Origin of the sequence: Pseudomonas sp. GV085, from assembly GCF_003050925.1 — a bacterium.
Taxonomy (GTDB): Bacteria; Pseudomonadota; Gammaproteobacteria; order Pseudomonadales; family Pseudomonadaceae; genus Aquipseudomonas.
Genome location: NZ_QAOV01000001.1, coordinates 613,609 through 669,214, shown reverse-complemented (window position 1 = coordinate 669,214; position 55,606 = coordinate 613,609). Strand labels below are relative to the sequence as shown.

The following is a 55,606-nucleotide window of genomic DNA, read 5'->3' as shown; positions in this document are numbered from 1 at the left end:
GTGCTGCCGACGCTGGCCATGGCCTTGTCGATGTTGCCGGTATTGCGCACCACCTTGCCGGGCTTGAGCGAGGCTGCTTCAAGTTCCTTGCGATAGGCGATCGAGTCGTAGCTGGCATTGGGGCCGTCGTCCCACTCGATTATCAGCGCCTCGCGGCCCTTGATCGCCGCCCAGGTATTGCTCGCCACCACGGCGATCCCGCCGAGTGGTTGAAATTCCGAAGGCAACGGACGGCTTTCGATCTGCACCACCTTGACCACACCGGGGACTTTCATCGCCGCGCTGCCATCGAAGCTTTTGACTTTGCCGCCATACACCGCAGGCCGTGCAATGGTGGCATACAGCATGCCGTCGAAATGCACGTCGGCGCCGTACACCGCCCGGCCGTTGACGATGTCCTCCCCATCGATGGCCTTGGTGCCTTCCTTGCCGATGTAACGGAACTGCGCGGGTTGCTTGAGTTTCAGGCTGTCGCGGGCCGGAACCGGCAAGGCGCCTGCGGCGGAGGCCAGGGCGCCATATCCGAGCTCGCGGCCGGACGGCTCATGGACGACCTTGTGCAGTTGCGCATGGCATTCACCGACCGGCACTTTCCATTGTGCGGCGGCGGCCTGTTCGAGCATGGTCCGCGCGGCGGCACCGCAGCGACGCATCGGCTCGTACCAGTGACGCATGCTGCGCGAGCCGTCGGTGTCCTGGTTGCCGAAGCGCACTTCATCGCCGGGGGCCTGCTGCACCTTGACCATCGCCCAGTCGGCTTCCAGTTCATCGGCCACCACCATGGTCAAGCTGGTGCGCACGCCCTGCCCCATCTCCGAGCGGTTGCAGATCACAGTCACCGTGCCATCGGCGGCGATGCTGACATACACCTTAGGGTCATCTACCCAGCCATGGGGCATGCCGTCGGCGCCGAATTTTTTTTCTTTCTCTTTGGCAAACGCATCCTGCAAGCCCCAGCTCGCGGCGACGACCAATACACCGGCAGCGCTGACGCCTTTGATAAAACCACGCCGACTGAGGTTGCTCAGGGCGAAATCATTCGGTAACCGGCTCATGCCTTGGCCTCCTTCAGGTGAGTGGAGGCCTGGCGGATCGCGGTCTTGATCCTGTTGTAGGTGCCGCAGCGGCAGATGTTGCCGACCATGGCTTCTTCGATCTGCTCGTCGCTCGGGTTCGGATTGGTCCTGAGCAACGCCGTCGCCGACATGATTTGCCCGCCCTGGCAGAAGCCACACTGGGCTACTGCCGTGTCGAGCCAGGCTTGCTGCACGACTTTGCCGATCGGGTCGGCGTGCAGGTTGTCGATGGTGCTGACATTCTGCCCGACCACTGAACCGATGGGCGTGATGCAACTGCGTGCCGGAGCCCCTTCGATATGAATGGTGCAGGCCCCGCACAGGCCCATGCCGCAGCCGAATTTGGTGCCGTTGTAACCGGCCACGTCGCGGATCGCCCAGAGCAGCGGCATGTCCTCGGTGACGTCGAGTTGATGGTCTTGACCATTGAGTTTCAGGGTAATCATGGGCACGCCCGCATAGTTCTTGAGTTATGGGGTCGAGCAATCTGCCGCTGGATTTCGGTGGGGCGCACGCAGATCGACTCAGGCTAATGGGCTCTCGTGTGCAGACGCAGACGTCTGCTCCGTAATGCTGTTCACTTAAGCGAATGTGATCCTCTGTAGGAGCGAGCTTGCTCGCGATGGTCGCAAGTACGACGCGTTAAATCAGAAAGCACGCATCATCGTTCACGACCATCGCGAGCAAGCTCGCTCCTACAGTTTCCTTAACTGAACAGCATTAGGCGTCTGCACCGGGCCTTTGGTGGAGCAAGAGTGTGCATCGTTAGCTGACTAAGTTAACCGAGCATTAACAAAAAAGCCCTGCACAACAAACATTGTGCAGGGCTTTTTGATCCGTCCTGAAAGCTTAGCTCAATAGCGGTTCGGCTCCATTTCCAGATCGACATGGAAACGCTCGAAAATGTCTTTCTGGATGCGCTGCGCCAGGTTCAGCAATTGCAGGCCCGTTGCGCCGCCATAGTTGACCAGTACCAACGCCTGCAACTTATGTACCCCAGCGTCAGCCTCACGGAACCCCTTCCACCCCGCCCGCTCGATCAACCAGCCGGCGGCCAGTTTCATTCGACCGTCGGGTTGCGCATAGGCCACCAGGTCCGGGTACTCACCCTTGAGCCGCGCAGCCAGCGCCGCCGACACCAAGGGGTTCTTGAAGAAGCTACCGGCATTGCCGAGCACGGCCGGATCCGGGAGTTTTTCATTGCGGATGCTGCAAATAGCCTGGCTGACATCGCTGGCGGTCGGATGCTCGATGCCTTGTTCGGTCAGGCGCTGACGCACCGGGCCGTACTCCAGATGCAGATGCGCGGCGCGATCGAGGGCGAAACGTACGCGCAGGATCAACCAGCGCCCAGACTCCTGTTTGAACAGGCTGTCGCGGTAAGCGAAGTTGCACTCTTGCAGTGTGAAGTCGCGCATTTCGCCGCTCTGGCGATCGAGGGCGGTGAGGCCGGCGAACACGTCCTTGATCTCGACCCCATAGGCGCCAATGTTCTGCATCGGTGCCGCACCGACGGTGCCGGGAATCAGGCTGAGGTTTTCCAGGCCGGACAACCCCAGGGACAGTGTGTGTTGCACAAAGGGATGCCAAGGCTCGCCCGCCTCGGCTTCGATCACCACTTTGCTGCCGTCGTCGCTCAGCACGCGAATTCCGCGAGTGGCCATGCGCAGCACCAGTGAATCGATATCCGCCGTCAGCAGCAGATTGCTGCCACCGCCAATCACCAGCACCGCAACCTCGTGTTCCAGTCCATAGGCCAGGGCTTCACGCACATCGGTGTCGCTATGGGCCTCGGCAAACAGCCGAGCCTCAACGTCCACGCCAAAGCTGTTGAACGGCTTGAGCGAAACCTGCGATTGAACCTGCAAACTCATAACCGTCCCTTCAATTCGATCACCAGTAAATCACTGGCGTGCTCGATCAGGTCAAGCACCTGCTCGAAGCCTTGCTCGCCGTCGTAGTACGGGTCCGGCACTTCATCGACTTGCGACTGGTAACGGCGCAGGAAAAGGTCCAGCTCGGCCTTGCCCATGGCCGGTTGCAAGGCCTCGAGGTTGCGCAGGTTGCTGTTGTCCATCGCCAGGATCAGGTCGTAGGTGGCGAAATCGGCGCGGCTGACTTGCCGGGCGCGCTGGGTGGACAAGTCATAACCACGCAGCTGCGCCGCGGCCTGACTGCGCTTGTCCGGCGCCTTGCCGACATGCCAGTCACCGGTGCCGGCGGAAGCGACTTCGACCCGATCAGCCAGACCGGCTTCACGCAATTTGTGCCGCAGCACGCCTTCGGCCGTGGGAGAGCGGCAGATGTTGCCCAGGCAGACAAACAGAACCCGCATCACACCCCCAGCAGGCGACGAACGCGCTCGAGGTCTTCAACGGTATCGACACCGGCTGGCAGCGCAATCAGTGCGTCGGCCACATGGATCCGCACGCCGTGCCACAGGGCACGCAGCTGTTCCAGGCACTCGGTGTTTTCCAGCCAGCATGGACCCCAGCTGACGAAATCCTGCAGGAAACCGGCGCGGTAGGCATAGATGCCGATGTGGCGGCGGTAAGGCACACCTTCGGGCAATTGCTCACGGTTCACGGCGAACGCATCCCGCGCCCAGGGCAAGGTGGAGCGACTGAACGTCAGCGCCAGGCCATTGAGGTCGCTGACGACCTTGACCACGTTGGGATTGAACAGGGTGTCCACGTCTTCGATCGGCTCGGCCAGGGTGGCCATGCGCGCTTCGGTGTGGGCCGCCAGGTTGGCGGCGACCTGATCGATCACACTCGGCGGGATCAGCGGTTCGTCGCCCTGGACGTTGACCACGATGGCGTCGGGTGCCAGGCCCAGCTTCGTCGCCACTTCGGCCAGGCGATCGGTACCGGAATTGTGATCTTCACGGGTCATCACCACTTCGGCACCGAAGCCTTTGCAGGCCTCGACGATACGCGCGTCGTCGGTGGCCACCACCACTCGCTCGGCGCTGCTTTTGCTCGCCTGTTCCCAGACGTGCTGGATCATCGGCTTGCCGGCGATCAGCAGAAGCGGCTTGCCCGGCAGGCGGGTGGAGGCGAAACGCGACGGAATGACTACGGTAAAGGCTGTGGTCATTTGTCCAGGCGCTCGTCGGTGGTCAGGGTACGCGCTTCGGATTCGAGCATCACCGGGATGCCGTCGCGAATCGGGTAGGCCAGACCTGCGCCCTTGCTGATCAGCTCGGTCTTGTCGGCGCTGAGCTTGAGCGGGCCTTTGCAGACCGGGCAAGCGAGGATATCGAGCAATTTGGTGTCCATGAGCATTCCCTTGAAAAAACGGAGTTAAGGCAACAAACGAGCCGGCAGCAGGCGCATCAGCTGCGTGTCGAACCAGGCCACGAAGGCCGGCGACGGCACGGCATCGACCGCCAGGTACCACCAGTCCGCGGCGGCAAAGGCACGGCATTTCACCGCGTCTTTTTCCGTCATCACCAACGGCAATGACGGCATGAAATTCAACGCCTGCACGCTATATTCGGCGTGGTCGGCAAACGCATGTGGAACCGGCTTCCAGTGTAGCGTTTCGAGGGTCTTGAAGAAACGTTGCGGATTGCCGATGCCGGCCACCGCGTGCAGGGCCTGGCCGCTGGGGAAATGGTCGAGGGGACGCCGTTCGCCGCTGCGCAGATTGACCAGCGCGGTGGATTGCAATTGAAAGGCAAATCCATCATCGCGGTCAGTCGCGGCACCGTTGTAGAGGACCGCGTCGACGCTTTGCAGGCGCTCGACCGGCTCACGCAATGGCCCGGCAGGCAGGCAACGGCGGTTGCCCAGGCCGCGAGCGGCGTCGATCAACACCAGTTCCAGGTCGCGGGCCATGCGGTAGTGCTGCATGCCGTCGTCAGACAGGATCAGGTCCAGTGGCTCACTGGCCAGCAACGCTTTGACAGCGTTGCTGCGATTGGGGTCGATCATCAGCGGCACACCCGTGCGCTGGACGATCAACAACGGCTCGTCACCTGCGATGTCGGCGCTTTGTTCGGCTTCAACTCGCCATGGCAATTGCGGCGGTTTGGCGCCGTAGCCGCGGCTGACCACGCCGACCCGCAGGCCGCTGCGCCGGCAGTGCTCGATCATCCATAGAATCAGCGGCGTCTTGCCGGTGCCACCCACGGTGATGTTGCCCACCACAATCAGCGGCACGGGTGGCAGATAGATCTGGCCCTCACCCGCCAAAAAGCGCTTGCGCTTGTTCATGACCACGCGCCGATACAGCCACTCCAGTGGCTGCAACAGCTTCAGGGCCGGATGACCTGCGTACCACGCGGCCAGCAATCGATCGGACATGGCCATCAGGACGCGGGGGGCGCCGCTTCGATGGTGGTCATGCGCAAATGGCTGAATCCGAGTTTGCCGGCGGCGTCCATCGCAGTGATGACCGACTGATGCCGGGATTTGCCATCGGCGCTGATGGATAATGGCAGGTTGGTATCACCCTTGGATTCTTTCTCCAGCGCTTCCATCAACGTGGCGAGGTCGCTTTTTGGCAATATATGGTTATTCACAGAGAACACACCGTCGGCACTGATGGCGATATCGAGCTGCCGGGTTTGGTCGTCGGCAGATGCACCACTGACCGCTTCCGGCAGCTCGACGCGCAGCTGGGTCTCACGGGTAAAGGTGGTAGTCACGACGAAAAACAGCAGCAGGATGAACACCACGTCAATCAGCGACGCGAGGTTGATGTCCACCGTTTCCCGTTGTTTGCGGCGGAATTTCACGCTTTGCTCCCGGACAGGTCCACGTCACGGTCGCCCTGCACTACCTCGACCAGTTTGATCGCTTCCTGCTCCATCCCTACCACCAGTTCATCGATCCGGCGTTGCAGGAATCGATGGAAGAATACCGCCGGGATACCGACCATCAAACCGGCAGCCGTGGTGATCAGGGCCTTGGAAATACCACCGGCCAGCACCGAAGCGTTGGTGGTCATGCCATTTCCGGTAAACGCGCTGAAAATATCGATCATGCCCAGCACGGTGCCGAGCAAGCCCAGCAACGGGGCCATGGCAGCAATGGTGCCCAGAGCGTTGATGTAACGTTCCAGATCGTGGATGACCCGCGCAGCAGCCTCTTCGATGCACTCCTTCATGATCTCGCGACCATGCTTGGAGTTGGCCAGGCCGGCCGCCAGGATCTCTCCCAAAGGCGAATTGGCGCGCAGTTCCTTGAGTTTTTCCTTATTGAGCTGTTTGTCCTTGATCCAGACCCAGACCTGCCCGAGCAAATGCTCCGGGGTCACGCGGCTGGCACGCAGCGTCCAGAGACGCTCGGCGACGATGGCCATGGCCGCGATGGAACTCAGAATGATCGGCAGCATCATCCAGCCGCCGGATTTGACCAATTCCCACACAGTGACAGTCCCCTCGAAAAAGTGCGCCACTCTAACATAGGGGGTGCAAGCACCGAAGACCGTGATGTCGCATCCGGTCGGGCTTCGATAATGCCCGGTCATGGGTCCGAGGGCGGCGGATCGCGCCAGAAACGCCGTTCCTGGCGCATTGACCACGGCAGCTCGAAGCGCCCCAGTTGCAGACGAATGGCACCCTGTTCGACGCTGTCGTAGATCGCCATTCCACGTTTTTGATAACGCGCGATGACCGTGGGATGCGGATGGCCAAACGAATTGCCCTGCCCGCGAGAGATCAGTGCAGCTTTTGGTTGCAGGACATCCAGCAGGGCCCCGGACGACGAACTGCGACTGCCGTGGTGTGGCGCCTGCAACCAATCGGTGGGCAGGGCCAACGGACTGTCCAGCAGGGCTCTCTCGGCGGCGGCATCGATGTCGCCACTCAACAGCAACCGTTCGCCATTGGCCTCGATCAGCAGGACACAGGAGTTCTGGTTGCTGTCGCCGGCCAATGGCCAGTGCCAAAGCTGGAAATCGACTTGATCCCAGGTCCATTGCCGACCGCTCTCACAACGCCCGGCCTGCAACTGCGCAGGCAGGTCCGACGGTTCACCACTGACCACCTGTTTCACCGGCAAGCCCTTGGCAACTGCCCGGGCACCGCCGGCATGATCGGCATGGGCGTGGCTGATCAGCATCAGGTCGAGGCCTTTCACCCCCAGTTTGCGCAACGCCGGCAGCACCATCCGCTCCCCCTGGTCGAGTTCACCGAAACGCGGTCCGGCGTCATACAGCATCGTGTGATGCCGAGTGCGCACCAGGATCGCCAGCCCCTGGCCGACATCCAGTTGCCAGACTTCGGCCATGCCTTCCGGCAACATCGGCCTGGGCGAAAAAACCAGCATCAACAGCATGGGCCAGCCTAACGGGCGCATCGGTACGCCTCGCGGCAGCAATAGCAAGAAGGCGCCAATGGCACCGATTACCCAGGCCCATAGCGGGACGGCCGCGGGTACCCACGCGGGAACCTGACCGGAGACGAGCCCCAATCCCCTGAACCACCCATCGATCAGGCCGCCCGCCAGCCACAGCAATTTTTCACCCACGTAAGGCACCGCCAGCAACAGCGTCCCGAGCAACGCCGGTGGCAGTACCACCAGGCTGATCCAGGGCACCGCGAACAAATTGGCCAGCGGCCCGCTGAGACTGATGGGCAACCCCAGTGCCAGTAACAACGGGCACAGCCCGATTGCAATCAGCCACTGGGCGCGGGTCCAGGTTTGCCACCAACGCCATGGCCCCAACCGACCGCCGAAGATCAATATCAAGACCGCCACGGCCGCGAAGGACAGCCAGAATCCAGGCTGAAGACTCGCCAGCGGCTCCAGCAGCAAAATGCCGTTGAGGGCCAGCAACAGCGGCCACCATGCACCGAGATGACGGAACCGTAGACGCCACAACAACACCAGACCGATCATCACGCAGGCCCGTCGCACCGGCACCCCGAAACCGGCCAGCATCCCGTAACCGAGCGCAGCGGCGAATGCCAGGCCACACGCCCAGGGCAACCATGGCAGACGGTTCGGCCATAACCCAAAGCGGGCCAGGCCGGCGATCAGCAGATACACAACGCCCGCCAGCATTCCGATGTGCTGCCCGGAAATCACCAACAGATGCACCGTGCCGGTGTCCTGCAATACCTGCCAGTCTTCGCGACTCAGCCCGGCGCCGTCCCCGAGTACCAATGCCGTCAACGCGCCGCTTCGCCCTTGGGCATCCATCGCCAGCAAACGCTGACGGATTCCGTCGCGCCAGGCCCATTGGGCTGCTGCAAGGCGTTCGCCCTCCTTGACCGTCCCGGTCGCTCCGATGCGTTGTGCCAGCAACCAGGCCTGGTAGTCGAAGGCCTGCGGATTGAGGAGTCCGACCGGGCGCTTCAATTTGACTGCCAGGCGCCAGCGTTCGCCACTGTTCACCGGCGGCCCGCCATACCAGGCCAGACGCATTTGCTGCGGCAGCCGGGTACGTCGGGACTGGATGTCGGTCAATTCGAAACGCACGACACCGTCATCATGCCGGGGCAAGCCTGTGACCCGCCCTTCGATCCAGCGGGTTTCGCCGTCCAGGGTCGGCGGCAACCGGTCGTCCAGCGCCCACTGCGCATTCGCGCAGGCCCAACTCAAACCGAACAGGTAAAACGCCACCGGATACGTCCTGAACGGCAGCAACATCAAACCCGCTACCGGCATCGCCAGCCACAACCAGACCGGCGGCAATGCCGGTAAAAAACGCAAGGTCAGCAGACCCAACGCCAGCGCCATCATCCCTGTGCGCATAAGCCCGTCCTTGAGAGTACCCTCAAGGCTTAGCCCGCCCGTTGCATGGGCGTCGTCAATAATTGTCACAAAGTCTGAATGGGCAGTTCCTGGAATCCAGACATACTTGCCGCCCTGACCGACCGAGAAGCCTTATGCCCCGGCGCTTATTCAAACGTTACATGCCAGACCCGATGAGCATCAGGGAACACAAGTCCTTACGCTTTCTCGGCACGCTGTTGCATGACCCGAACCTGTGGCACCTCAATCGCCACTCCGTTGCCCGCGCCATGGCCGTGGGCCTGTTCGCCGCGTTCCTGCCGATTCCGCTGCAGATGCTGCTGGCGGCCATCCTCGCCATCATCGTGCGCGGCAACATGCCGATCGCCGTGAGCCTGGTCTGGCTGACCAACCCGATCACCATGCCCGCTGTGTTCTTTTGCACCTACCAGACCGGCGCCTGGCTGATGGACGTCCCCGCCCGGCAGTTGCCGGACTCGCTGAGCTGGGAGTGGATCAGCGGCGAAATCTCGACCTTGTGGCAACCGTTTCTGCTGGGTTCGGTGGTAACCGGGCTGGTACTCGGGGCACTGGCCTACTTCCTGGTAATGATGTATTGGCGCTGGTGGGTGGGCAGGCAATGGAAGCGACGCAAGAAGAGCCGGATGTGAGAATGCAAAACGGCGCCCCAGGGCGCCGTTTTTCATATCTGCCATACACCCCCTGTAGGAGCTGGCGAAGCCTGCGATCTTTTCGCTTTTAACGGGTTTCTGACCAGTACCCAAATCAAGATCAAAAGATCGCAGCCTGCGGCAGCTCCTACAGGGAAGGTCAGGTACGCATCCCGCGTCCACTCACCAGCAACCGTGCACTACCGAGATACAGCACCACGGTCGCAACCAGCATGAAGGCGATCGCCACGCTGATGCGAATATCCGAAACGCCCAGGATGCCGTAACGGAACGCGTTGACCATGTGCAGCACCGGGTTGGCCAGGGACACGGTCTGCCAGAACGGCGGCAGCAAGGTGATCGAGTAGAAGACCCCGCCCAGGTAGGTCAGTGGCGTCAGCACGAAAGTCGGGATGATCGAAATGTCATCGAAGTTTCGCGCAAACACGGCGTTGATGAAGCCCAGCAGCGAGAAGATCGTTGCGGTCAGCACCACCACCAAAATGGTCACGCCCAGGTGATGCACCTGCAAATGGGTGAAGAACAGCGACAGCAGAGTCACGATGATCCCCACCATCAAGCCACGCAGCACGCCGCCCAGGGTGTAGCCGACCAGAATGGTGTGCGGCGACAGCGGCGAGACCATCAGTTCTTCGATGGATCGCTGGAACTTGCTGCCGAAGAAACTCGACACCACGTTGCCGTAGGAGTTGGTGATCACCGACATCATGATCAGCCCCGGCACGATGTACTCCATGTAAGTGAAGCCACCCATGTCGCCGATTTGCCGACCGATCAGATTACCGAAGATCACGAAGTACAAAACCATGGTGATGGCCGGCGGCAGCAGGGTCTGCGGCCAGATCCGGGTGAAACGCCGGACTTCACGGTAAACGATGGTGTTGAGGGCAACGAGGTTGGGGCGCAGCTCGGAACTCATACCGCCACCTTCGACAGATTTTTCTCCACCAGGGACACGAACAACTCCTCAAGGCGATTGGTTTTGTTGCGCAGGCTCAGCACTTCGATGTTCTGCTGCGCCAACTGGGTGAACAGCGCGGTGATGCCCATGGACTTGTCCACCTGGACTTCCAGGGTATGGCTGTCGATCAGCCGGGACGGATAGCCGAGCAACTGAGGGGCTACTTGCAAGGTGTTTTTCATATCCAGCAGGAAGGTTTCGACATGCAGTTGGCTGAGCAACTGCTTCATGCTGGTGTTCTCGACGATGGTGCCGTGGTCGATGATGCCGATGTTGCGGCACAACTGCTCAGCCTCTTCCAGGTAGTGGGTGGTGAGGATGATGGTGATGCCTTTCTGGTTCAGCTCGGTGAGGAAGCTCCACATCGAGCGACGCAGTTCGATGTCCACCCCGGCAGTCGGTTCGTCGAGGATCAGCAGGCGCGGTTCATGAACCAGCGCGCGGGCGATCATCAGGCGCCGCTTCATGCCGCCGGACAGCGAACGCGACGGCACGTCCTTCTTGTCCCACAGGCCGAGCTGGGTCAGGTACTGTTCGGCGCGTTCCTTGGCGATTTTCGCCGGGATGCCGTAGTAGCCGGCCTGCGTCACGACGATGTCGAAGGTCTTTTCGAACTGGTTGAAGTTGAATTCCTGGGGCACCACGCCGATGCAGCGTTTGAGCTGCGCAGGATTTTTGTCCAGGTCGTGACCGAAGATATTTACCGTGCCGCTGGTCTTGTTCACCAGGGTCGAGAGAATCCCGATGGTCGTGGATTTGCCGGCGCCGTTCGGGCCGAGCAAGGCGAAGAAGTCACCTTCGGCGACATCCAGATCGATACCACTCAGGGCCTGGAAACCGTTGCCGTAGGTTTTGGTTAGCTGCCGGATGGACAGAGCGGAACTCATATCTGATTTACGCACCAAGAAGGGGAAAAAGGGTCAGGTCAGGGCGGGCGGCGCGCATTGCAACCACGTCGCATCAGCGCAATGGTGCTTGTCGCCGCCACACAAGTACAGTCAAGCGTGTCGATAGTGAGTATTAAGTCAACGCGGTCATGACTGCCTTTTGATACGCCGGACGCTGCTTCAACCGCGCGTACCAGGCCTGCAGATGCGGCTGTGGCGCACGCTCGATCGGCATCTCGAACCAGGCATAAATGAAACTGCCCAGGGGAATATCGCCCATGCCGATTTCGTCTCCGGACAGGTAGGGCTTGTTCGCCAACGCCTGATCGGCCATCGCCAGCAGCGTGTCGCATTCCTTGATCGCCGCCTTGATGGCGAGCCAGTCCTGCTGGTCTGCCGGGGTACGCAGCACACCCCAGAACACGGTACGGAACGGGCCGGCAAAGCTTGAGGTGGTCCAGTCCATCCACTTCTCGGCGCTGGCACGGGCTTGCAGATCCGCCGGATACCAGGCCGTGCCGTCGGCGTGACGGGCCATCAGATAACGCACGATGGCGTTGGATTCCCACAGCACGAAGCCATCGTCCTCGATCACCGGAACCCGACCGTTGGGGTTCATCGCGCGGTACTCGGGCGTATCGACGACACCAAAGGCGCCACCGGCATCGATAGCCTCGTAGGCAAGCCCAAGTTCTTCGGCGGCCCACAATGGCTTTCTGACATTCGATGAGTTTTTCCGACCCCAGATCTTCAGCATGAGCGCCTCTTTTTCGGTAAGTGGGCAGGCAGCATACGCCGGATCAGGCGCGACTCAAATCGCTCTGCATATCACCCAACAGCGGTTGCTGTTGCTCACCGAACAGGTGCGGATAGCATTTTTCCAGGTGTTCGAAAAAGAACGCTTCAGGTACGTCGGCGAACTGGCCGTGATCGACCAGGTACTCCATCAGCTTCGCGCCATCGCGGTTGAAGGGATGAAAAACGCTGTCGTTGATCCCGTCGAATTCCAGCGGCGCCACATTGAACAGGTCGCAGAGTTTGCGGTTGAACGCAGGTGTCGCCTTGACCCAGCGACCCTGCAAATAAAACTCGGTGTAGCCGTGCATGGCGAACATGTCGCTCTTGAGCAACTCAAGCAGCCGTGGCGTCGACAAATGATTGCGCACATCCGCCAGGCCGATCCGCGCGGGTATCCCGCAATGCCGTGCCGCACCTGCCAGCAACGTGGCCTTGGGCACGCAGTAACTCTCCCCGGCCGCCAACGCATAACTGCCGCACAGGGTCTGCGGATCGCGGCTGAATGTGTACGGGTTGTAGCGCACCGCTTCGCGCACGGCGTAATAGAGACTGATCGCCTGCGCAAGCGGATCGCGACTGGCGCCACGGTGTTTTTCGGCGAACTCCACCACGGACGGGTGGTCACTATCGATGAAGCGGCCGGGACTCAGATACTCGTGCATGAGAACAATCTCCTGGGGAAGTCCCGAGTCTAGCGAGCACTTGAGCACAGAGATAACGACGTTTCGGCCAAACATGGGCGCTTTGTCGCTCGCTCGATCAACGCTTTTCCCACGATTCCAATCACATCGCTGTGACCTGCCTGTTTTACGGATGCCGTCTAAGCTCTGTGGGCTGGTTCGCCATGGTTTCACGGAGGAATGGATATGCTGCTGTTGTGGATACTGGTTCTGCTGGTCGGGATTGCTTATTTGGCCCACCGCCGCATCGCCCCGCTGCCCGCCCTGGTCATCGTGGCCGTCTATGCCGTGGCAATGGGTGCGTTCAGCCGCGCGCCGGGCTGGTTGCTGCTGGTTATCTGGGTGTTGATCGCCGCTGTCGCCGCGCCCTTGCTGCTGCCCGACCTGCGCCGCAAATTGTTCAGCGCACCGATGTTCAACTGGTTCCGGAAAACCCTGCCACCCATGTCGCAAACCGAGCGCGACGCCATCGACGCCGGCACGGTCTGGTGGGATGGCGAACTGTTCAGTGGCCGTCCGGACTGGAGCAAACTGCTGTCCTATCCCAAAGCGCAATTGAACGAAGAGGAACAGGCTTTCATCGACGGGCCGACCGAAACACTCTGCACCATGGTCAATGAATGGCAGCTCAGTCAAACCATGGACCTGCCGCCCGAAGTCTGGAGCTTCATCAAGGACAACGGCTTTTTCGCCCTGATCATCCCCAAGGAGTTTGGCGGCAAGGGCTTCTCCGCTTATGCCCACTCGCAAGTGGCGATGAAACTGGCGAGCCACAGTGGCGACCTCGTCACCACCGTGATGGTCCCCAACTCCCTCGGCCCGGCCGAACTGTTGCTGCATTACGGTACCGACGAACAACGCAACCATTACCTGCCACGCCTGGCACGCGGCGACGATATCCCGTGCTTTGCCCTTACCGGCCCGCTGGCCGGCTCCGACGCCGGCGGCATGCCGGACTCGGGAGTGATCTGCAAAAGTGAATGGCAGGGTCAGGAAGTCCTCGGCCTGCGCCTGAACTGGGAAAAGCGTTACATCACCCTCGGCCCGGTGGCCACCCTCCTCGGCCTGGCCTTCAAGGCCTATGACCCGGATCACCTGCTGGGTGATCAGGAGGACTTGGGCATCAGCCTCGCACTGATTCCGACCGACCTGCCCGGTGTCGAGATCGGCCGCCGGCATCTGCCGTTGGGTGCCGCATTCATGAATGGCCCGAACTCAGGCAAGGACGTGTTCGTCCCGCTGGAGTTCCTCATCGGCGGCCAGGAAATGCTCGGCAAGGGCTGGATGATGCTGATGAATTGCCTGTCGGTCGGGCGTTCGATTTCCCTGCCGGCGGTGGGCACCGGCATGGCCAAGTTCACCAGTCTGGTGACGGGCCAATACGCTCAGGTTCGCGAGCAGTTCAACGTGCCGATTGGCGCTTTCGAAGGCATTCAGGAAGCCATGGCGCGTATTGGCGGCAACACCTGGATGATGGACGCCGCCCGCATGCTGACCGCCAATGCGGTCGACCTGGGCGAGAAACCGTCGGTGCTGTCGGCGATTCTCAAGTACCACCTGACCGAGCGCGGCCGCGACTGCCTCAGCGATGCCATGGATGTGCACGGCGGCAAGGCAATCATCATGGGGCCGAACAACTACCTCGGTCGCAAATGGAACTGCGCGCCGATTTTCATCACCGTCGAAGGCGCGAACATTCTCTCGCGCAACCTGATCATCTTCGGCCAGGGCGCGATTCGTTGCCATCCCTTCGTCCTCAAGGAAATGGACCTCGCCGGCAGTGAAGACAAGGATCAGGCGCTCACAGAATTCGATGGCCTGCTGCTCAAGCACATCGGTTTTGCCGTGAGCAACGCCGCCAGCACACTGGTGCTCAATCTCGGTTTCGGACACTTCGAACACACCCCGGGCGACAAGCTCAGCCAGGGTTATTTCCGCGCCCTCAATCGTCAGGCCGCTGCTTTCGCCCTGCTCGCCGACCTCAGCATGATGCTGCTGGGGGGAGAGTTGAAACGCCGGGAACGGCTGTCCGCACGGCTGGGTGACGTGCTGAGCAACCTCTACCTGGCCTCCGCCGCGCTCAAACGCTACAACGACCTCGACTCACCGCAGTACATGACACCACTGCTGACCTGGGCCATGGAGGAAAGCCTGGGGCAGGCGGAACGGGCCATGGATGAGCTGTTGAATAACTTCCCGAACAAAGTCGTCGGCTGCCTGTTGCGGGTGATCGTGTTCCCGTTCGGTCGCCGGCACAAAGGGCCATCGGACAAACTCGGTGCCGAAGTCGCTGCATTGATTGGCCGCGCCAAGGGCGACCCTGCCCTGGAGGAATTGCTTGTGGGTTGCTATCGCCCACAAGCGAGCGACGATCCGGTCGGGGCATTGCAACACGCCTGCAATCTGTTGAGTGCCGCTCAGCCGTTGCAGAAAAAGCTGCACGTGGCACTCAAGAGTGGTCAGGTCAAACCGCTGGCCGGCGAGTCGGCGATCGATGCCGCCCTCGAAGCTGGCGTGTTGCAGCCGGTGGAAGCCCAAACCCTGCGTGAAGCCGAAGCGGCCCGACGCAAGGTGATCGATGTCGATGACTTTGACCAAAAGGCTCTGGCGTTGGCCAAGGGAAAAGTCCGCTGATCCCTTCAAGCATGTAAAAACGGGCGCTGGCGCTTTATACTCCCGCGCCCGTTTTGCTCTTGAGGACTTATCTCGTGTCCAACATCGTTGCCGACCATCTCGTTTTACTCGACCACCTGCGCAGCATCCTGGTCGCCGTAGGTGAGGCCGAGCAGGTTCCCGAAGAAAGCCATGCCTTGTTCCTTGAGCGCTTCGACGAATTGCTGGCGTCACTGCCGATCGACCCGATCGAAAGCCAGTACCTGGGCCAGGACATCCTGACTCAAGTCATTTCCCGTTATCCGCAAATCGCCCACCTGATTCCACGGGATCTGCTGTGGTATTTCGCCGGTGATTGCCTGCACTACTTGTCCGATGAAGAGATTGACCTGTATCAGGCCCTGGAAGAACGCCGCTTCGAAGCCGAACAGAACGACGAACCTTTCGACTGGAACCAGGAAAAACAGCTGCTGGCGCTGTCGAACCAGGACAGCAAGCACTGATCTTCTATCAGTGAAGCCAAAGGCCCGCATGCTTGAGTATGCGGGCCTTTTTTATTGCCTTCAGCGCCCCCCCGTCAACATCAGGCAAGCGCACTGCGCTGCGACCTTGCCCGAATCGCTCGCCCGCCCGCCTAAACCCAGCCTTTGCACCAATGGTTTTGTTTAAATTCATGGCACTTTGGACTGATTGAACTACCTTCAAACAATAAGAAGTCATCACGGCTTGATTTTCCACGTCAGCTTCAGTGATCAGACAGCGAATTGGCAAAAGGAGTTACCTCACCATGATCCTGGCAGGCGTTTTCCGGCTCTGTACCTTCATTACCGATTGCATTCCGAGGGAACCAGGTCGCTCGCTGTCCCGCCAGATCAGCGAAGTGGACCCGCTCGTGTGTAACGCAAGGAATAACGCCAAGGCCATGGATAACGGGTCTGGCGCATTGGGGGGATAGCCCGATCCCCGTGAAGTGATCCGAGACAACTCAGTCCGCCTAAAGACGGCCCATCCAGTGAGGATGTACTTAATGAGCTTTCGTACCGAGCCCGCGTTCAAGCGAATTATCCATGGCCTGTTCTGGATGGGCCTCAGCGTGGATGCGGCTCAGGCCGCGCCGGCCAATTGCCCGCAACTGGACAATTGGCCGACAACCTACGAGGTCGGTCAGGGGCTGCAGAGTGAACTGCGCAGCCCCGTTGCGGTAACGCAACTGGCGGTGGGTGACCCGAAAATTGCCGACGTGCAACCCAGCGGCAGCAACGCGTTCATACTCACGGGCCTTGCGCCCGGGACCACCAGCCTGATGGTCTGGACCGCCTGTTCGAAAACGCCGCGCCAAAGCATGGTGTTCGTCAAGGGTAAAGCCACAGCGGCGCTGACCAGCGCGCCGTCGGTGCCCTCCGACGACCCGCTGCTGCCGAGCCAGGTGCAGACCGATATCCGCTTCGTTGAAGTCAGCCGGACCAAGCTCAAGGAAGCCTCTGCCTCGATTTTCGGCGTCCGCGGCAACTTCCTGTTCGGCTCGCCGAGAACCTTGCCCACCATCGGCGGCATTGTCACGCCGGTGATACCGGTGAACAACGACAACTTCAACCTCACTTTTGCTACCGGCAGTACCCTGGTGGCGCTCAACGCGCTGGAAGGCAGCGGTTTCGCCTACACCCTGGCGCGGCCAAGCCTGGTAGCGCTCAGCGGGCAAAGCGCGAGCTTCCTGGCCGGTGGTGAAATACCGATTCCGGTGCCCAGTTCAGGCAGCGATAACGTGTTCATCGAGTACAAGGAATTCGGTATCCGCCTGACCCTGACGCCGACCATCGTCGGGAAAAACCGTATCGCGCTGAAGGTGGCGCCGGAAGTCAGTGAACTGGACTTCACCAACGCCGTGAGCATCGCCGGCACGATAGTTCCGGCCCTGACCGTGCGCCGTACCGATACCAGCATCTCCCTGGCCGACGGCGAAAGCTTCGTCATCAGCGGCCTGATCAGCTCCCGCAACACTTCCCAGGTGAACAAATTTCCGGGGCTGGGCGATATCCCGGTTCTGGGCGCGTTTTTCCGCGACAACACCATCAACCGTGAAGAGCGCGAACTGCTGATGATCGTCACCCCGCATCTGGTCCAGCCACTGGCGGCCAATGCACAACTGCCGTCATTGCCTGGCGAGCAGCTGCGCAATTACGACCCGAACTTCTATCGCATGTTTTTCCTTGAAAATGGCGACTTCGACAGTCGCAGCGGGCTCTCGCAATGAACCGGAGCCTGAACCAGACGGGCCTCGCCCTCACGCCTGACGGTGACTTTGCACGCTTGCCGGGCCAGCCTTATTGCCATTGGCCAGGCGTTCAACCTGTTGTAGCCAGGGGACCTTCGATGAGAGCAGTCATTGCAATAGCGGCGACATTAATGCTTGCCGGTTGTGCCAGCAATGGCCTGTCTTCGCGACCGGCCAGCTGTGCCAAGCCCGGTTCGGAGCAGGAACTGGCCCTGAACCTGGCCGACAGCATGGCCGACGAAGGCCGTTTGTATGCCAGCCTGGCGAATCTGGAAGGAATGCCCGATAGCCTGGTCCAGGTCCGCCTGCGCAAGGCTCGGGTGCTGCGCTTGATGGGGCGTAGCGGCGACGCGCAGCCCTTGTACGAAAGCTTGCTCGGCACCTGTCTGGCAGCTGAAGGGGAACTTGGCCTGGGCCAACTGGCCGCCGCCAAAAATGATAACGCCAGCGCTGCCACTCACCTTGAGCGTGCGGTGCAGATGGCCCCCACCGACGACAGGATGCGCAATGACCTGGGGGTCGTCTACCTCAATCAGCACCGGATCCCTGAAGCACGCTTCGAGTTCATGACCGCCATGGAGCTCAAGCAGGCAAACACACTGGCGGCACTCAATATGGTGACGTTGCTGATTTACCAGGATAACTGGAAGGCCGCCGCCGAACTGGTGACCCGCGCCGACTTGAGCCCCAAGCAAGTCGTAGAGGCTCAAACCCGCGCGGAAAAACTCAAGGCCTCCGCCAATAAAGTGGTGGCTACCGATGGCAATCGCAAAACTGAGGTAGCCGATGCCTCTTCCAGTGCGAACAAGTAGAACGTACGAGGAGTCGAGATGAATACCAAACGGCTGTTGATCCTGTGCACGGCTTGCCTGTCCACCACTGCCTGGGCCATTGAGCCGGGGCCCTCTTCGCCGTATCAACAAGGCACCGAACAGTGGTTGCAGCTGCAGATTCGCGGTGTGGTTGCCTCCCCTCACCTGCAAACCGCTTCGGCCACCGAACGTGACCTGGCCATGCAGCGCTGGCTGAATAGCTTCAACTTCCCGATTCCGGAGTTTTATGACCAGGATACAGCGGGAGAAATGACCATCGGCAACTGAGGCCTGTCGATGGGTGATCAGCCTCTGGCGTCGTCCAGAGTGGCCTGGCTGCAAAGCCGGGCTCAATCACGAGTGCAGGAAAATACAGTCCAGGTACTACGAGGTGGAGCAAGCGATTGGAGTGAATGCACTCCGTTCGCCTGCTCCGTTTTTATGCAGTACAGCCACCTTGTTCGACAGCAAGCCACTCCTGTTCACTTACCGAATACTCTGAATACCCCGATCAGGGCTGGGCCGATAGCGACCAAAAAGAAGCTCGGCCATAGACAGAAAATCAGCGGGAATATCAGCTTGGTACCGACTTTCGCCCCCAGCTCTTCGGCGGCCTGCGTACGCCGGTCACGGAACTCATCGGCATAGATGCGCAAGGTGTCGGCCACGCTGGTACCGAAGCGGATACTCTGCGCCAACAGGCTGACCAGCCCTTGTACGTCATCCAGGCCAGTGCGTACGGCCAGTTGCTTGAGCGCCTCGGTACTGGAAATGCCCGCGCGGATTTGCGCATTGACCAGCGCCAGTTCTTCAGCCAGTTCGACCTGACTGACCGACATCTCCTCAGCCACCCGTTCGATGGTCGTGGGCAAGGCCAGGCCCGACTCCACGCACACCACCATCAGATCCAGCGCATCCGGAAACGCGGCACGCAGCCGACCTTGTCGCAACTGCTTGCGCTTGGCGACATACAGTGCTGGCAGCAACCATCCGATACCGGCCACCAAGACCACCAACAGCAGCCCCATGATCAGGGAAACCTTGGGAATCATCGGCAACAGCAGCAACGCAATACCGATCAATAACAGCGGCAACATCAAGCGCACTGCCCAGTACATCTGCACCGCCGACGAGGAGCGGTATCCCGCATGCATCAACAGGGTCTGGGTGACGGAAGCCTGAGCCGATCCGGTCGAGGCAAAGCGCTGGCCGACCCGCTCCAGCAACATTTGCAGGTTACCCGGGGCTTCCTGCCCGGTCGTGTTACCTAAATGACCACGCTTGATCAGCGCCAGGCGACGCTGCACCGGGTCCTGAAGACCCTGCATCAGCAATATCACGGCGACGACCACAAGCCCCGTACTCAAACCGATCGCGCCAAGGAACAACAGGCGCGCCATCTCCTCGTTCCCCGTGACCCGACTGAACAACCCGAGCAAAAAATCCATGACCTGTGCCTCCCGGTAGCGAATACTGCTCAAACCTGAATCCGGATGATTCTGCGTATCCAGAAAATCCCGATCAACATGGCGCAGAACGCCCCGATGATCAGCTTGTGGCCTAGGGGATCATTAATCAGCACAGGCAGGTATTTGGGGCTGGTGACGATGATCGCGATCGCCAGCACGAAGGGAATCGCCACCAGTACCCAGGCCGACATGCGCCCTTCCGCCGACAGGGTTTTGACTTTGCGCTGAAAGCGGAAGCGCCCGCGAATCAGCCGACTCAGACGCTCCAGCACCTCGGTCAGATTGCCGCCGGTCTCGCGATGGATGAGGATCGAGGTCACCAGCATCATCACCGTCATGCTCGGCATCCGCTCCAGCAGGCCGAGCATGGCCCGGCGTACATCATTGCCATAGTTGATATCGGAGAAGGTCAGGCCAAACTCATGAGCCACCGGCCCCTTGTGCTCCTCGGCCACCAAACGCAGGGTTTCGTTGAATGGGTGCCCGGCGCGCAGAGCGCGGCACATGGCATCCAGCGCATCCGGCAGGCCTTCCTCGAACGCCGCGAAACGCTTGCCACGGTCGCGAGAAATTTTCAGTATGGGTAACCAGAAGAGCGCGAAACCTGCCACCAGCGCCATCCACCAGACTGACCAAACCATCCAGATCAAGATACCCGCCCAGACACCCAGCACCAGCCCGAGCAGCAATACCCGATAGGCCCGGTATTCGTGTCCGGACTGCTCAATCATTTGCGTCAGTGATTCCATAAAGGGCAGCTGCTCAAGCCTGGCCTCCAGGGGCGACAATCGCGTCAGGTACTTCTGCCTCAATACCGTTTGCATGTTGGGCAAATTATTGGCTTTCTCCATTACGTGCAGGCGGCCGCGGATGCGCTTGCGCATCTTGCCGGCCTCGCCGAATACCGGTACCGCCACGCCCTGGGACAGGAGGAAGACGGCGATAAACACCATGCCGAGGAACATCAGAATGTACTCACCAGGAACCTGGTTCATGATTGCCGCGCCTCCATCCACTCAGGCCTGAACATCGTCAGCGGCAATTCGATGCCGCGCTTGGCCAGCACATCGCGGAAGGCGGGGATCATGCCGCTAGGCCGATAATCACCCAGCACTTCGCCGTTTTCGCCCATGCCATGGCGCACGAAGGAGAAGATTTCGGTCATGGTGATGATCTCGCCCTCCATGCCGTTGATCTCCTGCACACTGACCAGGCGGCGCTTGCCGTCCTCCTGGCGTTCCAGCTGGATCACCACTCCGATGGCCGAAGCGATCTGCTGACGCATGGCCTTGATCGGGAAAGTAGCCCCGGTCATCGACACCATGTTCTCGACCCGCCCCAACGCATCACGCGCGGTGTTGGCGTGGATCGTGGTCAGCGAGCCGTCGTGGCCGGTGTTCATCGCGGTCAGCATGTCCAGCGCCTCGACGCCGCGCACTTCACCGATCACGATACGGTCCGGCCGCATCCGCAGGCTGTTGCGCACCAACTCCCGCTGACTCACCTCGCCGCGCCCCTCGATATTCGAAGGCCGGGTTTCCAGGCGCACCACGTGGGGCTGCTGCAGTTGCAGTTCGGCCGAGTCCTCGATGGTGACGATCCGCTCGTTGTGCGGAATGAAACTGGACAGGACATTGAGCATGGTGGTCTTGCCGCTGCCGGTACCGCCGGAAATCAGCACGTTCAAGCGCCCACGGACAATCGCCTTGAGCAACAGGGCGATGGCCGGGGTCAACGTCCCCACCTGGATCAGACTGTCGGTATTGAGCAGGTCCACCGCAAAGCGCCGGATCGACATGCTCGGGCCGTCGATGGCCAGCGGCGGGATAATCGCGTTGACCCGCGAACCGTCCTTGAGCCGGGCGTCCACCAAGGGCGAGGACTCGTCGATACGCCGCCCCAGGCTGGAGACGATGCGATCGATGATGTTCAGCAAATGCCGATCATCGCGAAAGCGCACATCGGTGCGTTGCAGTTTGCCAAAGCGCTCGACATAGACCGAGGCATGGCCGTTGACCAGAATGTCGGACACGCTGTGGTCAGCCAGCAATGGTTCCAGGGGGCCAAGACCGAGCACTTCGTCGGTGATCTGCTTGATGATCAACTGGCGGCTGGACGTACTCACCGGTGCCGAATGTTCATCGAGCAGACGCTGGCAAATATCGCGAATCTGCCGTGCGGCCTCAGCCTGTTCAAGGGAGTCCAGCAAGGACAGGTCCATGACCTTGAGCAACTGCTGGTAGATCTTTTCTCGCCACTCGGCCTCCACCGGGGTGACCTGACTTTTGGTTTCGTAAAGAACGTCCGGCGTTGCACGTTCCCACGCCATTACTTCCTCTGCCGGATCCAGCTGGTCGTCACCCGGCTGGTTAGCCTGCGATGAGGCGGATTTAGCGGATTGTTTGCGCAAGCGGTTACGAAAGTCGCTGATCATGGGTCACCCCCCGAAAAAACGGTTGAAGGCGCGTTTGAGCACGCCTTTTTTTCCAGCCATCTGCTTGCCGACCAAGTCATCGGCCACGTTGCACAGGGCAACGGTGATTGCTGCCTTCGGCGCATGCAGAGCCAATGGCACACCCGTGTTCTGACTCTGGCTGACCAGGTTGAAGTCGTTGGGTAACTTCGCCAGATTCGTGCAGCGCAGCGCCTCGCCGATATCCTTGAGGCTGACCGCTGCCGCCTTGTCATAGCGGTTGACCACTATCTGCAATTGATCCCCTCGCACGCCCAGGTCTTCACGAAGAATCCGCACCAGGGAACTGGCATCGCGCAGATGGCTGACACTCTGCTGCACCACCACGTACACCCGATCCACCTGTTCCAGCACGGAGCCGGTGAGGTGGTCGATTTGCCGTGGCAGATCGATCACTACCCAGTCATAGCTGGCGCGGGCCAACTGCATCAGGGTGTCAAGTTGCTCGGGTTGAGCATCCTGCGGCAGACACAGCTCACCGGCCCGGCCACCCAGCACATGCAAGGTCGGGCTGAAGTGGCTGCAAAAACCCCGTAGCGCGACGCTGTCCATGCCGTCGATCTGATGCAACACCTCCAGATGGCTGTGCGCCTGCGCCACATCCAGGTAATGCGTCACGCTGCCAAATTGCAGGTCCATGTCCAGCAACAGGGTACTGCCACCTTTCATGCTGAGCTGCTGAGCCAGGTTGCAGGCCAGCATGGTGCCGCCGGATCCGCCCTTGGCGCTGATCACGGCGAGCAATTTCCCTTCTGTCCCACTGCCGGTCCGAACCTCCATGACCAGCCGATTCAAGGCGCCGACCAGTTCTGTCTCGGCGACGGGCTCCGGCAGCACGTCACGGGCGCCGGCCTGCATCGCCAGGCGCATGGCTTCCTGTTCGCTCAGCAGCCCGCACACCAACATCGGCGGACGCTCATGGGCCGGGCGCTGCAACAGGGCCGCCAGCTCTTCACGCCACAGGTGGCTGACGCGCAACAGCAACAGATCGGGCATCCGGTCCAGACCGTAGAGCGGGTCGACATGCCCATTGCTCACCAGGCGAGTACTCACCTCCAGGCTGGGCATGCGTTGGCAGACGCTCTGCAGGTCGCGCAACGACGTGGCATCACGGCTGCTGATCAGCAACCTGAGCCCGGCTTTGCCGGTCGAACTGGAGAGAGGAGTGTCCTTGGTGTTCAGCATGGCGTGATCTCCCCGGAATCGGAATGACGCCCGAGGCTTTCGCGTGGCAACGTTGCCCTGAATGCGGGCAAGGTAATGGGAACGCCAAACCCGGGAATGAACAGTTTGAAAACGAAGTTTTGCAGACTCAGCCGGACATAGCGGATGGCACGAAAACCATTGACGCTGACCAGGTCAGCGGGGTTGGCCACCAGCGCACCGTTCACGTCCAGATAGGTCAACGTCAGGTGGGTGGTGGCCAGATCGCCGATCAGCTGGCTATTACCTGCGTCGGTCGCAGCATTGAAGATAGCCCGCCGCAACACCACCGGATCACTGATATTGCACACCGCCGCCAGGCGCGTACCGCGGCGCACGGCTTCATCCAGCGCATTGACCGTGAAGTACAGGCGGCCTATTTCCACCACGCCGAACAACAACGTGAACACCAGCAGACCAATGAAGGCGAACTCCACCGTATAGGTGCCATGCATGTTTTTTCTGTTCATCACAGGGCCCTCATCACGGTAGTGGCGACCAGCGGAATGCTCAGCGCAATCTGATTACCAAAAAAGCCGGGAATCGATCCGGCGCATTTGCCACCGCCAATCACCGGGCAGAACATGTAAGTGATGGTGACCCGCACATGGTCGATGCCCACTGCGGCAACGTCCACGTTGCCAATTGTCAGGTCTGACACCACAGCAATCCCGGTGTCGACAGGCACGCCAAACACCGCAACGTTTTTCGTCTGAGCCTGCAGCGTAGGGCTTAGAGCGACCTTGCCAAGCGTCGAGTCCCAGGCCTGACTGGCGACGAAACGGTCGGCATCGCGGCTGGCCTGCAGCAGCAGGTTGTACTGATAGAGCATGCGGCCGAACTCACCGAAGGCCAGCAACAGCAGCAGCAACACCGGCAGGACCAGGGTGAATTCCACAATGGCCAGGCCTTGCTGGCGCTGCCGGTGTTTAAATCCGTGAAGTCTCATGACGCCTCCTACGAGTCAGTGCTCGGAGTGCCGCTGCCGTTGAGATAGGTTTTGTAGAGCTGAATGATCTGCGGGCCGGAAGAGGTTGACGGTGAGGGGCCGGCCACGTTGTCGCCTTCGCACGTCTTCACGAACTGACCGAAGATCTGCGAATCCGTGCCGCCGCCATCCATGGGTTGCACCACGAAATAGCAACCAAAACCGAGGACGGGGACCGAGGTTGAACCGCCCTGTTTGCCGGTGCAGTTGCCCACCACGACTTTCAGCATCCGGCGCTCGAACACCCCATTGCCCTGACAACCACCCCCCCCCGCCACACACGCGGCAACGCTCGCACGCCAGTCGTTGTAGTCCAGTATCGAGTTGCTACCCGCCGTGAGATTGCCGTTGCTCGAGGTGACGGCTTGCCCCTGGTACATCTTTTGTGGAGGGGTGACTGAGTCGTCATAAGTGATCGCGGGGGTGCTGGACGTCGTCACCAGATCCGGCGGATAGGCCGAGGCACTGACCTGCCCCTGATAGATGCCGAAGCGTGTATTCAGGCCTTGAGAGGTAGGGCCGACCTTGTTGCCAGGGGCGGTCTGGACATTTTGCCCCACATCGCGACAGACCTTGCCACCTCCGGCCAGATCCTCCTTGACCTGATTGCCGCCCGAGCCAAAATCGATCAACTGAAAGTTGCCAGACTCAAGGGGAGACGAATTGCCGGCAGCCGTCTTCAATACCTGCAAATCACCAAACTGGAAGCCCCAGAACAGGCCAGCGCCAGGATTGTTTTGAGTCGGGTCACCACAGACCATCAAAGGTGAGAGATCGCAGGGGTTGGTAGGGCTGGGGCCTGCGGTGGCAATCGCCGCCACCGCTTTGGCTCCCAGGCCACCAGGGCCGAATGCCTGGGCAAAGTTCCAGAAAAATCCCGTCAGGTTATAGCTCGGTACCGATACCCGAACGTATTTGGCATCCGTCGGCCCGGGAAAGGTGAACGGGCCATAGACGCTGCTTGCCAGTTCCACCACTGCAAATGCACCGGCGTTGCCGCCGACCGCTGTGGCCAATTCGTTGTTGCCCGTGGCATTGGCATTTTGTATCAGCGTATTGAGCGCGGCGGTGCGTGTTGCGTTAGCCGCGGTGACACTGTTGATGCCACCCTCCACCTGACTCAGGGTTTTGGCGCCACTCAGGGCGGCGGCGTCCACCACATTCTGCAAGCGCGTTTTGTTCAGCATCATATGCCCGCCGTCCAAAGCCAACGCCGCCATCATGGCCATCGCCGCCAACGAGATCACCATCAATACACTCACCGATCCTTCCTGGCGCCTTGGCGTCGAAGTGACCGGCCGCTGAATACGAAGATTCATCATCAAGCCCTCGATTGCCGATACCGATCCGGATCGACTCCGCCAATACCGTGGTGCCCTGGCACCTGTTGCGCCCGGTCAGCGAATTTTGATTACATTGGCTTCGGTACCGCGGATAACGGTAATAGCCCCGCCACCCTCGCCACTGCTACGCAGTACCACGCGTTTTGGCTCTGTGGCGGTAGCCACCGCCATGACCGGAGCGGCAGGCGCAACGGCTGCAGTTTTCTTTTCGAGGTTCAGTGGGTTACGCAGCGCCAGTTGCAACTTGCCCTCCGTCTGTGCCGTGACCAGAGTTTCCGCTTCAGCCGCCGACATCTCCAGCGTCACGGCGCGTACCACGACCGGTTGGGTCTTGTCGGTACCCGCGGTCTGATCCACCGCCAACACCCGCAAGTTCTCGAGGATGGTCCTGGAGGAAGCGCTGTTACTCCCGGCATTGGTGGTTTTGGTCGCCAGTACATCGACCCGGTTACCCGGCAACAGGAATCCGCCGACGCCGACCACATCGTCCACGCGTACCGATATGGCACGTTTGTCCGGGGCAATCAAAGAGGCCAGGGTGCTGCCCCCCAGGTGCTCGCTCAGACGCGCACCGCGCACGATGTCGCCCCGCAGAATGTCGAACGTTGCGATCTTGCCCACGGCTTTTTCACTGGCATCAAAGGCATCGTCCGGGATCGTATCCATGGGCATGCGTACGGTCGTGAGCTGCTGGGCCTCGACCATCTGCCCGAATGGAATCTCTACCGTGGCGACCACCACGCTTCGCAGGTGGTCATCCGGGCTGGCATTGAGCCGCGCGCTCAGCCAGGAGTCGGCCATCCATGCAGCGCCAAGGCCCATGGCCAAGGAAACGCCTATCAGGGTCAGCGTACGAGAGCTCATGTCAGTATCTCCGTATCAAAGAAAGTCGAGCTGGACGAAGTAGTTGTGCCAGGCCCATTCCAACTCTTTCGGTGACAGTGGTCCGGAACCGCCGATATAACGCTGGCGATCGAGCGCCATGTTCAGGAGATCGCGGGGATGGCAAGGCACCAGGGGCATGCCTTCACTTGCATAAAGCCTTTGCAGCGCATAACGCACCAACAGCGGGTCATAGGAAATGCCCAGACGCTCGCTTTCCATACGCCAGATCTTTTCGTACTGCTCGGGTTTCAGGTAACCGAACTGCAGCTTGTAGCCAATCCGGCGCAGGAAGGCCTCATCGGCCAGTTCCAGGGGATTGAGGTTGGTGGAAAACACCAGAATCAGATCGAACGGCAACTCGCAATGCCGACCGCCGCCCAGGTTGAGGAAATCGCGTTTCTCTTCCATCGGGACGATCCAGCGATTGAACAGCTCGGCGGGTGCCATGCGCTGGCGCCCCATGTCGTCGATGATGAACAGGCCATTGCTGGCCTTGAGCTGCAAGGCGGCCTGGTATTGACGGGTGAAGGGGTCATAGCGAACATCCAGTTGCTCCATGCTCAACTCACCGCCCGTGATGACGATCGGGCGTTTGCAGCGCAGCAGTCGACGGTCGATCCCTTCGTTGAGCATCAGATTGTTCTGTTGAGCATTTTCATCGAGGCGCTGATGCACCTGCGGGTCATAGATCTCGATCACCGACTCGTTGATGACGATGGCATAAGGAACCCAGATGGCCTCGGCGAACAGACGGATCAGCCGACTGCTGACATAGGTCTTGCCGGTACCCGCGGGGCCATAAATCATGATCGCGCGCCCGGAGTTCATCGCCACACCCAACTGATCGAGCATCTCCTCCGTGAGCACTACGCCAGCCAGGGCATTGCGCATATCGTTGGCGTTGATGCGACCATGGTGAATGGTCTGCAGTTTGATCAGGGACCGGTAGGTACTCACCGGGAAGGGTGCCGCACCGATATAGCCACTGCGCGACAGCGCATCGCGGGCGGCACTGCGACCACGTTCGGTCAGGCCATAACGCAGCATCTGCCCGCCCGTTTGACTCCCCTGGCCCAGCACTTCGACGCGGCCATCCTTGCGCAGAAACGCCAGGACCTCTTCAAGTACCGCGCCGGTCAGCGCCAGACGGTCCACCAGCCGCGACATGTCCAGCACGCCGGCATCAAACAAATGTTTGCACACCAACTCGCCGAGAAAACTGTCGGTCAGGCCGGTTTCACGGATAGTGCAGGGCTGAGGCGCCAACCGTTGCACCGCGTTCCGATCGCTGGGGTAGGCGCCACTATCGACGATTACATGCATGACTAGCCTCCTGGGCTACGGGCCGATCAACAGCCAATAGCCACTGGCCAGGGTTCCGAGCAAAATTGCAACGGAGTATGGGAAAGGCTTTCCGGCCACTTCATCTACCGCCGGAACCAAGTAGGTTCGCGCCCTTAATATCAACCAATAGCGCGCTAAGGTTTGCGGCAGCTGGCCACGAAAAAGGATGATCAAAAAACCGCACAAACCACCGGCCATCAGACTGAAAAGCGCCGTCCACAACGCATCATGCGGTGTAAAAAAACATCCGACCATGGCCATCAACTTGACGTCCCCGGCGGCCATACCGCCCAGGGCGTACATGGGTAGAAACACTGCAAAGCCGATCAGCATGGCCAGCGCAGCATTACCAAGCCCCTCAACTCCACTGGCGTAAGCCTGACTGGTCAAACCCAAAACAAGTCCTAAAAGAACCAGCAGGTTGGGGATGCGGTGGCGACGAAGGTCGCTCACCACCGCAATACCTAGCAGCCCTAACAGAACAATTGATGTAAACATCTGCTCAATAGGCATCGCTGCATCTCTCTCACTGGAAATAGACTTACACGCACGCCCCACCGGGGACCATACAAGTAGCTAGCCTACCGAGCTGCGTGGTAATGGCGCCGCCCAAGGTGGTAAAACTAGCGGCAACCGCCAGGGTTATTAGCCCGCCGGCCACCGCGTATTCCACAATGGTCAGACCATCTTCGTCTTTGACGAACTTCACTAGCGAAGCCTTGATCGTTTGCATGATCATTTTGCCCACCTCACTCGAATGTTGTTTTTTCTGCTGCATCTCTCTCACAGGGAATAGACTTACTTGCACGCCCCACCGGCCATACAAGTAGCTAGTAAACCGAGCTGTTTGGAAATGGCGGTGCCCAAGGAGGTAAACGCAGTGGCAACCGCCAGGGTTATTAGCCCGCCGGCCACCGCATATTCCACAATGGTCAGGCCATCTTCGTCTTTGACGAACTTCACTAGCGAAGCCTTGATCGATTGCATGATCATTTTGCCCACCTCACTCGAATGTTGTTTTTTCTGCTGCATCTCTCTCACAGGGAATAGACTTACTTGCACGCCCCACCGGCCATACAAGTAGCTAATAAACCGAGCTGTTTGGAAATGGCGGTGCCCAAGGAGGTAAACGCAGTGGCAACCGCCAGGGTTATTAGCCCGCCGGCCACCGCATATTCCACAATGGTCAGGCCATCTTCATCGTTGATGAACTTCACTACCGAAGCCTTGATTGTTTGCATGATCATTTTGCCCACCTCACTCGAAAGTTGTTTTCCGGAGGCAGTACGTTCTGTGCTGCCTGATGCAACCCTAGTCAGGGTGCAGGCATAGGCGTTAGGAGGATTTTGCACATCGCTAGGACTTTTTTGCGGGGCGGCCAAATACGCAGCATTGGCTTTTGCAGAAGTAACAGGTGGGGGTAAACAAGGCACTGAAACGCAAAGACAATTGTCACTGATTCACAAGCGACAAACGGTTCGAGCCAGGTTTGTCGATAACACACCAACAAACATTCACCCAGGGCTGCCTTCCAGGCAACCCATAGAGCGAATAGAACTAAAAATCGTCTTTCCTATCAGGATTAAATCTGCAAAGTGATAGCACCTTGGCAATACTCCTTAGCAATGTGAGTCACCCAGAACCCCAGAGTAGAGACATGACGTCCAATTTGACCAAAAGGCCATCGCTCCTGTGGTTCGATCTGACTCATGATCGGTCCACGAAAGAACTCGCCGCGCAGTTCGAGGACACCTGCGACTGCAACCTGGCGAAAAATTCCGTGTTGCCCATCGGGGAACACGCAGACATGATCTGCGTCCATTTTGATCGCCCCGACACGCCAGGCTTGCGGCTGTTGCTGGAGATCAAACACACCACCCCCACCATCCCGATCACCATGTTCACCGTGCAGCACTCGGAGGAACTGGCTGTATGGGCCATGCGCTCCAGCGTCTGGGAATACATGGTGCTCCCGCTCTCGAGCACCGAGAGGAAGCGTTACCTGACGGCGGTGGTGCAACTCTGCGAGCTGCGTCGAAATACCAACGGCCGGGGCAAGTCTTCGCAAATCGACCACTCCCCGACCCTGCCGGAAAGCATCCGGCTGACCTCGGGACACCAAAAGCACCAGGCGCTGAGCAATGTCATGCTGTACATCGAACAGCACTTTCGTGACAGCATCGATCAAAGGGAATTGGCGCAGCGCTGCGGCATGACGACATTTCGCTTCAGCCGCCTGTTCAAGGAGGCCAATGGGCTTGGCTTCACGGATTACATCCTGGACAAGCGCATGAACTTCGCCAAGGATCTGCTCGACAACAGCCAGATGCCGATTACCAGCATCGGCTATGAGGCCGGCTTCAAGGATCCTTCCTACTTCGCTCGTGCCTTCAAGCAGTTCGCCAACTGCACACCCAGCGAATACCGAGTGGCACGCCAAATCAAAGCGGCTGCCGCTGCACAACCGGTGCAGGATGAAAAAACCATTGAAGCGCTCGAAAGCCTGGTACAGAGCCTCAGCGGTTGATCCGGTTTTTTACGCGCAAACGAAAACGCCGCTCAATGAGCGGCGTTTTCGTTAAATATGGAGCGGGAAACGAGACTCGAACTCGCGACCCCGACCTTGGCAAGGTCGTGCTCTACCAACTGAGCTATTCCCGCAAATGGCGTCCCCTAGGGGACTCGAACCCCTGTTACCGCCGTGAAAGGGCGGTGTCCTAGGCCACTAGACGAAGGGGACACGCTACCCGGAACACATGGTGTGTGTTTCGGTGTCCAGAGCCGCATCCGAAGACTTGGTTCTGGTTTCACTCAGCCCTGCCCGAAAGCAACGCTGTTTAAAATTGGAGCGGGAAACGAGACTCGAACTCGCGACCCCGACCTTGGCAAGGTCGTGCTCTACCAACTGAGCTATTCCCGCATTGGCGTCCCCTAGGGGACTCGAACCCCTGTTACCGCCGTGAAAGGGCGGTGTCCTAGGCCACTAGACGAAGGGGACACACGTACAACATTCACTCCCTGCTTCGTTTCGCTGTGTGCTTTACGCTGCAAGTGGCGCGCATTCTATGGATGGATTGAGATGTCGTCAACCCCCTGATATAAATTTATTTAAATCAATGACTTCACCCTGCTTTTGGGAGCCGTTGCGGTTTTCCGCTGCCCGGCGTTTGACGCCTATATTCCGGCACCCGCCAAGACGTTATAGTCCACCCAATGATGGCACTTTGTATATCTGGTGCCATCATTTATAGAAACGGGGCTGCGGCCGATATAAGCACAAGCATGTCCGATCCAACCCGTCGTGCGGGCCAGGGCGCTCAAATGCCAAGCCACCCGACTCGCATGCACAACCTATAAAGAGGTCTTACCGGTGACGCCACTCATGATCACCCTGCTCGTCGTAGCCGGGATCGCCCTGTTGATCGCCATTGGTTTCATGAACCATGTGCTGGAAAACAACAAGCTGGAAAAGACCCGTACCAAGATCGAGCTCAATGATCGTCTGCGTCGCTGCGGCGAAATCACCGAGACGTTCCCCGGCCAGCTGATGACCCCGGCACTCAAACTGCTGCTCGCCCGCCTGGAACTGAACGTCTGCCAGCGCTTGCTCAACCTGGAGAAATCCAGCGCCAACCTCAAGGCACGGATCGTCGAGCTGGAAGCCCTTGTCGGCCAGGGTGAATCCATCCCGGTCAACAATCCGCCAGCACCGATCCAGACCGAAGCCAAGGCCAAGGATGTACGCTTCCTGCTCGAAGCCCTGCACGGCCAGATCACCCGCGCGGCACAGGACGGCTTCCTGGCCCCCAACGAGGCCAAGCGCTGGATTCGTGAAGTGCGCCACATCCTGGTGCTGCTGCACATCGAGTTCTTCAACAACCTCGGCCAGCATTCCCTGCAACAGAACCAGCCCGGACAGGCTCGCCTGGCATTCGAACGCGGCGTGCAGTACCTACGCAAACAACAGGAACCACAGGTCTACGCCGAGCAACTGGAATATCTGGAAAAACTCCTGGCCCGTGCCAATGACCAGGTCATGGATCGCATTGCGCCGGTCGAAGGCGAAGTCAACCAGTTGACCGAAGGCTTAAAAGACGTCGAGGCCGACGCGGACTGGAAAAAGAAAGCGATCTACGACTGATCAGCGAAAGCCACTGTAACTGTAGGAGCGAGCTTGCTCGCGATGGACGTTAACGATAACGCTTGTTTACTGGTTAAACATGGCGCTCTCGGGAACATCGCGAGCAAGCTCGCTCCTACAGGAAGCTTTCAAAGCCTGAAATGCCCCACCATCCCCTTCAGTTCAACCCCCAGTTGCGCCAATTGAATACTGGACGCTGCATTGCCCTGCATGGCCAGCGATGACTGGTCGGCACTGGCGCGAATACTGGTGACACTGCGGTTGATCTCTTCGGCCACCGAGCTCTGTTCCTCGGCTGCCGCGGCGATCTGCTGGTTCATCTGCTGGATCAAGGATACCGCCGCGGCAATACTGCCCAGCGCACTCTCGGTCTGCAATGCGTCGCTGACCGCCAGCTTCACCAACTCGCCACTACTCTGGATCTGCTGCACCGAGGACTGCGCCGCCGAACGCAAAGCGCTGACCAGGCGTTCGATTTCCTCGGTCGACTGCTGGGTTCGCTTGGCCAACGCGCGCACTTCGTCGGCCACCACCGCAAAGCCCCTGCCCTGCTCGCCGGCCCGCGCGGCCTCGATCGCCGCGTTCAATGCCAGCAGATTGGTCTGCTCTGCCACGCTTTTGATCACACTCAACACTGTGCCGATATTGTGGATTTCCGCACTCAGGCTTTCGATGCTCGAACTGGCCGAGGTGGCTGAATCCGCCAACTGCTCGATTCGTGCCATGCTCTGGCGCACCACCTGCTGACCGCTTTCAACCTTGCCGTCCGCTGTTTGCGCGGCCAACGCGGCTTCTTCCGCATTGCGCGCAACATCGTGCACCGTGGCCGTCATCTGATTCATCGCGGTGGCGACCTGTTCGGTTTCCTCCTTCTGCGAACTGACCTCAAGATTGGTCTGTTCCGTCACCGCCGACAGTGACTGGGCGGAAGTCGCCAACTGTTCGATACCCGACTGCAAGCCGCTGACAATATGGCTGAGCCCCGCGCCCATTTGCTGCATTGCCTGCATCAACTGACCGATTTCGTCACGACGGGTCACGTCGATGGTCGCGCTCAAATCCCCCGAGGCGATCTGCTGCGCCACATGAATCACACTGCGCAGCGGTGCCACGATCAAGCGGGTGATGATCCACGCGGCAACCAGCCCAACCAGCAAGGCCAGGGCGGAAGAGCCAATGATCAGCAGCGAGTTCTTTTTCAGTTCAGCCTGCATCGCCTGGTCTTGCGCGACATAAGCCTGATCCACTCGCTCGACCACTTGGGCTGCGCGTTGGTGCAATTGCTGATAAACGGTTTTTTCCTGTTCCAGCAGGTCGATGTACTCGGCGAGCTTGTCACTGAAACTTGCGATATGACCCATCACCTCATTGAGGACGGTCTGGTAACCCTCATCCTTGACCGTGGTCTTGAGCTGCTCGGCCTGGGTCAGTGCCTGGCTGGCCTGTTCGATCTTGCCCTGCCCGGCGCTGTCGTCGCCTTTGCGGCTTTGATCCAGACGCACGCGCGCTTCATTCATGGCTTGCAGCATCAGGCGTGAAACCTGGCTGACCTGGCTGGCCTGCTCGAGGAATTGCGCACCGTCCTTGCCTTCGGAATCTTTCAGGGTATAGGCGCCGTCATCAGCGAGCCCGGACTGCAATACATCAAGATTATTGGCCACGCTGGACACCGACCAACTGGCCATTTCCAGCGCCAGGTCCTTGGTCTGGGTGAGCGAGACAAACTCGTCGAAGACCTTGCGATAGGCACCCAAAGACTGTTCGACATCGTTCATCACCGGCACGTTGGCCGCAGACGCGGCCTTGAGTTGGCCGGCCAGGGCGATCAGGCCATCGACGCCCTCGTGCAGGGCGTCGACGGTTTTCGGATTGCCGTGCAAGGCGTATTCCTGCTCCAGCAGCCGCACCTTGAGCAAACCGCTGTTGAGCGATGACATTTGCTTGAGCCCGTCGAAGCGCTGACTGATGGTTTGCAGGGACCACACGCCAATGCCCGCCACCAGCGCAGTCAACAACAGCACCAGGACAAACCCTATACCCAGTTTTTTCGCCATACCGAGGTTGGCAAAACGTCCTTGCACGGCCGAATTCATTGCACTTAGTCCCCTGCCATAGTCTGTAGACGCAGATTCGCAACGGGCCAGTAGCAACACAAGGCTCTGCTGCCTGAATAATGGCAAAAAGCTACATCAACGTCGTTTTCAGAACGCTGGAGGTCGATCCCCGGCAGTGGCCTGAAAGAGCGCACGGGCACGTGGGTCGCAGGCATAGGCCACGTTGATACGCTGCCAGTCACTGGCCTCACCCAAGGGGGTGAAGGCGGTCTTCGATGACAGCAGTACACCCAGGCGCCGTGCCTGGGTCCGCACCTGATCGTCGTCGGACATCCGTGATCGAGCCCAAATGAACAGGCCTCCCGCCGGTTTGCCGAAAACCTCCCATTCGGCATCTTCGAGCAGTTGCAACACCGACAGCCGGTCGCTGTTCAAGCGTTGGCGCTGACGCTGCACCAGTTTGCCGTAGGCACCGTTAGCCAGCAGGCACGCCAGCACCGACTCGCAAAATCGTGAGGCGCCCATGCCAGTGATCATCTTGACCTCGGCCAGACGCGTAATGACTTCGGAACCGGCCACCACGAAACCGACCCGCAACGAGCTGCTGAGTGTCTTGGAATAGCTGCCCACGTAAATCACGTTGTCGTCCAGCGCAGCCAGTCGCGTACCGGAACCACTGTGCAAATCCGCATAGACGTCGTCTTCGATCACCTGCACACCAAAAGTCCTGGCCAGCTGCAGCACGTGGCGCGCCACCGTCGGTGCAAGGCTGCTGCCGGTCGGGTTGTGGTAGAAGCTATTGATGACCAGCCCTTGAGGCCGGTGTTTGACCAGCAGCGATTCGAGCAGGTCCACGTCCGGCCCGCGCGGTGTTCGCGGCACCCCGACCACGTGGATGCCGTGCAGCCTGAGCAGATCGAACAGCACCGGATAACCCGGACTTTCCACGACCACACAGTCACCGACCTTGAACAATGTCCGCACAATCAGGTCGAGCCCCTGACTGGCACCCGTCGTGGTCATGATCCGGTTGTCCTGCCCCCGGATGCCCAGCTGCCTGAGGCGCCTGAGTATCTGTTGCCGCAAGGCAGGCAACCCCAGCGGCGTGCTGTAGTTGAACAGGCTGGCCGTATCGGTACGACTGACTTGCCGAATCGCGTAACTCAGATCGTCGGTCTCGCGCCAGCTTTCAGGCATCCCGCCACACCCCAGCCTCAACTCACTCGACCAGGCCCCGTATTCGGGCTCCGCCCCGTCGAACCACGCAGGCTCGTGCCTGGCAACCGTAGCCAATGCCGGGTCGGCCACCCTATAGCCGGCCCCATGACCGGACACCAGCATTCCCTGCGTCACCAGGCGTTCGCAGGCCTGCGTGACGCTTACCTGACTGAGCAAGTTGATCCGCGCAATCTGTCGCACCGAAGGCAGGCGCGTACCGGGTGACACCCTGCTGGAACGAAGCCAGCAGGTCAGCGCGTCAACAATTTGCTGTACGACGGGCACCAGCGCCTGTCGGTCGATTCTCAATTCCATGAGCAAGCAAACTCCTGTTGATTTTGCGAGCAGCAGTTAATCACAGGAGTGTTCGAATACATGTGCGACAACGCCGCCAAAACCCATTGCTCTAATCATTTGAAACACATTGCCCGGCCCTTTAGCGGAACCAAAAAACTGTGGGAGCGAGCCTGCTCGCGAAAGCGGTGTGTCAGCCAATATTAATGTCGACTGATACGCCCTCATCGCGAGCAGGCTCGCTCCCACAGGTTGCAACTATTCCTTCAATAGCGATGCATTGCTTCAGAACGCTGTTACACCACCGTCAACGGCCAATGAGTGACCCGTAGTGAACGCCGCGCCATCGCTGCACAGGTACAACACCGCGCTGGCGATCTCTTCGACTTTGCCGATGCGACCGACCGGATGCATGGCGTTGGCGAACTCGCCTTTTTTCGGGTCGGTTTCATAAGCGCGACGGAACATATCCGTGTCGATCACCGCCGGGCATACCGCATTGACCCGGATCTTTTTCTTGGCGTACTCGATGGCCGCCGACTTGGTCAGGCCGATCACCGCATGCTTGGAGGCGGCGTAGATGCTCATTTTCGGCGCGGCCCCAAGGCCGGCCACCGATGCCGTATTGACGATCGCGCCGCCCCCTTGCGCCAGCAGCAGCGGCAATTGGTATTTCATGCACAACCAGACGCCTTTGACGTTGACGCCCATGATCGCGTCGAACTCGTCGAGCGTACCTTCGGCCAGCTTGCCTTTCTCGATTTCGATGCCGGCATTGTTGAAGGCATAGTCGAGGCGACCATAAGTATTGATCACCTCATCCATCAAATTTTTTACATCGTTTTCCAGGGTAACGTTGCAGCGTACGAAGGTCGCTTCGCCACCGGCTGTACGAATCAGTGCCACCGTGCCCTCGCCGCCCGCCACGTCCATATCGGCCACCACGACCTTCAGGCCCTCGGCGGCAAATGCCTGGGCGGTCGCGCGGCCGATACCGGCCGCCCCGCCTGTCACCACAACCACCTGGCCGGAAAACGTCATGCTCATTGTTATGTCCTCGAAGATAAGAAAACGGGGAATCGCGTAGGGCCAGTCTAGCCATGGCGGTCTTGAACACGGCAGCACTATCAAGGCTCCGGTTGGGCGCTCATGAGTTGCAGTGATGGAACTGCCGTACCAACTATCACTGCACTGGATCAACCTGCATTCGCCGCATCAGCCGAACTTGCGGCATCGTCGCTGACCGGCTATCAACAAAGCTTCATTCATCTTGAGCGCCTGCCATGACCTCCCAGACCAATCGCCAATTCCTGCTCGCCAAACGTCCGGTCGGCGCGGCGACCCGTGAGACATTCACCTACCAGGAAATACCGGTTGGCGAACCGGCGGCGGGTCAGATCCTGGTTCAAAACCAATACCTGTCCCTGGACCCGGCCATGCGTGGCTGGATGAATGAGGGCAAGTCCTACATCCCGCCGGTCGGACTCGGCGAAGTCATGCGCGCCTTGGGTGTAGGCAAAGTCATTGCCTCGAACAACCCGGGGTTCGCGGTCGGGGATTACGTCAATGGCGCCCTGGGTGTGCAGGATTTCTTCCTCGGCGAGCCGCGAGGCTTCTACAAGGTCGATCCGAAACTGGCACCTCTGCCACGTTACTTGTCGGCACTGGGCATGACCGGGATGACGGCGTACTTCGCCCTGCTCGACGTCGGCGCTCCTAAGGCCGGTGACACCGTGGTGCTATCTGGTGCGGCCGGCGCCGTGGGCAGCATTGCCGGGCAGATCGCCAAGATCAAAGGCTGCCGTGTGGTGGGCATCGCCGGCGGTGCCGACAAGTGCAAGTTCCTGATCGATGAACTGGGTTTCGATGGGGCTATCGACTACAAGAGCGAAGACGTCCTCGCCGGTCTCAAGCGCGAGTGCCCGAAAGGTGTCGACGTGTATTTCGATAACGTCGGTGGCGACATTCTCGACGCGGTGTTGAGCCGCCTGAACATGAAGGCGCGGGTGGTGATTTGCGGTGCCATCAGCCAGTACAACAACAAGGAGGCGGTCAAGGGCCCGGCTAATTACCTGTCGCTGCTGGTCAACCGCGCGCGCATGGAAGGTTTCGTGGTGATGGACTACGCCGCCCAATACGCCAGCGCTGCACAGGAAATGGCCGGCTGGATGGCCAAGGGGCAGCTCAAGAGCAAGGAAGACATCATCGAAGGACTGGAGACCTTCCCGGAGACACTGATGAAATTGTTCAACGGCGAGAATTTCGGGAAGTTGGTGTTGAAGGTTTAACACCAAACCAATGTAGGAGCGAGCCTGCTCGCGATGGCGGTGTATCAGCCAGCATAAAGGTCGACTGATACGCCCTCATCGCGAGCAGGCTCGCTCCTACAGGTTTAGCAGTGTTTAAGCGATTTCAGCCACAACCGAAGCCAACGCCTTGGCCGGATCCGCCGCCTGGCTGATCGGACGACCGATCACCAGATAGTCGGAACCGGCATCCAGCGCCTGGCGTGGCGTCAGAATACGGCGCTGATCGTCCTGGGCGCTGCCCGCCGGGCGAATCCCCGGGGTCACCAGTTGCAGCGACGGATGCGCCGTTTTCAGCGCGTGGGCTTCCAGGGCCGAGCACACCAGGCCGTCCATCCCGGCTTTTTCCGCCAGGGCGGCCAGGCGCAGAACCTGCTCTTGCGGCTCGATGTCCAGACCGATACCCGCCAGATCTTCACGCTCCATACTGGTCAACACAGTCACGCCGATCAGCAGCGGTTTCGGACCGCTGCGCTGATCCAGCACTTCACGGCACGCGGCCATCATGCGCAGACCGCCAGAGCAATGCACATTGACCATCCACACGCCCATTTCCGCAGCTGCCTTGACGGCCATCGCGGTGGTGTTCGGGATGTCGTGGAACTTGAGGTCCAGGAACACTTCGAAACCCTTGTCGCGCAGGGTGCCGACGATTTCCGAAGCGCAACTGGTGAACAGTTCCTTGCCGACTTTGACCCGGCACAGCTTCGGGTCCAACTGATCGGCCAGCTTCAGTGCGGCGTCACGGGTAGGGAAATCCAGGGCGACGATGATAGGAGTCTGGCAGGCGGACATGAGTGGGCTCTCAGGCAAGTCGAAATCGGCGCGCATTGTAGCGGAACCAGCGCCGCTGCGGGACCCGATGATCGGTAAATCGTCGCGACGGCTCCGGCAAGACTAGCCCATTGTGGGAGCGAGCCTGCTCCGGGCGGCGTTCCGACGATGAGGCCCTGTACAGCCACAAAAAGCCCACTGACCCTCAGGTGGGGGTCAGTGGGCTACAGCCCCTGGAGCTTCAGGGCCGGCGATCTTCAGCCCGTGCCTGGGTCTTGCTCCAGTCGATCAACAGGCTGTAGGCCACGGCCAGCAAAGTCGGGCCAATAAACAGGCCGATAAAGCCAAAGGCAATCAACCCGCCAAACACCCCAAGCAGCACAATGACCAGCGGCAGGTTACCGCCACGGCTGATCAGGTACGGCTTGAGCACGTTGTCGACACCGCTGATGACGAATGTGCCCCAGATGCCGAGGAATATGGCCAGCCCGTACTCGCCTTTCCAGGCCAGCCACGCGGTTGCCGGAATCCATACCAGCGGCGGGCCCATCGGGATCAGGCTGAGCATGAACGTCACGATACCGAGCACCAACGCACCCGGTACGCCGGCAATCAGGAACCCGATCAGCGCCAGGATCGCCTGGGCCGCCGCGGTGCCGATCACACCGTTCACCACCCGCTGTACCGTGCCCGCCACCAGTTCAATGTAGTAGCCGGCCCGTTGACCGATCAGCCGCTCCAGCAACGTGAGGACAAACGCCGCCAGGCGCGGCCCGTCACGATAGAAAAAGAATACGAAGACGATGCTCAGGGTCAGTTCGAGAATACCGCCGCCGATCTGCGCGCTGCGCGCCAGCAACCAGTTACCCACCTGCCCCAGATATGGCTTGAGCGACACCATCATCGCCGCGCCCTGCTCATCGATGCTGTTCCAGATCCCGACCAGCCGCTCGCCCACCAGGGGAATCGAACCCAGCCACACCGGTGCTTCGGGTAGCCCCTCGACCTGCGCATCCTTGATGAATGCCGTGGCATCTCGCACATGATCGGCAAGGTTGAAACCCAGCCACACCAGCGGTGCCGCTACCAGCACCATCCACCCCAGCGTCAACAAGGCCGCCGCCAGAGACTCGCGGCCATTGAGCCAACGGGTCAACAAGCGCATCAGCGGCCAGCTGGCAAATGCCAGGACCGCGCCCCAGAACATCGCCGACCAGAACGGCGCCATCACCCAGAAACTCGCGCCGAACAACGCCACGAGCAGGATCTGCACCAACAGGCGATCGTTATTGATCATCAAAAATCTCGAAAAAGTCAGTCAGCAAAAGAGTAGGCGAACGCAGCGTGCACGCTCGCCCGGTACAGCCTAGCGCAATAGCTCGATGTGCAGGCCAGAGCCTTCGGCACTGCCGGTTTCCATCCGCGCGGCACGCACGCCCTGGCCAATCAGGGCCTGACGCCAGGCTTCGGCGTTCGCTCCGGAAATACTGACCCGCAAAGTGGTGTCCAGATTCAGTCCGCGAGAAATCAGGCGTAGCCAGGTCTCGTCAGGTGCGCCGTTCAACGTGGAAAAATCGAGCTCACCGGTGCTCTTGAGTTCACGCAGCAAGGTCGCAGAGGTCGGCAATAGCTCGCCCAGCGGTGCCGAAGCTTCGAACTGTTCGACATGCAGGTAGGCTTTGCGATTACCGCGGGTGATGCTGTACAGCGCGACGAGCGTGTTGTCCCGCGGAGCGGCCAGTCGCAGCAGTAGATAGGCTTGTTGATCGTCGGCGCCGTACAGCTTGGCGTTGCCGAAGACTTGATTGGCCCAGAGGCTGCTTTCGCCACAATCGCGCGCCTGGCACCAAAAGAGCAACCCGGCGCCCTGCTGTTGCAAAGCCTCGCGGGCAGCGGTGAACGCCTCGATGGATGAGTGCTCCGATGGCAACTCGTAGGTCACCGAAGTGACGTTGCCGCGGGCACTGACCTGACCGTCGAAACGTAACTGGCCACTGATTTTACGAATCGAACCCAACGGGTAGATTCGCTCCAGTTCGGCGGCGGGGCGATAATCGACGATCCGGGCGTCGACCATGCGCGGCACTATCGACAGGTCCTGACTGCCCGGAGCATCGGCGGCGAACAACAAGGGACTGAAACTGCACAGCACCAGCAAACTGAATGAACGCATGGATAGACTCATCGGATCAGCATGGCCTGGGCGCCCTTGATGACACTGGCTTCATCGGCACGTTGCGGTACCTGCAGACCACGCTGCACCGCCGGCCGGGCCTCCAGGGTCGCCATCCAGCGCTGCAACGCCGTCAAGCCCTCCACCGAGACGCCCGACCACTCGTAGCCGCGCACCCAGGGAAAGGTGGCGATGTCGGCAATGCTGTACTGATCGGCGAGGAACTCGACGCTTTGCAACCGCGTGTCGAGCACTTCGTAGAGGCGGCGGGTTTCATGCTGATAGCGGTCGATGGCGCCCTGGAGCTTTTCCGGAAAGTAGCGGAAGAACACGTTGGCCTGACCCTGCATCGGGCCGATGCCCCCCATCTGGAACATCAGCCACTGCAATACCAGCGAACGTCCCTTCGGGTCGCTCGGCATCAGTTTGCCGGTCTGTTCAGCGAGGTAAATCAGGATGGCGCCGGATTCGAACACGGCGAAATCGCCGTTGGCGCGATCGACAATCGCCGGAATCCGGCCATTGGGGTTGATCTTGAGGAAGTCCGCGGACTTCTGTTCCTTCTTGTCGAAACTCAGGGCATGCACCGTGTAGGGCAGGCCGAGTTCTTCGAGCACGATAGAAACCTTGTGGCCATTCGGGGTCGCAGCGGTGTAGAGATCTATCATGGTTGTCTCCCATTTCAACCCGCCAAGCCTCGACAGTTGCCCGGCGCAAGTCAAGGAATGGCGAAGAACCGATTGAAACAGTCTGCGACAAGCTCGGCACCGGACTCGTCATTCAGGTGCAAATGGTGGCCGCCCGGCAGCTGTTCCCGGCTAAAGGGTAGACGCTCCAGCAATTCAGGATGTTTGGCGAGCATGCCGTCAGCCGCGACCACCAGTGTTGCAGGACACTTGATCCGCTGGACGAAGGCCATGGCCTGTTCGGTGGTAAGACGCAGCGGCGATGGCAGCGTAAGGCGATTGTCAGTGCGCCAGGTGAAACCGCCCGGCACCGGCATCAGACCACGCTGAGCCAGCAGTTCAGCGGCCTCGCGGCTGACCGCCACCAGGCCCTTCATGCGCGCTTCGATGGCTCGGTCCAGGGTGTCGTAGACCGGTTTGCGCTTTTCCCGCAGATCCAGTTGCGCTTGCAGGGCCATGCCCATTCGCTCGGCAGCGTTTTCACCTTTGTCTGTAGGAGGAATGATGCCGTCGATCAACGCCAGGTGGGTGACCCGCTCGGGCATCGACCCGGCGATGATCAGCGAAGCAATGGCGCCCATCGAATGCCCCATCAGCGCAAATTTACGCAGGCCAAGCTGTTCGGCGACCTGCAGCACATCGTGGGCGTAGTCCCACATGGCGTAACCGGCTCCCGGCGGGCGATGCCCGGAATGACCGTGACCGGCCATGTCCAGGGCGATGATACGCAGGCCTTTGAGCTTCGGCGCCAGACGGGCAAAGCTGTTGGCGTTGTCCAGCCAGCCATGCAGGGCAATGACCGGCAAACCGTCTTCAGGACCGAACAGGTGCGCCGCCAGTTCGATGTGCGGCAGGCTCAGGCGGACCTCTTCGACGACGTGGCTCATGCGCAATCCTGTTGTCGACGGCCGTCCCAGCGGTAGAACAGGCCTTTGAGCATTTCAGCGGTATCAAGGGGACGTTCGAGCGGAAACATGTGGCCGCCGGGCATGGTCAACGACTCGCCCAACGGCAGGCGGTCGACTGAACTTGCGTGATGGCGCATCACCACGCGGCTGTTGTGCCCGCGAACCACCGCCAGCGGCACTCGCAACTGCCGAGTGCTGCCCGGGCTGGTGTGCGGCACGCCGCGATAGATACTGATTTCGGTGGCCGGGTCGAACCGCAGGCGCAGCTTGTCATCGACCTGGTGCAAGCCATGTTGCAGGTAGGCATCGAAGCATTCCGGGTCGAAACCGCGAAACAGGGTTTTACCGGCGAAGTACTTGCGCGCGCTTTCGAGGTCGGCGAATTCCTCACGACGACCAAGAGTCCGCCCGGCCGGCGTCAAGCGGTCGATGAAACCGAAACGTTTGGCCGCCCGGATGACCCATCGATCGGTTCGGGTCAGCACTGGCGAGTCGAGCATCACCACCCCGCGATACAACTCAGGGCAGCGCAAGGCCGCATGCAGGTGCAACACGCCACCGAAGGAGTGGCCGACGCCCCACACGGGCTCGGCCTGTTGTTGCAGGTGATGGATCAGCTCATCCACCAGGTTGTACCAGTTGTCGTCCGCCGGGAAGCGCGGGTCGTGGGCGTGCTGCTCCAGATGCGTCACCTGAAACTCGGGTGCCAGCGCCGCAAACAGCTTGCCGTAGGTCCCCGAAGGAAAACCATTGGCGTGGGCGAAAAAGATCTGTTGCGACATACCTGCAAATCCATGAGCGAGAACAGGCATTGATTGTCCGCAAGACCGCGTCCGACAGCAATGACCGTAACTGCCAGGAATGATGACAGACCTGCCGTGGCTATGACGCCACTGTGGGCGGACCTGTTATTTCTGACAGTTGACTGCCAACCAGCATCAAGTGGATAAGAAGGGCTGTCCCGCCAAATCATGGGCAAACTCACTATGCCCCACGCCAATACTCCGGCCATCCAGGTATTTGACCCGCGCGGGCTGAGCGTGCGCGGTGTGATGTATCACCGGCGCGAGCGTGCGTCGGTACCGGAGCCTTGCATCACCCGGCAGGAATATGACGGCGCCGGTCGCGCTGTGCTGATTCGTGATCCACGTCTGTTCCGTTTGCATCAAGTCGGTCAGACGGCGGCCAATCAGCAAAACGTCTTCAGTTTGTCGGGCGCTGTCGTGCTTTCGCTGAACAGCGACGCCGGCTGGCGCCTGGGATTGCTCGGCGCGCACGGGCAAAGTGTTGAAGGCTGGGATCAGAAGCTAAGCCAGGGCCGCGTGGACTATGACCCGCAGTGCCGCCCGATCGCTACGTTCGAGCGCGCATGGCAAGGATCGGAACGCTGTATCGCACGGTTCACCTATGCCGATACCGACGCCAATGCCGGCCGAAACCTGCGCGGTCGGTTGACACGGCACGACGACACCGCCGGCACCCTGCGCTTCACCGAGTTCAGTCTGAACGCTACGCCGCTGCAGCATGGCCGCACCTTCATCGCCGATCCGCAATGGCTGGTGGACTGGCCTGAGTCAGAGCCTGAACGCGACGTCTTGCTGGAGAACGGACCAGCCATCACTCGCCTTCACTGCAACGCCGCCAGTGAGACCGTCAGCCAGACCGATGCATTGGGCAACCGGCAGACGTTCACTCATACCCGTGCAGGCGAACTGCGTGAGGTTCGTCTGAAACTCGCCGGGCAAACCGAGGAAACGGCGCTGGTCCGGGACATTCAGTACAACGCCTTCGGCCAGATCGAACAACAACGCGCGGGAAACGGCGTTGTTTCATGTGCGACTTATCGGCCCGACGACGGCCGACTGCAACACCTGAAAGCCTATGCGCCAGGGCACCCGGCGTTGCAAGACATGAGCTACGAATACGACGCTGTGGGCAATGTCACCTGCATCACCGACGCTGCTGAAGCGACTCACTTCCACCGCAACCAGCGCATCGAGCCGGTCAGTCGCTACCGCTACGACAGCCTCTACCGACTGATCGAGGCCAGCGGTCGGCAATGGCGCAACGCGCCAGGTGGACCACAGCTACCGGAATTCCAGTCCACCGCCGACCCCGGACAACTGGAAAACTACACGCGTTTCTACACCTACGATGAAGCCGGCAACCTGACGGTCATGCAGCATCAGGCCGACAGCGCCAGCCGTACCGAACGCACAGCTGTCGCCCGGTTCAGTAATCGCAGCCTCCCCGAGAAGCCCGATGGCGAACTGCCCGACGAACAGGAAATTACCGTCGGTCATGACCTCAACGGCAACCGTATCGGGCTTCAACCGGGGCAAACCCTGCAATGGGATCTGCGCAACCAACTGCGGCAGGTCGACCAGGTAGTGCGTGAAGATGAACCGGACGATTGCGAGTTTTATGTGTACGACGGCAGTGGCCTGCGTCAGCGAAAAATCCGTCAGGCCTACACCGGCACATTGATCCGCACCCACGAAACCCGATATTTGCCAGGTGTGGAAGTCCGCACTACTGCCGAAGAGACCTTGCATGTCGTGACGATCAAGGCCGGACGCAGCACGGTGCAAATCCTGCACTGGCACACTGAACCGCCAGCCGGCATTCCCCAGAACCAGCATCGCTACAGTTTTTCCGATCATTTGGGCTCCAGCGCCCTGGAGCTGGACGAAGCGGCCTTGCTCATCTCCCGGGAAAGCTACTACCCCTACGGCGGAACCTGCTGGTGGGCCGGGCGCAACAAACTCGAAGCCGGCTACAAGACGCTGCGCTATTGCGGCCAGGAACGGGATGCCACCGGGTTGTACTACTACGGGTTTCGCTATTACGTGCCGTGGTGTCAGCGCTGGTTAAACGCAGACCCGTCAGGTATCTCCGATGGGTTGAATCTGTTTGCCATGGTGCATGGCAATCCGGTTGGCCATGTCGATTTCGCCGGGTTGGCGGATGATCACTCCCAACCGGCATCAACGGGACAACTGCGCAATGCTGCAACGTCAGCCTTTATGCGCGACCTCATCTCCCGAGGGGCGGGCGGCCTGGCGCAAATGTCGGCGGTTGCCGCACTCAACGCCTTACCTGCCACGCGTGCAACCAACAATGCGCTGGAAATAATCGCGGGTGCGTTTGACGGGGTCGCTGTAGCACTTGTAGGAGGAGGCTTGGCTGCCAGGGCTTTTCCTGGCGCGGTGGCAGCCGGCGTCGTTTTCGGGTTCATTGCCGGCATTCAGCCGGCGCTTTGGAGTGCCAACGAAGGGTCAACCGATACAGAAGAGGTCGAGCTTAATCAAGTCGCCATCGATCGAATCGGCATGGCGGCAGGTTCGATTGCCCGGGAAATCTCGCAACAGATACTCAGAGGCCATGGACAAAATTTCCCCTGGGGCAGTGTCAATGTGCAGCAACGTTTACCGACCATCGGTTGGACAGCGGTAGCCTATTCAGTACCTACCGGACTCAACGGGGCCTTCGGTCAATTTGTACCGGAGATCATGCGCAGCTGGATAAGCCCGGTGGTAGAGGGAGCAGATGGATTCGTCGGCACGTGGCTGCGAGGTCGCCACCCGGCAACAAGGTACAGTGCAGGCTCCGAATCACTGCAACGACCGCCCCTGTTCGATACGCTGTTCGGGGCCGCCGGCAGGATTGCCGGGTCTGTGTACAGCTATGGCGCTGCGAGAGGAGTCGAATTCCTTGCAGGACTCGTCACTGATTTACCCACTGCTGAACGCGGGACAATGGCAACCATTCTGAGTGGAGGAGCAACCGGTGTGCTCTCGGCGGCGACCGAGTATCGCGGTGCAATCATGCAGACTGCGCAGGATGGTTATCGCCGACTTTACCCTCAAGTCACCGATAGCATGAGCCCCGACGTGCAAACCATGAATTCAAGATTTGTCGACAGAACTGTCGAGCGGCGCCACAGCTTCAATGGCATTTGAACCCGATGGCAGCGAGCCCAATGCCATTACCGGTTCGGCGGATTCTCACCCAACGGCACCACCGCCATGGTCAGCCGCGATACGCAACTGGCCTTGCCCTCATCGCTGGTCAGCCGAATGTCCCAGACATGGGTCGTGCGGCCGATGTGGATCGGCCTGGCCACCGCCGTCACCCGCCCGCTGCGCAGGCCACGCAAATGGTTGGCGTTGATTTCCAGGCCCACGCAATAGAACTTGCTGGTATCGATGCACAGGTAACTGGCCATGGAGCCGACCGACTCGGCCAACACCACCGAGGCACCGCCGTGCAGCAAGCCGTAAGGCTGGTGAGTGCGATGGTCAATGACCATGCTGGCCGTCAGGGACTCATCGTCAAAGGCCTCGAAACGGATGTCCAGCACTTCACCGATGGTGTTTTTCTGGAGAGCGTTCAACTGCTCGATGTCGGGAGTGGTGCGCCACAGGCTCATCGCAGGGTTTCCTTGTTGGTTCTGTTCGTGGATCAATCCTGCCACAGCACCGCTTCGCTGCGCTCGCTCCATTCTTCAAAGCGCTCACCGTAAGCCGCTTCGATCACATTGCGCTTGATCTTCAGGGTCGGGGTGAGAAAACCGTTTTCCACGGCCCAACTGTCCTTGACCACCACCAGGCGCCGCAGCCGTTCATGTTTGTCGAGGGCCGCATTGACCTCTTCCAGCAGTTTTTCCAGGCTGGAATGCAAGCCGGCGCGCGCGGCCCCGCCGGCATCCTGCCGGCCGACCGCCGACAATACGCACAAGCCCAACGGCGCACCCAAGCCATCGCCCACCACGCAGACCTGTTCGATACGCGAGTGCACGGCCAGACGATTTTCAATCGGCGCCGGGGCCACGTATTTGCCTTTGCTGGTCTTGAAGATTTCCTTCAGGCGCCCGGTCAGGCGCAGATTGCCTTCGGCGTCCTCCTCGCCCTTGTCGCCGGTGCGCAGGAAGCCGTCCCCGGTAATGGTATCGGCGGTTTTTTCCGGTTCCTTGTAATAGCCGAGCATGGTCGCGCCACTGCGCACCATGACCTCCCCTGTCTCGGCGATCCGCACTTGGACTTCCGGGCACGGCTTGCCGATCCAGCCCGGTTTGTTCTGGCCCGGCATGCCGATGTGCGAATAGCCGCAGCTTTCAGTCATGCCGTAGACCTCCAGCACATCCAGTCCCAGTTTGCGATACCACTGCAACAAGGTCTGCGGCACCGGTGCAGCACCGGACAGCGCAATGCGCAACGCATCCAGTCCCAACCCGGCGAGAACTTTATGCCCGACCCGCTTGCCGATGATCGGCAGGCCGAGCAAGAAATCGAGACGTTTGGCCGGGATCTTGCTGTACACGCCCATCTGGAATTTGGTCCAGATGCGCGGCACGCCAAACAGTGCGGTCGGGCGCGCACGTTGCAGGTCGGTGAGAAAGGTGTCCAGGCTCTCGGCGAAAAATACCGTTTGGCCGGTGTAGATCGATGCCAGCTCGACGAACATCCGTTCGGCAACGTGGCACAGCGGCAAATAGGACAGCAGTCGGTCCGACTCGTTGAGGCCGAACAACGCAGTGCCACGAGTGGTGGCGAACCCCAGGGTGCCAAAACTGTGCATCACGCCTTTGGGCATGCCAGTAGTGCCGGAGGTGTAAATGATGGTCGCCAGTTGATCGGCGGCAGGTTTGGGATTGTCCTGGATCGGCGAGCTGCGTTGCAGGTCGGCCCAACTGAAATCGAACGTACCAGGTGGATGTAGCGGCAGACTGATGGTCGGCAGATCGGGGCTGACGCCACGGGACATGCCTGGCCAGTCGTCGAGCTTGCCGATGAACGCCAGCACCGCTTGCGAGTGTTCGAGCACTTGGGCAACGGTCTCGGCGGTGAGGTTGGGGTACAACGGCACCGACACATGCCCGGCCATCCAGATCGCCAGGTCGGCAATGATCCAGTGCGCACAGTTTTTCGAGATCAGGGCGATATGGCTGCCCTGCGGCAGGTCCCGCGCGCGCAACCAATGGGCCGCGCAACGGGCCTGATGAGCGACGTCCGCCCAGGTCAATGTTTCGACCTGGCCGCCTGCGACAGGCTGGACCAGAAAGCGCTGGCGGGGATGACGGGCCTCACGCTCGTAGAAAACGTCCAGCGGCAAACGAAAAGCAGCAGACATGACTCGCTCCTGTTTTTTTTGGTCTGGAGCAAGCGTAGTCAACCAAGCAAGTGCTTGGTTGATTATTTAACAGAAAAACAAAATCAAAAGATCGCAGCCTGCGGCAGCTCCTACATGGAAATGGCGTGCATCTTGTAGGAGCTGCCGCAGGCTGCGATCTTTGCTTTTATGGGTGCTTGATGCTGTCGAGCTTCATCGACCCGATCAGCAACTCGTCGCCATTGAGTTCGGCCAATCCGGCGGTGCTGACTTTTTCCGGCGGATACCCGGCGCCATGTTGCAGGTAACTCAATAAATGCCCCACCAGCGGGTTGTGGCTGACCAAAAGGACGTTGCTCACCGACACCAGTTGCTCGGCCACCTTGTCCGGCTCCGTGTCCGGTGTCAGCCATTCGACGGTGCGGATTTCCGGCTCGAATCCCAGTGTTTCGCGCACCAGTTGCGCTGTTTGCTGCGCTCGCAGGTACGGACTGGCGTAGATCGCCGTCAGCGGCTGCCCCATCAGCTCTGCGGTGATTTTCAATACTTCCTTACGACCGTTATCCGTCAGTTCCCGCTCCGAATCGTGGAGTCGGGCACCGTGCGGCACGGCTTCACCATGACGCATTACCCAGAGTTTCATAGCTTGGGTTCCTCATCTCGAGCCGAATGCGGTGCCGGTGCCACGACATGCGGCGCTTCACCTTCCGGCGTACGCGGCGTCGGCCAATCGGCGAACGGCCAAGGCTTCTGGTCGCTGTGAAAGCTGCCGAAACGACCGATCTGCGCCAGAAACTGGCTCAGGCTGTCGCCGAAATTCATCAGACTGGCGTTCGGGGCGCCATAGATCAAACGATAGATCAACTGCACCAGCACGACGGCACCGAGGATGAACTGCGCCACTTGCCACACCAGCACGAAGACCACCATCCACAACACACGCAGCAGGATGGACTCGTATTTGGCTTCTACTTTTGGATCGTTCATGCGCAACTCCCTGCTTTTCTGGCAAGCGTGATTATTTGAAATCACTGGTGGAAATAAAATCGACGTCGGTTTTCGGCTCTCCACGCATCAGCAGACCGATGACCTGCTCCAGCGTGCGCCCCTCGAACAGGATCGCGTGCAGCCCGGCGACCAGCGGCATGTACACGCCAACCTCCTGGGCTTTGGCCTTGAGCACTTTAAGGGTGTTGACCCCTTCGGCGACTTCGCCCAGGCGCGTTACAGCCTCGTCCAGGCTCAGGCCCTGGCCGAGGGCGAAGCCGACCTGATAGTTGCGGCTCTTGGGCGATGAACAGGTCACGATCAGATCGCCTACGCCCGCAAGCCCCAGGAAGGTCATCGGGTTGGCGCCCTGATTCACCGCAAAGCGGGTCATTTCCGCCAATGCCCGGGTGATCAGCATGCTCTTGGTATTTTCCCCCATGCCCAGTGCCACCGCCATGCCGGCTATGATCGCGTAAACGTTTTTCAACGCCCCGCCCAGCTCCACACCGAAACGGTCGGCGCTGGCGTAAACACGAAAGGTGCGGCCGTGCAGCGCGGCCTGAACCTGCTGGCAGAGTTCTTCGTCTTCACTGGCGACCACCGTGGCGGTCAGTGCATGTTCGGCGATTTCACGGGCCAGGTTGGGTCCGGACAGGACGCCGATGCGTGCCTGCGGGGCGATCTCTTCGAGGATCTCGCTCATCAGTTTGAATGTATGGGCTTCGATACCTTTGGTCAGGCTCACCAGTAATTTACCGGTCAACCGTTCGGCGTGCGGCACCAGCACCGAGCGCAGCGCGCTGGAAGGCAATGCGACAAAACACAGGTCACAGGCGTCCAGGGTGGCTTGCAGGTCGGTGACCGGCGTGACGCTGGGCAGAATCTTGATGCCTTTGAGGTAACGCGGGTTTTCGCGATTGACCCGCATGGCCTCGGCCTGTTCGGGGTCACGCATCCACTGAAGGACCTGAAGCCCATTTTCGGCCAGCAGATTAGCCACGGCGGTTCCAAAACTTCCGCCTCCCAGGACCGCAATCGGGCGCTGTTCAGTCATATGCAATCCGTTAATCCATACCAGTGGCGATGTCGGCATTATACGGGGCAGCCCATCGGCGGCCAGCCCCGACATCAAATACCGGCAGCGGTGGGAAGAAGACCAATAAAACCGAGGAAAATGCGGACATCGTGAATGGAAAAGTCATCCGGCTCGGTTAACATGCGCGCGATCAATCACTGACTGGGATGTGTTGTGTCTCCGGGTGCTCCTTCTCCGCGTTCGCCCCTGGTACTGGCGCTGATTTTCAGCTCGCCGGAGCTGGAGCTTTAATATGTCGTATTGCCCAGCCTGGAAAACGCCGTCCCTGCGCCGGCTGCTGGCCGTGCTTTGTCTATTGTTCGGCAGCTTGTTGGGTAGCCTGCCGGGTAACGCGGCCGACATTTTGCTCACGGGTGCCGAAGACAGCCCCGATGTGCGGACGTTTACCCAGGCCCTGAGCGAGTTGCGACCGAACGATAACGTACGCTTCCAGACACTGGCGAGTTTGCCGACTCCTGACAAGCTGCCGGAAAACATCCGCTTGATACTGCTCGACCTGCCCAGCCTCGACTGGCGCCTGCAGGACACCCGGGGCCCGGCGACACTGGTGTTGCGCATCAGCCGCCTGCAAGCCCGACGACGCTTGAACAGCACGCTGCCTGCACACCTTTCCCTGCTATGGAGCGATCCACCACTGGACCGCCAGTTGCGCTTGACCCGCACCCTGTTGCCCGAAGCCAAACGCATCGGCGTGCTCTACGACAACCACAGTGAATTTCTGTTGAATGAGCTACGTAATGCCGCCCTCCCCTTGGGTCTGGAGGTGGTCACCCAGCGCTGGGACAACATTCACGACAGTCGTCCGTTACAGGCCCTGCTGAATAATAGCGACGTGTTGCTGGGCCTGGACGATGCCGACCTGTACAACCCGCAAACCGCAAAGAACCTGCTGTTGAGCAGCTACTCACGGCAAATGGCGCTGATCGGACCCAACGCAGGTTTCGTCAAGGCCGCAAGCCTGGCCAGCACCTACAGCGATCAGAGCGACTGGCTGGCGGCCCTCGACGAATTGCTCGACCGGCCACCTGCCACCTGGCCGCGCACGCACTATCCCCATCGATTCAAGGTCGCGAGCAATCCGCAGGTGGCGCGTTCATTGGGTATCGAACAGATAAACGACGCGTCGGTCGCCACGTTGCTGGCTGAAGGAGAACGCCGCCCATGAACTTGCGCCGTCGCTGGGACATCAGCACCCGCACCCAACTCATCAGCCTCGGCCCAGCACTGCTGCTGACCTTGCTGCTGATCAGCTTCTTCACGTTCGTGCGTATCCAGGACCTGCGTCAGGAAATCACCCACACCGGCCAGTTGATCGCCAATCAACTGGCCCCGGCCACCGAATACGGGGTAATCTCGGGCAACATCGAAGTGCTCGAGACCTTGCTCAAGGCGACGCTGGCCACGCCCAACGTAAGCTTTCTGGAAATCCAGGACAGCGCCAACCGGGTTCTGGTGTACGTCGAACAACCGAGCGAACACTACAATCGCGCGCAACAGCTCGAAGTGTTCCAGGCACCGATACGGCTCCAGCGAATCGCGTTGCACAATGATTTTTTCCAGAGCAGCAAATCCGCCAGCGCGGCCCCCTCCGAAGACTATCTCGGCCGGGTGATCGTCGGACTGTCCAACGATGCCTTCAGCCAACGCCAGCAGGAAATCGTACTCAAGGCCGCCATTCTGGCGCTGTTTGCCCTGCTATTTACCTTCTTCGTGGCCCGACGTCTGGCGGGCAGCCTGTCGCAACCAATCCGTGATATCGGCAATGCGGTCAAGGCGATCCAGGACGGCGACTACAAAACACCGCTGCCCATTGTCGACGACACCGAGCTGGGGGCGCTGTCGCAACATATCAACAACCTCGCCAGCGGTCTCGAGCAGGCCAGCCGCGAACAGCATCAGGCCATGGCGCAGTTGATCCAGACCCGCGAAGAAGCGGAAAAGGCCAACAACGCCAAATCCGACTTCCTCGCCATGATGAGCCATGAACTGCGCACACCGATGAATGGCGTACTGGGCATGCTGCAGTTGCTGGAAACCACCGACATGACCGAGGAGCAGGTGGAATACGCGGCGCTGGCTTCGGAGTCTACCGAGCACTTGCTCAAGGTCATCAACGACATTCTGGATTTCTCGCGGATCGAACGTTCAGAGCTGGAACTGGAGCACATTGCGTTCAATCTCGTCGAACTGATCGGCAGTTGCGCCCAGTCGTTCCAGCACAGCGCCGCGCAACGCGGCCTCGACCTGCAACTGATGATCCCCGATGACATGCATGGCTTGCAGGTCAAGGGCGACCCGACGCGTATCCGGCAGATACTGGTCAACCTGATCGGCAATGCGCTGAAGTTCACCGAGCAGGGCCGCATCACCATCGAGGCGCAGTGGCAGTCGCTGGACCACGAGTTGCTGTGGTTCACCTGCACCGTGCGCGACAGCGGCATCGGCATCCCGACGCAAAGCCTGGAATTGATGTTCAACGCTTTCCAGCAGGCCGACAGCACCATTTCAAGACGCTACGGCGGCACCGGGCTGGGCCTGCCGATTGCCCGTACGCTCGCCGAACGCATGGGCGGCACCTTGCGCGCGCAGAGTGAGGAAGGCCGCGGTTCGGTGTTCACCCTGGAAATTCCCCTGGCACTGCACCAGCAGACGCAGACGCTGTTGCCCCCCCGCGCGCAAAACGGCGACAGCGGCGGCGAAGGACGCAATGTGCTGTTGGTCGAAGACAACCCGGTCAACCAGACGGTCATCGAAGCCATGTTGCGCAGCCTGGGCTTCAAGGTCAGTCTCGCGGTCGACGGCGCGCAGGCGGTTCGCAGTGCCGAGAGCCTGATTTTCGAAGCGATCCTGATGGATTGCCGCTTGCCGGTCATCGATGGCTATGAAGCCACCCGACAGATCCGCCAATTACCCGGTTGCACCGACCTGCCGATCATCGCGCTGACTGCCAACGCCCTGCAGGGTGACCGCGAAGCCTGTTTGTCGGCGGGGATGAACGATTACCTGGCCAAGCCGTTCAAACGCACTGATCTGCAGCAAATTCTGCAGCGATGGGTGCAGTAGTACAGGCCTTTCGAGCATCTGCGACTGGCGTGAAAGGCGAAAGTGCGGCAGTCTTAAGCCCCCGAACAGGCCCGAAAAGGGGCTTGAATAATAATTTCAGTGCACAAGTGTACTTTCATGTCCTTGGTGCTGTGACTTTCACCACAACGCAATAGTCTATGAGTAGGCTGCCGGTTCGAGGCATGAACGCTTCGATCGGCCGGGAAGATTTGCCCCACCTGCCGCATGGGACTATTGAGGAGCTCGCATGACCAAACAAAACGCCTTTACCCGGGAAGACCTGCTGCGCTGCAGTCGCGGTGAGCTGTTCGGCCCAGGTAACGCGCAACTGCCCGCCCCGAACATGCTGATGGTTGATCGCATCACCCTGATCAGCGAAGAAGGTGGCAAGTACGGCAAAGGTGAGTTGGTCGCCGAGCTGGATATCAATCCGGACCTGTGGTTCTTCGCCTGTCACTTCGAAGGCGATCCGGTGATGCCGGGCTGCCTGGGCCTCGACGCCATGTGGCAACTGGTCGGTTTCTTCCTGGGCTGGCAAGGCTTGCCGGGCCGTGGCCGTGCGCTGGGTTCGGGCGAAGTGAAATTCTTCGGCCAGGTTCTGCCGACCGCCAAAAAAGTCACCTATAACATTCATATCAAGCGCGTCCTCAAGGGTAAACTGAACCTGGCCATTGCCGACGGTTCGGTCACTGTCGACGGTCGCGAAATCTACACCGCCGAAGGCCTCCGGGTCGGCGTGTTCACCTCCACTGACAACTTCTAAGGGTTATTCGCATGCGCCGCGTCGTTATCACTGGTCTGGGCATCGTTTCTTGCCTGGGCAATGACAAAGAGACCGTCTCCGCTAACCTGCGTGCAAGCCGCCCTGGCATCCGGTTCAACCCGGAATATGCCGAAATGGGTCTGCGTAGCCAGGTTTCCGGCTCCATTGACCTCAACCTTGAAGAACTGATCGATCGCAAGATCTATCGCTTCGTCGGCCACGCGGCAGGTTATGCCTACCTGGCCATGAAAGACGCCATCACCGACTCCGGCCTGACCGAAGAGCAGGTTTCCAACGTGCGTACCGGCCTGATCGCCGGCTCCGGTGGCGCGTCGACCCTGAACCAGATGGAAGCCCTGGACATCCTGCGCGAGAAAGGCGTCAAGCGCGTCGGCCCGTACCGCGTCACGCGGACCATGGGCAGCACCGTTTCCGCCTGCCTGGCCACGCCGTTCAAGATCAAGGGTGTGAACTACTCGATCTCCTCCGCTTGCGCCACCAGTGCTCACTGCATCGGTAACGCCATGGAACAGATCCAGCTGGGCAAGCAGGACATCGTTTTCGCCGGCGGCGGTGAAGAAGAACACTGGAGCCAATCGTTCCTGTTCGACGCCATGGGCGCCCTGTCCACCCAGTACAACGAAACCCCGGAAAAAGCTTCCCGTGCCTACGACGCCAAGCGTGACGGTTTCGTCATTGCCGGCGGTGGCGGCATGGTCGTGGTTGAAGAGCTGGAACACGCTCTGGCCCGCGGCGCGAAGATCTACGCGGAAATCGTCGGCTACGGCGCGACCTCCGACGGCTACGACATGGTTGCCCCGAGCGGCGAAGGCGCGATCCGCTGC

Annotated in this window: 55 protein-coding genes, 4 tRNA genes and 1 pseudogene (2 of these 60 running past the window's edge); 14 read left to right on the top strand and 46 right to left on the bottom strand. The window is 60.1% G+C overall.

Annotated features, from left to right (window positions below; translation table 11 throughout):
- From C8K63_RS03135 to C8K63_RS03090, 10 genes are all read right to left on the bottom strand, one after another.
- Window positions 1–1,055, bottom strand: the beginning of a protein-coding gene (locus C8K63_RS03135) for a xanthine dehydrogenase family protein molybdopterin-binding subunit (RefSeq protein WP_108215342.1). It extends 1,267 nt beyond the left edge of the window; the window shows 1,055 of its 2,322 coding nt (coding positions 1–1,055); its start codon is at window positions 1,053–1,055; the stop codon falls past the left edge of the window.
- A complete protein-coding gene (locus C8K63_RS03130; RefSeq protein ID WP_108215341.1) occupies window positions 1,052–1,522 on the bottom strand; it encodes a (2Fe-2S)-binding protein in 471 nt (156 codons plus the stop codon). Before C8K63_RS03130 ends, C8K63_RS03135 begins: the two co-directional genes overlap by 4 nt.
- A gap of 408 nt (window positions 1,523–1,930) precedes the next feature.
- Window positions 1,931–2,950: a UDP-N-acetylmuramate dehydrogenase gene (gene murB / locus C8K63_RS03125; RefSeq protein ID WP_108215340.1), complete on the bottom strand. Its 1,020-nt coding sequence runs from the start codon at window positions 2,948–2,950 to the stop codon at window positions 1,931–1,933.
- Window positions 2,947–3,411 (bottom strand): low molecular weight protein-tyrosine-phosphatase, encoded by a 465-nt coding sequence (locus tag C8K63_RS03120; RefSeq protein WP_108215339.1) that lies wholly within the window; start codon window positions 3,409–3,411, stop codon window positions 2,947–2,949. Before C8K63_RS03120 ends, murB begins: the two co-directional genes overlap by 4 nt.
- A complete protein-coding gene (kdsB, locus tag C8K63_RS03115) occupies window positions 3,411–4,175 on the bottom strand; it encodes a 3-deoxy-manno-octulosonate cytidylyltransferase (protein WP_108215338.1) in 765 nt (254 codons plus the stop codon). The genes C8K63_RS03120 and kdsB overlap by 1 nt, the downstream gene beginning before the upstream one ends.
- Window positions 4,172–4,357, bottom strand: a complete 186-nt coding sequence (locus tag C8K63_RS03110; protein WP_003179363.1) for a Trm112 family protein — start codon at window positions 4,355–4,357, stop codon at window positions 4,172–4,174. The genes kdsB and C8K63_RS03110 overlap by 4 nt, the downstream gene beginning before the upstream one ends.
- Window positions 4,358–4,381: 24 nt before the next feature.
- Window positions 4,382–5,392 (bottom strand): tetraacyldisaccharide 4'-kinase, encoded by a 1,011-nt coding sequence (gene lpxK, locus C8K63_RS03105; protein WP_108215337.1) that lies wholly within the window; start codon window positions 5,390–5,392, stop codon window positions 4,382–4,384.
- Complete coding sequence (locus C8K63_RS03100; protein ID WP_108215336.1) at window positions 5,392–5,820, bottom strand: biopolymer transporter ExbD; 429 nt, start codon at window positions 5,818–5,820, stop codon at window positions 5,392–5,394. The genes lpxK and C8K63_RS03100 overlap by 1 nt, the downstream gene beginning before the upstream one ends.
- Window positions 5,817–6,452, bottom strand: coding sequence for a MotA/TolQ/ExbB proton channel family protein (locus C8K63_RS03095; protein ID WP_108215335.1), 636 nt, complete (start codon window positions 6,450–6,452; stop codon window positions 5,817–5,819). Before C8K63_RS03095 ends, C8K63_RS03100 begins: the two co-directional genes overlap by 4 nt.
- A gap of 98 nt (window positions 6,453–6,550) precedes the next feature.
- Complete coding sequence (locus C8K63_RS03090; RefSeq protein ID WP_108215334.1) at window positions 6,551–8,785, bottom strand: DNA internalization-related competence protein ComEC/Rec2; 2,235 nt, start codon at window positions 8,783–8,785, stop codon at window positions 6,551–6,553.
- A 134-nt stretch (window positions 8,786–8,919) separates the two neighbouring features.
- On the opposite strand from C8K63_RS03090, the gene C8K63_RS03085 reads away from it, so the two are divergent.
- Window positions 8,920–9,435 (top strand): DUF2062 domain-containing protein, encoded by a 516-nt coding sequence (locus C8K63_RS03085; protein ID WP_108215333.1) that lies wholly within the window; start codon window positions 8,920–8,922, stop codon window positions 9,433–9,435.
- A 160-nt stretch (window positions 9,436–9,595) separates the two neighbouring features.
- On the opposite strand, the gene C8K63_RS03080 is transcribed toward C8K63_RS03085, so the two are convergent.
- From C8K63_RS03080 to C8K63_RS03065, 4 genes are all read right to left on the bottom strand, one after another.
- Entirely contained in the window at window positions 9,596–10,375 is a 780-nt protein-coding gene (locus tag C8K63_RS03080; RefSeq protein ID WP_108215332.1) for an ABC transporter permease, read from the bottom strand.
- Complete coding sequence (locus C8K63_RS03075) at window positions 10,372–11,304, bottom strand: ABC transporter ATP-binding protein (protein ID WP_108215331.1); 933 nt, start codon at window positions 11,302–11,304, stop codon at window positions 10,372–10,374. The genes C8K63_RS03080 and C8K63_RS03075 overlap by 4 nt, the downstream gene beginning before the upstream one ends.
- A gap of 133 nt (window positions 11,305–11,437) precedes the next feature.
- Complete coding sequence (locus C8K63_RS03070; protein WP_108215330.1) at window positions 11,438–12,061, bottom strand: glutathione S-transferase family protein; 624 nt, start codon at window positions 12,059–12,061, stop codon at window positions 11,438–11,440.
- Between the two features lie 43 nt (window positions 12,062–12,104).
- Window positions 12,105–12,764: a transglutaminase family protein gene (locus tag C8K63_RS03065; RefSeq protein WP_108215329.1), complete on the bottom strand. Its 660-nt coding sequence runs from the start codon at window positions 12,762–12,764 to the stop codon at window positions 12,105–12,107.
- 204 nt (window positions 12,765–12,968) lie between these two features.
- On the opposite strand from C8K63_RS03065, the gene C8K63_RS03060 reads away from it, so the two are divergent.
- From C8K63_RS03060 to C8K63_RS03035, 5 genes are all read left to right on the top strand, one after another.
- Window positions 12,969–15,416, top strand: a complete 2,448-nt coding sequence (locus tag C8K63_RS03060; protein WP_108215328.1) for an acyl-CoA dehydrogenase — start codon at window positions 12,969–12,971, stop codon at window positions 15,414–15,416.
- A gap of 74 nt (window positions 15,417–15,490) precedes the next feature.
- Window positions 15,491–15,898 carry a PA2817 family protein gene (locus C8K63_RS03055; RefSeq protein WP_007991629.1) on the top strand — a complete coding sequence of 136 codons (408 nt, stop codon included), beginning with the start codon at window positions 15,491–15,493 and terminating at the stop codon, window positions 15,896–15,898.
- A gap of 524 nt (window positions 15,899–16,422) precedes the next feature.
- Complete coding sequence (locus C8K63_RS03045; protein WP_108215327.1) at window positions 16,423–17,646, top strand: type II and III secretion system protein family protein; 1,224 nt, start codon at window positions 16,423–16,425, stop codon at window positions 17,644–17,646.
- A gap of 119 nt (window positions 17,647–17,765) precedes the next feature.
- Window positions 17,766–18,479, top strand: a complete 714-nt coding sequence (locus C8K63_RS03040) for a tetratricopeptide repeat protein (protein WP_108215326.1) — start codon at window positions 17,766–17,768, stop codon at window positions 18,477–18,479.
- A gap of 18 nt (window positions 18,480–18,497) precedes the next feature.
- On the top strand, window positions 18,498–18,767 hold the full coding sequence (locus C8K63_RS03035; RefSeq protein ID WP_108215325.1) for a DUF3613 domain-containing protein: 270 nt from the start codon (window positions 18,498–18,500) through the stop codon (window positions 18,765–18,767).
- A gap of 194 nt (window positions 18,768–18,961) precedes the next feature.
- Here the strand turns inward: C8K63_RS03035 and C8K63_RS03030 are convergent, their stop codons facing one another.
- The 13 genes from C8K63_RS03030 to C8K63_RS02970 form a co-directional block, all read right to left on the bottom strand.
- Window positions 18,962–19,927: a type II secretion system F family protein gene (locus C8K63_RS03030; protein WP_108215324.1), complete on the bottom strand. Its 966-nt coding sequence runs from the start codon at window positions 19,925–19,927 to the stop codon at window positions 18,962–18,964.
- Window positions 19,928–19,956: 29 nt separating this feature from the next.
- On the bottom strand, window positions 19,957–20,943 hold the full coding sequence (locus C8K63_RS03025) for a type II secretion system F family protein (RefSeq protein WP_108215323.1): 987 nt from the start codon (window positions 20,941–20,943) through the stop codon (window positions 19,957–19,959).
- Window positions 20,940–22,382 (bottom strand): CpaF family protein, encoded by a 1,443-nt coding sequence (locus tag C8K63_RS03020; RefSeq protein ID WP_108215322.1) that lies wholly within the window; start codon window positions 22,380–22,382, stop codon window positions 20,940–20,942. Before C8K63_RS03020 ends, C8K63_RS03025 begins: the two co-directional genes overlap by 4 nt.
- A gap of 3 nt (window positions 22,383–22,385) precedes the next feature.
- Window positions 22,386–23,606, bottom strand: coding sequence for an AAA family ATPase (locus C8K63_RS03015; RefSeq protein WP_108215321.1), 1,221 nt, complete (start codon window positions 23,604–23,606; stop codon window positions 22,386–22,388).
- Window positions 23,600–24,094 (bottom strand): TadE/TadG family type IV pilus assembly protein, encoded by a 495-nt coding sequence (locus C8K63_RS03010; protein WP_108215320.1) that lies wholly within the window; start codon window positions 24,092–24,094, stop codon window positions 23,600–23,602. Before C8K63_RS03010 ends, C8K63_RS03015 begins: the two co-directional genes overlap by 7 nt.
- Window positions 24,094–24,573: a TadE/TadG family type IV pilus assembly protein gene (locus C8K63_RS03005; RefSeq protein ID WP_108215319.1), complete on the bottom strand. Its 480-nt coding sequence runs from the start codon at window positions 24,571–24,573 to the stop codon at window positions 24,094–24,096. Before C8K63_RS03005 ends, C8K63_RS03010 begins: the two co-directional genes overlap by 1 nt.
- An 8-nt stretch (window positions 24,574–24,581) precedes the next feature.
- A complete protein-coding gene (locus C8K63_RS03000) occupies window positions 24,582–25,934 on the bottom strand; it encodes a TadE/TadG family type IV pilus assembly protein (protein ID WP_108215318.1) in 1,353 nt (450 codons plus the stop codon).
- A 75-nt stretch (window positions 25,935–26,009) separates the two neighbouring features.
- On the bottom strand, window positions 26,010–26,819 hold the full coding sequence (cpaB, locus tag C8K63_RS02995; protein WP_108215317.1) for a Flp pilus assembly protein CpaB: 810 nt from the start codon (window positions 26,817–26,819) through the stop codon (window positions 26,010–26,012).
- Between the two features lie 15 nt (window positions 26,820–26,834).
- Entirely contained in the window at window positions 26,835–28,163 is a 1,329-nt protein-coding gene (locus tag C8K63_RS02990) for an AAA family ATPase (protein ID WP_108215316.1), read from the bottom strand.
- A gap of 15 nt (window positions 28,164–28,178) precedes the next feature.
- The gene (locus C8K63_RS02985; RefSeq protein ID WP_108215315.1) at window positions 28,179–28,697 is read right to left on the bottom strand and encodes a prepilin peptidase; all 519 of its coding nucleotides are present in this window, start codon (window positions 28,695–28,697) and stop codon (window positions 28,179–28,181) included.
- A 28-nt stretch (window positions 28,698–28,725) separates the two neighbouring features.
- On the bottom strand, window positions 28,726–28,923 hold the full coding sequence (locus C8K63_RS02980; RefSeq protein ID WP_108215478.1) for a Flp family type IVb pilin: 198 nt from the start codon (window positions 28,921–28,923) through the stop codon (window positions 28,726–28,728).
- A 59-nt stretch (window positions 28,924–28,982) separates the two neighbouring features.
- Window positions 28,983–29,177, bottom strand: a complete 195-nt coding sequence (locus C8K63_RS02975; protein WP_108215477.1) for a Flp family type IVb pilin — start codon at window positions 29,175–29,177, stop codon at window positions 28,983–28,985.
- A 59-nt stretch (window positions 29,178–29,236) separates the two neighbouring features.
- Window positions 29,237–29,431, bottom strand: a complete 195-nt coding sequence (locus C8K63_RS02970) for a Flp family type IVb pilin (RefSeq protein WP_108215314.1) — start codon at window positions 29,429–29,431, stop codon at window positions 29,237–29,239.
- Between the two features lie 410 nt (window positions 29,432–29,841).
- Between C8K63_RS02970 and C8K63_RS02965 the strand changes: the two genes are divergently transcribed.
- On the top strand, window positions 29,842–30,711 hold the full coding sequence (locus C8K63_RS02965) for a DNA-binding response regulator (RefSeq protein ID WP_108215313.1): 870 nt from the start codon (window positions 29,842–29,844) through the stop codon (window positions 30,709–30,711).
- A gap of 58 nt (window positions 30,712–30,769) precedes the next feature.
- Here the strand turns inward: C8K63_RS02965 and C8K63_RS02960 are convergent.
- The 4 genes from C8K63_RS02960 to C8K63_RS02945 form a co-directional block, all read right to left on the bottom strand.
- Window positions 30,770–30,845, bottom strand: a tRNA-Gly gene (locus C8K63_RS02960).
- A 3-nt stretch (window positions 30,846–30,848) separates the two neighbouring features.
- Window positions 30,849–30,924: transfer RNA gene (locus C8K63_RS02955), tRNA-Glu, on the bottom strand.
- Between the two features lie 104 nt (window positions 30,925–31,028).
- Window positions 31,029–31,104, bottom strand: a tRNA-Gly gene (locus C8K63_RS02950).
- A 2-nt stretch (window positions 31,105–31,106) separates the two neighbouring features.
- Window positions 31,107–31,182: transfer RNA gene (locus C8K63_RS02945), tRNA-Glu, on the bottom strand.
- A 384-nt stretch (window positions 31,183–31,566) separates the two neighbouring features.
- On the opposite strand from C8K63_RS02945, the gene C8K63_RS02940 reads away from it, so the two are divergent.
- Complete coding sequence (locus C8K63_RS02940; RefSeq protein WP_177413209.1) at window positions 31,567–32,325, top strand: hypothetical protein; 759 nt, start codon at window positions 31,567–31,569, stop codon at window positions 32,323–32,325.
- A gap of 128 nt (window positions 32,326–32,453) precedes the next feature.
- Here the strand turns inward: C8K63_RS02940 and C8K63_RS31180 are convergent, their stop codons facing one another.
- The 4 genes and pseudogenes from C8K63_RS31180 to C8K63_RS02920 form a co-directional block, all read right to left on the bottom strand.
- Window positions 32,454–33,317, bottom strand: a complete 864-nt coding sequence (locus C8K63_RS31180) for a methyl-accepting chemotaxis protein (RefSeq protein WP_371920726.1) — start codon at window positions 33,315–33,317, stop codon at window positions 32,454–32,456.
- Window positions 33,315–33,539, bottom strand: a pseudogene (locus tag C8K63_RS31175) (HAMP domain-containing protein); the annotation flags it as partial. The gene C8K63_RS31180 and the pseudogene C8K63_RS31175, both read right to left, overlap by 3 nt.
- 987 nt (window positions 33,540–34,526) lie before the next feature.
- The gene (locus C8K63_RS02925; RefSeq protein WP_108215310.1) at window positions 34,527–35,912 is read right to left on the bottom strand and encodes a PLP-dependent aminotransferase family protein; all 1,386 of its coding nucleotides are present in this window, start codon (window positions 35,910–35,912) and stop codon (window positions 34,527–34,529) included.
- A gap of 264 nt (window positions 35,913–36,176) precedes the next feature.
- Window positions 36,177–36,938 carry an SDR family oxidoreductase gene (locus tag C8K63_RS02920; RefSeq protein WP_108215309.1) on the bottom strand — a complete coding sequence of 254 codons (762 nt, stop codon included), beginning with the start codon at window positions 36,936–36,938 and terminating at the stop codon, window positions 36,177–36,179.
- A gap of 236 nt (window positions 36,939–37,174) precedes the next feature.
- Here C8K63_RS02920 and C8K63_RS02915 point away from each other — a divergent pair, with 236 nt between their 5' ends.
- Window positions 37,175–38,179, top strand: a complete 1,005-nt coding sequence (locus C8K63_RS02915) for an NADP-dependent oxidoreductase (protein WP_108215308.1) — start codon at window positions 37,175–37,177, stop codon at window positions 38,177–38,179.
- A gap of 114 nt (window positions 38,180–38,293) precedes the next feature.
- Here the strand turns inward: C8K63_RS02915 and pyrF are convergent, their stop codons facing one another.
- The 6 genes from pyrF to C8K63_RS02885 form a co-directional block, all read right to left on the bottom strand.
- Window positions 38,294–38,992, bottom strand: coding sequence for an orotidine-5'-phosphate decarboxylase (gene pyrF, locus C8K63_RS02910; protein WP_178086777.1), 699 nt, complete (start codon window positions 38,990–38,992; stop codon window positions 38,294–38,296).
- A 220-nt stretch (window positions 38,993–39,212) separates the two neighbouring features.
- Window positions 39,213–40,268, bottom strand: a complete 1,056-nt coding sequence (locus C8K63_RS02905; RefSeq protein ID WP_108215306.1) for an AI-2E family transporter — start codon at window positions 40,266–40,268, stop codon at window positions 39,213–39,215.
- A 69-nt stretch (window positions 40,269–40,337) separates the two neighbouring features.
- Window positions 40,338–41,144, bottom strand: coding sequence for a DUF4892 domain-containing protein (locus C8K63_RS02900; RefSeq protein ID WP_108215305.1), 807 nt, complete (start codon window positions 41,142–41,144; stop codon window positions 40,338–40,340).
- Between the two features lie 8 nt (window positions 41,145–41,152).
- Window positions 41,153–41,812, bottom strand: a complete 660-nt coding sequence (locus C8K63_RS02895) for a glutathione S-transferase family protein (protein WP_108215304.1) — start codon at window positions 41,810–41,812, stop codon at window positions 41,153–41,155.
- Between the two features lie 50 nt (window positions 41,813–41,862).
- Window positions 41,863–42,717, bottom strand: a complete 855-nt coding sequence (locus C8K63_RS02890; RefSeq protein WP_108215303.1) for an alpha/beta hydrolase — start codon at window positions 42,715–42,717, stop codon at window positions 41,863–41,865.
- Entirely contained in the window at window positions 42,714–43,520 is an 807-nt protein-coding gene (locus C8K63_RS02885; RefSeq protein WP_158273921.1) for an alpha/beta fold hydrolase, read from the bottom strand. Before C8K63_RS02885 ends, C8K63_RS02890 begins: the two co-directional genes overlap by 4 nt.
- A gap of 189 nt (window positions 43,521–43,709) precedes the next feature.
- On the opposite strand from C8K63_RS02885, the gene C8K63_RS02880 reads away from it, so the two are divergent.
- A complete protein-coding gene (locus C8K63_RS02880) occupies window positions 43,710–46,700 on the top strand; it encodes an RHS repeat-associated core domain-containing protein (protein ID WP_256594885.1) in 2,991 nt (996 codons plus the stop codon).
- 26 nt (window positions 46,701–46,726) lie between these two features.
- Here C8K63_RS02880 and C8K63_RS02875 read toward each other — a convergent pair whose 3' ends face one another.
- From C8K63_RS02875 to C8K63_RS02855, 5 genes are all read right to left on the bottom strand, one after another.
- Window positions 46,727–47,170 (bottom strand): hotdog fold thioesterase, encoded by a 444-nt coding sequence (locus C8K63_RS02875; RefSeq protein ID WP_108215301.1) that lies wholly within the window; start codon window positions 47,168–47,170, stop codon window positions 46,727–46,729.
- Between the two features lie 32 nt (window positions 47,171–47,202).
- The gene (locus tag C8K63_RS02870) at window positions 47,203–48,870 is read right to left on the bottom strand and encodes an AMP-binding protein (RefSeq protein ID WP_108215300.1); all 1,668 of its coding nucleotides are present in this window, start codon (window positions 48,868–48,870) and stop codon (window positions 47,203–47,205) included.
- A gap of 166 nt (window positions 48,871–49,036) precedes the next feature.
- Window positions 49,037–49,492: a phosphohistidine phosphatase SixA gene (gene sixA / locus C8K63_RS02865; protein ID WP_108215299.1), complete on the bottom strand. Its 456-nt coding sequence runs from the start codon at window positions 49,490–49,492 to the stop codon at window positions 49,037–49,039.
- Window positions 49,489–49,836 (bottom strand): DUF4389 domain-containing protein, encoded by a 348-nt coding sequence (locus tag C8K63_RS02860; protein ID WP_108215298.1) that lies wholly within the window; start codon window positions 49,834–49,836, stop codon window positions 49,489–49,491. Before C8K63_RS02860 ends, sixA begins: the two co-directional genes overlap by 4 nt.
- A 31-nt stretch (window positions 49,837–49,867) precedes the next feature.
- Complete coding sequence (locus C8K63_RS02855; protein WP_108215297.1) at window positions 49,868–50,893, bottom strand: NAD(P)H-dependent glycerol-3-phosphate dehydrogenase; 1,026 nt, start codon at window positions 50,891–50,893, stop codon at window positions 49,868–49,870.
- Window positions 50,894–51,167: 274 nt separating this feature from the next.
- Here C8K63_RS02855 and C8K63_RS02850 point away from each other — a divergent pair, with 274 nt between their 5' ends.
- From C8K63_RS02850 to fabB, 4 genes are all read left to right on the top strand, one after another.
- Window positions 51,168–52,100, top strand: a complete 933-nt coding sequence (locus C8K63_RS02850; RefSeq protein WP_108215296.1) for an ABC transporter substrate-binding protein — start codon at window positions 51,168–51,170, stop codon at window positions 52,098–52,100.
- Window positions 52,097–53,998, top strand: coding sequence for an ATP-binding protein (locus C8K63_RS02845; RefSeq protein WP_108215295.1), 1,902 nt, complete (start codon window positions 52,097–52,099; stop codon window positions 53,996–53,998). Before C8K63_RS02850 ends, C8K63_RS02845 begins: the two co-directional genes overlap by 4 nt.
- Before the next feature lie 247 nt (window positions 53,999–54,245).
- The gene (gene fabA, locus C8K63_RS02840; protein ID WP_003227150.1) at window positions 54,246–54,761 is read left to right on the top strand and encodes a 3-hydroxyacyl-[acyl-carrier-protein] dehydratase FabA; all 516 of its coding nucleotides are present in this window, start codon (window positions 54,246–54,248) and stop codon (window positions 54,759–54,761) included.
- Between the two features lie 11 nt (window positions 54,762–54,772).
- Window positions 54,773–55,606 carry the 5' portion of a beta-ketoacyl-ACP synthase I gene (gene fabB, locus C8K63_RS02835; protein WP_108215294.1) on the top strand. Its footprint extends 387 nt past the window's final position, so 834 of the gene's 1,221 nt are visible here — the first part of the coding sequence; it begins with the start codon at window positions 54,773–54,775; its stop codon lies beyond the right edge, outside the window.

What these genes read in the sequence shown, in the direction of transcription:
- C8K63_RS03005 (WP_108215319.1), bottom strand. Translation starts at nt 24,573, where the DNA reads ATGAGACTTCACGGATTTAAACACCGGCAGCGCCAGCAAGGCCTGGCC.
- C8K63_RS02940 (WP_177413209.1), top strand. Translation starts at nt 31,567, where the DNA reads ATGATCACCCTGCTCGTCGTAGCCGGGATCGCCCTGTTGATCGCCATT.
- sixA (WP_108215299.1), bottom strand. Translation starts at nt 49,492, where the DNA reads ATGAAACTCTGGGTAATGCGTCATGGTGAAGCCGTGCCGCACGGTGCC.
- C8K63_RS02885 (WP_158273921.1), bottom strand. Translation starts at nt 43,520, where the DNA reads ATGTCGCAACAGATCTTTTTCGCCCACGCCAATGGTTTTCCTTCGGGG.
- C8K63_RS02965 (WP_108215313.1), top strand. Translation starts at nt 29,842, where the DNA reads ATGACGTCCAATTTGACCAAAAGGCCATCGCTCCTGTGGTTCGATCTG.
- C8K63_RS03040 (WP_108215326.1), top strand. Translation starts at nt 17,766, where the DNA reads ATGAGAGCAGTCATTGCAATAGCGGCGACATTAATGCTTGCCGGTTGT.
- C8K63_RS02845 (WP_108215295.1), top strand. Translation starts at nt 52,097, where the DNA reads ATGAACTTGCGCCGTCGCTGGGACATCAGCACCCGCACCCAACTCATC.
- C8K63_RS02970 (WP_108215314.1), bottom strand. Translation starts at nt 29,431, where the DNA reads ATGATCATGCAAACAATCAAGGCTTCGGTAGTGAAGTTCATCAACGAT.
- C8K63_RS03030 (WP_108215324.1), bottom strand. Translation starts at nt 19,927, where the DNA reads ATGGATTTTTTGCTCGGGTTGTTCAGTCGGGTCACGGGGAACGAGGAG.
- fabA (WP_003227150.1), top strand. Translation starts at nt 54,246, where the DNA reads ATGACCAAACAAAACGCCTTTACCCGGGAAGACCTGCTGCGCTGCAGT.
- murB (WP_108215340.1), bottom strand. Translation starts at nt 2,950, where the DNA reads ATGAGTTTGCAGGTTCAATCGCAGGTTTCGCTCAAGCCGTTCAACAGC.
- C8K63_RS02890 (WP_108215303.1), bottom strand. Translation starts at nt 42,717, where the DNA reads ATGAGCCACGTCGTCGAAGAGGTCCGCCTGAGCCTGCCGCACATCGAA.
- C8K63_RS03045 (WP_108215327.1), top strand. Translation starts at nt 16,423, where the DNA reads ATGAGCTTTCGTACCGAGCCCGCGTTCAAGCGAATTATCCATGGCCTG.
- pyrF (WP_178086777.1), bottom strand. Translation starts at nt 38,992, where the DNA reads ATGTCCGCCTGCCAGACTCCTATCATCGTCGCCCTGGATTTCCCTACC.
- C8K63_RS02855 (WP_108215297.1), bottom strand. Translation starts at nt 50,893, where the DNA reads ATGACTGAACAGCGCCCGATTGCGGTCCTGGGAGGCGGAAGTTTTGGA.
- lpxK (WP_108215337.1), bottom strand. Translation starts at nt 5,392, where the DNA reads ATGGCCATGTCCGATCGATTGCTGGCCGCGTGGTACGCAGGTCATCCG.
- C8K63_RS02860 (WP_108215298.1), bottom strand. Translation starts at nt 49,836, where the DNA reads ATGAACGATCCAAAAGTAGAAGCCAAATACGAGTCCATCCTGCTGCGT.
- C8K63_RS02980 (WP_108215478.1), bottom strand. Translation starts at nt 28,923, where the DNA reads ATGATCATGCAAACGATCAAGGCTTCGCTAGTGAAGTTCGTCAAAGAC.
- C8K63_RS03080 (WP_108215332.1), bottom strand. Translation starts at nt 10,375, where the DNA reads ATGAGTTCCGAGCTGCGCCCCAACCTCGTTGCCCTCAACACCATCGTT.
- C8K63_RS02880 (WP_256594885.1), top strand. Translation starts at nt 43,710, where the DNA reads ATGGGCAAACTCACTATGCCCCACGCCAATACTCCGGCCATCCAGGTA.
- C8K63_RS03060 (WP_108215328.1), top strand. Translation starts at nt 12,969, where the DNA reads ATGCTGCTGTTGTGGATACTGGTTCTGCTGGTCGGGATTGCTTATTTG.
- C8K63_RS03000 (WP_108215318.1), bottom strand. Translation starts at nt 25,934, where the DNA reads ATGATGAATCTTCGTATTCAGCGGCCGGTCACTTCGACGCCAAGGCGC.
- C8K63_RS31180 (WP_371920726.1), bottom strand. Translation starts at nt 33,317, where the DNA reads ATGGGCGCGGGGCTCAGCCATATTGTCAGCGGCTTGCAGTCGGGTATC.
- C8K63_RS02975 (WP_108215477.1), bottom strand. Translation starts at nt 29,177, where the DNA reads ATGATCATGCAATCGATCAAGGCTTCGCTAGTGAAGTTCGTCAAAGAC.
- C8K63_RS03085 (WP_108215333.1), top strand. Translation starts at nt 8,920, where the DNA reads ATGCCCCGGCGCTTATTCAAACGTTACATGCCAGACCCGATGAGCATC.
- C8K63_RS02895 (WP_108215304.1), bottom strand. Translation starts at nt 41,812, where the DNA reads ATGATAGATCTCTACACCGCTGCGACCCCGAATGGCCACAAGGTTTCT.
- C8K63_RS02905 (WP_108215306.1), bottom strand. Translation starts at nt 40,268, where the DNA reads ATGATCAATAACGATCGCCTGTTGGTGCAGATCCTGCTCGTGGCGTTG.
- C8K63_RS03110 (WP_003179363.1), bottom strand. Translation starts at nt 4,357, where the DNA reads ATGGACACCAAATTGCTCGATATCCTCGCTTGCCCGGTCTGCAAAGGC.
- C8K63_RS02925 (WP_108215310.1), bottom strand. Translation starts at nt 35,912, where the DNA reads ATGGAATTGAGAATCGACCGACAGGCGCTGGTGCCCGTCGTACAGCAA.
- cpaB (WP_108215317.1), bottom strand. Translation starts at nt 26,819, where the DNA reads ATGAGCTCTCGTACGCTGACCCTGATAGGCGTTTCCTTGGCCATGGGC.
- C8K63_RS03070 (WP_108215330.1), bottom strand. Translation starts at nt 12,061, where the DNA reads ATGCTGAAGATCTGGGGTCGGAAAAACTCATCGAATGTCAGAAAGCCA.
- C8K63_RS03065 (WP_108215329.1), bottom strand. Translation starts at nt 12,764, where the DNA reads ATGCACGAGTATCTGAGTCCCGGCCGCTTCATCGATAGTGACCACCCG.
- C8K63_RS02850 (WP_108215296.1), top strand. Translation starts at nt 51,168, where the DNA reads ATGTCGTATTGCCCAGCCTGGAAAACGCCGTCCCTGCGCCGGCTGCTG.
- C8K63_RS03090 (WP_108215334.1), bottom strand. Translation starts at nt 8,785, where the DNA reads ATGCGCACAGGGATGATGGCGCTGGCGTTGGGTCTGCTGACCTTGCGT.
- C8K63_RS03075 (WP_108215331.1), bottom strand. Translation starts at nt 11,304, where the DNA reads ATGAGTTCCGCTCTGTCCATCCGGCAGCTAACCAAAACCTACGGCAAC.
- C8K63_RS03120 (WP_108215339.1), bottom strand. Translation starts at nt 3,411, where the DNA reads ATGCGGGTTCTGTTTGTCTGCCTGGGCAACATCTGCCGCTCTCCCACG.
- C8K63_RS02985 (WP_108215315.1), bottom strand. Translation starts at nt 28,697, where the DNA reads ATGCCTATTGAGCAGATGTTTACATCAATTGTTCTGTTAGGGCTGCTA.
- C8K63_RS02915 (WP_108215308.1), top strand. Translation starts at nt 37,175, where the DNA reads ATGACCTCCCAGACCAATCGCCAATTCCTGCTCGCCAAACGTCCGGTC.
- C8K63_RS02920 (WP_108215309.1), bottom strand. Translation starts at nt 36,938, where the DNA reads ATGAGCATGACGTTTTCCGGCCAGGTGGTTGTGGTGACAGGCGGGGCG.
- C8K63_RS03015 (WP_108215321.1), bottom strand. Translation starts at nt 23,606, where the DNA reads ATGCTGAACACCAAGGACACTCCTCTCTCCAGTTCGACCGGCAAAGCC.
- C8K63_RS03035 (WP_108215325.1), top strand. Translation starts at nt 18,498, where the DNA reads ATGAATACCAAACGGCTGTTGATCCTGTGCACGGCTTGCCTGTCCACC.
- C8K63_RS02875 (WP_108215301.1), bottom strand. Translation starts at nt 47,170, where the DNA reads ATGAGCCTGTGGCGCACCACTCCCGACATCGAGCAGTTGAACGCTCTC.
- C8K63_RS02900 (WP_108215305.1), bottom strand. Translation starts at nt 41,144, where the DNA reads ATGCGTTCATTCAGTTTGCTGGTGCTGTGCAGTTTCAGTCCCTTGTTG.
- C8K63_RS03130 (WP_108215341.1), bottom strand. Translation starts at nt 1,522, where the DNA reads ATGATTACCCTGAAACTCAATGGTCAAGACCATCAACTCGACGTCACC.
- C8K63_RS03025 (WP_108215323.1), bottom strand. Translation starts at nt 20,943, where the DNA reads ATGAACCAGGTTCCTGGTGAGTACATTCTGATGTTCCTCGGCATGGTG.
- kdsB (WP_108215338.1), bottom strand. Translation starts at nt 4,175, where the DNA reads ATGACCACAGCCTTTACCGTAGTCATTCCGTCGCGTTTCGCCTCCACC.
- C8K63_RS03020 (WP_108215322.1), bottom strand. Translation starts at nt 22,382, where the DNA reads ATGATCAGCGACTTTCGTAACCGCTTGCGCAAACAATCCGCTAAATCC.
- C8K63_RS02990 (WP_108215316.1), bottom strand. Translation starts at nt 28,163, where the DNA reads ATGCATGTAATCGTCGATAGTGGCGCCTACCCCAGCGATCGGAACGCG.
- C8K63_RS02870 (WP_108215300.1), bottom strand. Translation starts at nt 48,870, where the DNA reads ATGTCTGCTGCTTTTCGTTTGCCGCTGGACGTTTTCTACGAGCGTGAG.
- C8K63_RS03010 (WP_108215320.1), bottom strand. Translation starts at nt 24,094, where the DNA reads ATGAACAGAAAAAACATGCATGGCACCTATACGGTGGAGTTCGCCTTC.